At 59.4% G+C, this 55,399-nt stretch carries 55 protein-coding genes and 1 tRNA gene (1 of these 56 cut by a window edge); 29 read left to right on the top strand and 27 right to left on the bottom strand.

Annotated features, from left to right (window positions below; all coding sequences use genetic code 11):
- Positions 1-716: the 5' portion of a LacI family transcriptional regulator gene (locus AC5YUO_RS00280; RefSeq protein WP_496153855.1), read on the bottom strand. It extends 337 nt beyond the left edge of the window; 716 of the gene's 1,053 nt are visible here — the first part of the coding sequence; its start codon is at positions 714-716; the stop codon falls past the left edge of the window.
- A 501-nt stretch (positions 717-1,217) separates the two neighbouring features.
- On the opposite strand from AC5YUO_RS00280, the gene AC5YUO_RS00275 reads away from it, so the two are divergent.
- From AC5YUO_RS00275 to AC5YUO_RS00265, 3 genes are all read left to right on the top strand, one after another.
- Complete coding sequence (locus AC5YUO_RS00275) at positions 1,218-3,746, top strand: beta-mannosidase (RefSeq protein ID WP_496153854.1); 2,529 nt, start codon at positions 1,218-1,220, stop codon at positions 3,744-3,746.
- Positions 3,747-3,830: 84 nt separating this feature from the next.
- Positions 3,831-4,862, top strand: a complete 1,032-nt coding sequence (gene mgrA / locus AC5YUO_RS00270) for an L-glyceraldehyde 3-phosphate reductase (RefSeq protein ID WP_496153853.1) — start codon at positions 3,831-3,833, stop codon at positions 4,860-4,862.
- Between the two features lie 190 nt (positions 4,863-5,052).
- The gene (locus tag AC5YUO_RS00265; RefSeq protein ID WP_003525025.1) at positions 5,053-5,379 is read left to right on the top strand and encodes an RcnB family protein; all 327 of its coding nucleotides are present in this window, start codon (positions 5,053-5,055) and stop codon (positions 5,377-5,379) included.
- A gap of 69 nt (positions 5,380-5,448) precedes the next feature.
- Here AC5YUO_RS00265 and gnd read toward each other — a convergent pair whose 3' ends face one another.
- From gnd to ccoG, 5 genes are all read right to left on the bottom strand, one after another.
- Complete coding sequence (gene gnd, locus AC5YUO_RS00260; RefSeq protein ID WP_174029444.1) at positions 5,449-6,879, bottom strand: NADP-dependent phosphogluconate dehydrogenase; 1,431 nt, start codon at positions 6,877-6,879, stop codon at positions 5,449-5,451.
- A gap of 163 nt (positions 6,880-7,042) precedes the next feature.
- Positions 7,043-7,201 (bottom strand): cbb3-type cytochrome oxidase assembly protein CcoS, encoded by a 159-nt coding sequence (ccoS, locus tag AC5YUO_RS00255; protein WP_035223387.1) that lies wholly within the window; start codon positions 7,199-7,201, stop codon positions 7,043-7,045.
- Positions 7,198-9,489: a cation-translocating P-type ATPase gene (locus AC5YUO_RS00250; RefSeq protein WP_496153852.1), complete on the bottom strand. Its 2,292-nt coding sequence runs from the start codon at positions 9,487-9,489 to the stop codon at positions 7,198-7,200. Before AC5YUO_RS00250 ends, ccoS begins: the two co-directional genes overlap by 4 nt.
- On the bottom strand, positions 9,486-9,986 hold the full coding sequence (locus tag AC5YUO_RS00245) for a FixH family protein (protein WP_065115620.1): 501 nt from the start codon (positions 9,984-9,986) through the stop codon (positions 9,486-9,488). The genes AC5YUO_RS00250 and AC5YUO_RS00245 overlap by 4 nt, the downstream gene beginning before the upstream one ends.
- Positions 9,983-11,566 carry a cytochrome c oxidase accessory protein CcoG gene (ccoG, locus tag AC5YUO_RS00240; protein WP_137003543.1) on the bottom strand — a complete coding sequence of 528 codons (1,584 nt, stop codon included), beginning with the start codon at positions 11,564-11,566 and terminating at the stop codon, positions 9,983-9,985. Before ccoG ends, AC5YUO_RS00245 begins: the two co-directional genes overlap by 4 nt.
- 119 nt (positions 11,567-11,685) lie before the next feature.
- Here ccoG and AC5YUO_RS00235 point away from each other — a divergent pair, with 119 nt between their 5' ends.
- Genes AC5YUO_RS00235 through AC5YUO_RS00225 form a run of 3 tightly spaced genes read left to right on the top strand, consistent with a single transcriptional unit; the run spans position 11,686 to position 12,921 of the window.
- The gene (locus AC5YUO_RS00235; protein ID WP_271361251.1) at positions 11,686-12,090 is read left to right on the top strand and encodes an SRPBCC family protein; all 405 of its coding nucleotides are present in this window, start codon (positions 11,686-11,688) and stop codon (positions 12,088-12,090) included.
- An 11-nt stretch (positions 12,091-12,101) separates the two neighbouring features.
- Positions 12,102-12,458: a VOC family protein gene (locus AC5YUO_RS00230; protein WP_496154876.1), complete on the top strand. Its 357-nt coding sequence runs from the start codon at positions 12,102-12,104 to the stop codon at positions 12,456-12,458.
- Positions 12,459-12,474: 16 nt separating this feature from the next.
- The gene (locus AC5YUO_RS00225) at positions 12,475-12,921 is read left to right on the top strand and encodes a VOC family protein (RefSeq protein ID WP_496153851.1); all 447 of its coding nucleotides are present in this window, start codon (positions 12,475-12,477) and stop codon (positions 12,919-12,921) included.
- 54 nt (positions 12,922-12,975) lie between these two features.
- Here AC5YUO_RS00225 and ccoP read toward each other — a convergent pair whose 3' ends face one another.
- From ccoP to ccoN, 4 genes are read right to left on the bottom strand one after another with little or no spacing between them, the layout of a single operon-like run.
- Positions 12,976-13,839, bottom strand: coding sequence for a cytochrome-c oxidase, cbb3-type subunit III (gene ccoP, locus AC5YUO_RS00220; RefSeq protein WP_496153850.1), 864 nt, complete (start codon positions 13,837-13,839; stop codon positions 12,976-12,978).
- A gap of 3 nt (positions 13,840-13,842) precedes the next feature.
- A complete protein-coding gene (locus tag AC5YUO_RS00215; protein WP_003525003.1) occupies positions 13,843-13,995 on the bottom strand; it encodes a CcoQ/FixQ family Cbb3-type cytochrome c oxidase assembly chaperone in 153 nt (50 codons plus the stop codon).
- A gap of 12 nt (positions 13,996-14,007) precedes the next feature.
- Positions 14,008-14,739: a cytochrome-c oxidase, cbb3-type subunit II gene (gene ccoO / locus AC5YUO_RS00210; protein WP_496153849.1), complete on the bottom strand. Its 732-nt coding sequence runs from the start codon at positions 14,737-14,739 to the stop codon at positions 14,008-14,010.
- Positions 14,740-14,749: 10 nt separating this feature from the next.
- Complete coding sequence (gene ccoN / locus AC5YUO_RS00205; protein ID WP_065115625.1) at positions 14,750-16,372, bottom strand: cytochrome-c oxidase, cbb3-type subunit I; 1,623 nt, start codon at positions 16,370-16,372, stop codon at positions 14,750-14,752.
- A 346-nt stretch (positions 16,373-16,718) separates the two neighbouring features.
- Here ccoN and AC5YUO_RS00200 point away from each other — a divergent pair, with 346 nt between their 5' ends.
- From AC5YUO_RS00200 to AC5YUO_RS00190, 3 genes are read left to right on the top strand one after another with little or no spacing between them, the layout of a single operon-like run.
- Positions 16,719-18,332, top strand: a complete 1,614-nt coding sequence (locus AC5YUO_RS00200) for a SulP family inorganic anion transporter (protein ID WP_496153848.1) — start codon at positions 16,719-16,721, stop codon at positions 18,330-18,332.
- Entirely contained in the window at positions 18,329-18,946 is a 618-nt protein-coding gene (locus tag AC5YUO_RS00195) for a ParB-like protein (RefSeq protein WP_496153847.1), read from the top strand. Before AC5YUO_RS00200 ends, AC5YUO_RS00195 begins: the two co-directional genes overlap by 4 nt.
- Positions 18,943-21,018 carry a mechanosensitive ion channel family protein gene (locus AC5YUO_RS00190; protein WP_496153846.1) on the top strand — a complete coding sequence of 692 codons (2,076 nt, stop codon included), beginning with the start codon at positions 18,943-18,945 and terminating at the stop codon, positions 21,016-21,018. The genes AC5YUO_RS00195 and AC5YUO_RS00190 overlap by 4 nt, the downstream gene beginning before the upstream one ends.
- A 63-nt stretch (positions 21,019-21,081) precedes the next feature.
- On the opposite strand, the gene cobU is transcribed toward AC5YUO_RS00190, so the two are convergent.
- Positions 21,082-21,603: a bifunctional adenosylcobinamide kinase/adenosylcobinamide-phosphate guanylyltransferase gene (gene cobU / locus AC5YUO_RS00185; RefSeq protein ID WP_496153845.1), complete on the bottom strand. Its 522-nt coding sequence runs from the start codon at positions 21,601-21,603 to the stop codon at positions 21,082-21,084.
- A 502-nt stretch (positions 21,604-22,105) separates the two neighbouring features.
- Between cobU and AC5YUO_RS00180 the strand changes: the two genes are divergently transcribed.
- Together AC5YUO_RS00180 and AC5YUO_RS00175 are read left to right on the top strand one after the other, a co-directional pair.
- Positions 22,106-22,798, top strand: coding sequence for a DUF599 domain-containing protein (locus AC5YUO_RS00180; protein ID WP_400818640.1), 693 nt, complete (start codon positions 22,106-22,108; stop codon positions 22,796-22,798).
- A gap of 91 nt (positions 22,799-22,889) precedes the next feature.
- Positions 22,890-23,855 (top strand): heparan-alpha-glucosaminide N-acetyltransferase, encoded by a 966-nt coding sequence (locus tag AC5YUO_RS00175; RefSeq protein ID WP_496153844.1) that lies wholly within the window; start codon positions 22,890-22,892, stop codon positions 23,853-23,855.
- Positions 23,856-24,139: 284 nt separating this feature from the next.
- Here the strand turns inward: AC5YUO_RS00175 and AC5YUO_RS00170 are convergent, their stop codons facing one another.
- Both AC5YUO_RS00170 and mgtE read right to left on the bottom strand, forming a co-directional pair.
- Entirely contained in the window at positions 24,140-24,526 is a 387-nt protein-coding gene (locus AC5YUO_RS00170; protein ID WP_003524989.1) for a MerR family transcriptional regulator, read from the bottom strand.
- Positions 24,527-24,595: 69 nt separating this feature from the next.
- Positions 24,596-26,023 (bottom strand): magnesium transporter, encoded by a 1,428-nt coding sequence (gene mgtE / locus AC5YUO_RS00165; RefSeq protein ID WP_496153843.1) that lies wholly within the window; start codon positions 26,021-26,023, stop codon positions 24,596-24,598.
- Between the two features lie 394 nt (positions 26,024-26,417).
- Here mgtE and AC5YUO_RS00160 point away from each other — a divergent pair, with 394 nt between their 5' ends.
- The 3 genes from AC5YUO_RS00160 to AC5YUO_RS00150 are packed head-to-tail and all read left to right on the top strand — an operon-like array spanning position 26,418 to position 29,532.
- Positions 26,418-28,718, top strand: a complete 2,301-nt coding sequence (locus tag AC5YUO_RS00160) for an FdhF/YdeP family oxidoreductase (protein WP_496153842.1) — start codon at positions 26,418-26,420, stop codon at positions 28,716-28,718.
- Positions 28,718-29,020, top strand: coding sequence for a hypothetical protein (locus tag AC5YUO_RS00155; RefSeq protein ID WP_496153841.1), 303 nt, complete (start codon positions 28,718-28,720; stop codon positions 29,018-29,020). Before AC5YUO_RS00160 ends, AC5YUO_RS00155 begins: the two co-directional genes overlap by 1 nt.
- A 17-nt stretch (positions 29,021-29,037) precedes the next feature.
- Positions 29,038-29,532 (top strand): peptide deformylase, encoded by a 495-nt coding sequence (locus AC5YUO_RS00150; RefSeq protein WP_496153840.1) that lies wholly within the window; start codon positions 29,038-29,040, stop codon positions 29,530-29,532.
- 3 nt (positions 29,533-29,535) lie between these two features.
- On the opposite strand, the gene AC5YUO_RS00145 is transcribed toward AC5YUO_RS00150, so the two are convergent.
- Complete coding sequence (locus AC5YUO_RS00145; RefSeq protein WP_496153839.1) at positions 29,536-29,961, bottom strand: OsmC family protein; 426 nt, start codon at positions 29,959-29,961, stop codon at positions 29,536-29,538.
- Positions 29,962-30,072: 111 nt separating this feature from the next.
- Here AC5YUO_RS00145 and AC5YUO_RS00140 point away from each other — a divergent pair, with 111 nt between their 5' ends.
- The gene (locus AC5YUO_RS00140; protein ID WP_003502827.1) at positions 30,073-30,240 is read left to right on the top strand and encodes a Thivi_2564 family membrane protein; all 168 of its coding nucleotides are present in this window, start codon (positions 30,073-30,075) and stop codon (positions 30,238-30,240) included.
- Between the two features lie 74 nt (positions 30,241-30,314).
- Here AC5YUO_RS00140 and AC5YUO_RS00135 read toward each other — a convergent pair whose 3' ends face one another.
- Positions 30,315-30,740: a PAS domain-containing protein gene (locus AC5YUO_RS00135; protein WP_496153838.1), complete on the bottom strand. Its 426-nt coding sequence runs from the start codon at positions 30,738-30,740 to the stop codon at positions 30,315-30,317.
- Between the two features lie 197 nt (positions 30,741-30,937).
- Between AC5YUO_RS00135 and AC5YUO_RS00130 the strand changes: the two genes are divergently transcribed.
- Entirely contained in the window at positions 30,938-31,099 is a 162-nt protein-coding gene (locus AC5YUO_RS00130) for a hypothetical protein (RefSeq protein ID WP_078053104.1), read from the top strand.
- A gap of 198 nt (positions 31,100-31,297) precedes the next feature.
- Here the strand turns inward: AC5YUO_RS00130 and AC5YUO_RS00125 are convergent.
- Positions 31,298-31,382, bottom strand: a tRNA-Leu gene (locus tag AC5YUO_RS00125).
- A 189-nt stretch (positions 31,383-31,571) separates the two neighbouring features.
- Between AC5YUO_RS00125 and lipB the strand changes: the two genes are divergently transcribed.
- From lipB to AC5YUO_RS00110, 3 genes are all read left to right on the top strand, one after another.
- On the top strand, positions 31,572-32,303 hold the full coding sequence (gene lipB / locus AC5YUO_RS00120; RefSeq protein ID WP_496153837.1) for a lipoyl(octanoyl) transferase LipB: 732 nt from the start codon (positions 31,572-31,574) through the stop codon (positions 32,301-32,303).
- Positions 32,304-32,369: 66 nt separating this feature from the next.
- The gene (locus AC5YUO_RS00115) at positions 32,370-33,437 is read left to right on the top strand and encodes an NAD(P)-dependent alcohol dehydrogenase (protein ID WP_496153836.1); all 1,068 of its coding nucleotides are present in this window, start codon (positions 32,370-32,372) and stop codon (positions 33,435-33,437) included.
- Positions 33,438-33,524: 87 nt separating this feature from the next.
- On the top strand, positions 33,525-34,460 hold the full coding sequence (locus AC5YUO_RS00110) for a DMT family transporter (protein ID WP_496154875.1): 936 nt from the start codon (positions 33,525-33,527) through the stop codon (positions 34,458-34,460).
- 20 nt (positions 34,461-34,480) lie between these two features.
- On the opposite strand, the gene AC5YUO_RS00105 is transcribed toward AC5YUO_RS00110, so the two are convergent.
- From AC5YUO_RS00105 to yajC, 5 genes are all read right to left on the bottom strand, one after another.
- A complete protein-coding gene (locus tag AC5YUO_RS00105; RefSeq protein WP_496153835.1) occupies positions 34,481-34,939 on the bottom strand; it encodes a hypothetical protein in 459 nt (152 codons plus the stop codon).
- 135 nt (positions 34,940-35,074) lie between these two features.
- A complete protein-coding gene (locus AC5YUO_RS00100) occupies positions 35,075-35,920 on the bottom strand; it encodes a phytoene/squalene synthase family protein (RefSeq protein WP_400818442.1) in 846 nt (281 codons plus the stop codon).
- 23 nt (positions 35,921-35,943) lie between these two features.
- A complete protein-coding gene (locus AC5YUO_RS00095; RefSeq protein ID WP_496153834.1) occupies positions 35,944-36,336 on the bottom strand; it encodes an Mth938-like domain-containing protein in 393 nt (130 codons plus the stop codon).
- Positions 36,336-38,909 (bottom strand): protein translocase subunit SecDF, encoded by a 2,574-nt coding sequence (gene secDF, locus AC5YUO_RS00090; RefSeq protein ID WP_496153833.1) that lies wholly within the window; start codon positions 38,907-38,909, stop codon positions 36,336-36,338. The genes AC5YUO_RS00095 and secDF overlap by 1 nt, the downstream gene beginning before the upstream one ends.
- Before the next feature lie 80 nt (positions 38,910-38,989).
- Positions 38,990-39,337: a preprotein translocase subunit YajC gene (yajC, locus tag AC5YUO_RS00085; RefSeq protein ID WP_003524964.1), complete on the bottom strand. Its 348-nt coding sequence runs from the start codon at positions 39,335-39,337 to the stop codon at positions 38,990-38,992.
- A 206-nt stretch (positions 39,338-39,543) separates the two neighbouring features.
- Between yajC and AC5YUO_RS00080 the strand changes: the two genes are divergently transcribed.
- Positions 39,544-40,416 (top strand): ATP-binding protein, encoded by an 873-nt coding sequence (locus AC5YUO_RS00080; RefSeq protein ID WP_496153832.1) that lies wholly within the window; start codon positions 39,544-39,546, stop codon positions 40,414-40,416.
- Positions 40,417-40,496: 80 nt separating this feature from the next.
- Here AC5YUO_RS00080 and AC5YUO_RS00075 read toward each other — a convergent pair whose 3' ends face one another.
- The gene (locus tag AC5YUO_RS00075; protein ID WP_496153831.1) at positions 40,497-41,123 is read right to left on the bottom strand and encodes a serine O-acetyltransferase; all 627 of its coding nucleotides are present in this window, start codon (positions 41,121-41,123) and stop codon (positions 40,497-40,499) included.
- A gap of 481 nt (positions 41,124-41,604) precedes the next feature.
- Here AC5YUO_RS00075 and fdhA point away from each other — a divergent pair, with 481 nt between their 5' ends.
- Positions 41,605-42,795 (top strand): formaldehyde dehydrogenase, glutathione-independent, encoded by a 1,191-nt coding sequence (gene fdhA, locus AC5YUO_RS00070; protein WP_496153830.1) that lies wholly within the window; start codon positions 41,605-41,607, stop codon positions 42,793-42,795.
- A gap of 88 nt (positions 42,796-42,883) precedes the next feature.
- On the opposite strand, the gene AC5YUO_RS00065 is transcribed toward fdhA, so the two are convergent.
- Positions 42,884-43,546, bottom strand: a complete 663-nt coding sequence (locus AC5YUO_RS00065; RefSeq protein WP_496153829.1) for a TetR/AcrR family transcriptional regulator — start codon at positions 43,544-43,546, stop codon at positions 42,884-42,886.
- A 114-nt stretch (positions 43,547-43,660) separates the two neighbouring features.
- On the opposite strand from AC5YUO_RS00065, the gene AC5YUO_RS00060 reads away from it, so the two are divergent.
- Positions 43,661-45,055, top strand: a complete 1,395-nt coding sequence (locus tag AC5YUO_RS00060; RefSeq protein WP_496153828.1) for a cytochrome P450 — start codon at positions 43,661-43,663, stop codon at positions 45,053-45,055.
- A 55-nt stretch (positions 45,056-45,110) separates the two neighbouring features.
- Here AC5YUO_RS00060 and AC5YUO_RS00055 read toward each other — a convergent pair whose 3' ends face one another.
- Complete coding sequence (locus AC5YUO_RS00055; RefSeq protein WP_003502851.1) at positions 45,111-45,314, bottom strand: DUF3126 family protein; 204 nt, start codon at positions 45,312-45,314, stop codon at positions 45,111-45,113.
- 142 nt (positions 45,315-45,456) lie between these two features.
- A complete protein-coding gene (cysE, locus tag AC5YUO_RS00050) occupies positions 45,457-46,281 on the bottom strand; it encodes a serine O-acetyltransferase (RefSeq protein ID WP_400818422.1) in 825 nt (274 codons plus the stop codon).
- A 69-nt stretch (positions 46,282-46,350) separates the two neighbouring features.
- Here cysE and AC5YUO_RS00045 point away from each other — a divergent pair, with 69 nt between their 5' ends.
- Positions 46,351-46,479, top strand: coding sequence for a hypothetical protein (locus tag AC5YUO_RS00045; protein ID WP_496153827.1), 129 nt, complete (start codon positions 46,351-46,353; stop codon positions 46,477-46,479).
- 2 nt (positions 46,480-46,481) lie between these two features.
- Here AC5YUO_RS00045 and AC5YUO_RS00040 read toward each other — a convergent pair whose 3' ends face one another.
- Positions 46,482-47,258, bottom strand: a complete 777-nt coding sequence (locus AC5YUO_RS00040) for an alpha/beta fold hydrolase (protein WP_496153826.1) — start codon at positions 47,256-47,258, stop codon at positions 46,482-46,484.
- Positions 47,259-47,428: 170 nt separating this feature from the next.
- On the opposite strand from AC5YUO_RS00040, the gene AC5YUO_RS00035 reads away from it, so the two are divergent.
- Both AC5YUO_RS00035 and AC5YUO_RS00030 read left to right on the top strand, forming a co-directional pair.
- Positions 47,429-47,674 carry a zinc-finger domain-containing protein gene (locus AC5YUO_RS00035; RefSeq protein WP_035261222.1) on the top strand — a complete coding sequence of 82 codons (246 nt, stop codon included), beginning with the start codon at positions 47,429-47,431 and terminating at the stop codon, positions 47,672-47,674.
- Between the two features lie 30 nt (positions 47,675-47,704).
- The gene (locus AC5YUO_RS00030; protein ID WP_496153825.1) at positions 47,705-48,886 is read left to right on the top strand and encodes an FAD-dependent monooxygenase; all 1,182 of its coding nucleotides are present in this window, start codon (positions 47,705-47,707) and stop codon (positions 48,884-48,886) included.
- 8 nt (positions 48,887-48,894) lie between these two features.
- Here the strand turns inward: AC5YUO_RS00030 and AC5YUO_RS00025 are convergent, their stop codons facing one another.
- A complete protein-coding gene (locus AC5YUO_RS00025; protein WP_496153824.1) occupies positions 48,895-50,082 on the bottom strand; it encodes a cystathionine beta-lyase in 1,188 nt (395 codons plus the stop codon).
- Between the two features lie 377 nt (positions 50,083-50,459).
- Between AC5YUO_RS00025 and AC5YUO_RS00020 the strand changes: the two genes are divergently transcribed.
- From AC5YUO_RS00020 to AC5YUO_RS00005, 4 genes are all read left to right on the top strand, one after another.
- Complete coding sequence (locus tag AC5YUO_RS00020) at positions 50,460-51,482, top strand: amino acid ABC transporter substrate-binding protein (RefSeq protein WP_400818409.1); 1,023 nt, start codon at positions 50,460-50,462, stop codon at positions 51,480-51,482.
- Between the two features lie 105 nt (positions 51,483-51,587).
- Positions 51,588-52,784, top strand: a complete 1,197-nt coding sequence (locus AC5YUO_RS00015; RefSeq protein ID WP_496153823.1) for an amino acid ABC transporter permease — start codon at positions 51,588-51,590, stop codon at positions 52,782-52,784.
- Between the two features lie 2 nt (positions 52,785-52,786).
- Positions 52,787-53,944 (top strand): amino acid ABC transporter permease, encoded by a 1,158-nt coding sequence (locus AC5YUO_RS00010; RefSeq protein WP_400818404.1) that lies wholly within the window; start codon positions 52,787-52,789, stop codon positions 53,942-53,944.
- Positions 53,945-53,955: 11 nt separating this feature from the next.
- Positions 53,956-54,729 carry an amino acid ABC transporter ATP-binding protein gene (locus AC5YUO_RS00005; RefSeq protein WP_400818401.1) on the top strand — a complete coding sequence of 258 codons (774 nt, stop codon included), beginning with the start codon at positions 53,956-53,958 and terminating at the stop codon, positions 54,727-54,729.
- Positions 54,730-55,399 lie beyond the last annotated feature (670 nt).

Below are 55,399 nucleotides of genomic sequence, written 5' to 3'. Positions count from 1 at the left end.
GTTTCGATGGTGATGGCATCCAGCGGAAATTCGGTGAGACCGAAATCCCTGATCCCCCGGTTGAATCCCTTGCGGGCGTGATCGTGGAATGAAAATCGCGATGGCGGCACGATGACGGCGATCCTTTTGCGTCCGCATTGCGCCAGCCGCTCGACTGCCTCATAGGCATAGGCCTCATTGTCGAAATCATGAAAGGCGTGTTCGATGCCCATATCCGAGCGCCCGTGGGTGACAAAGGGCATGTTGCGCTCGGTCATGAAACGGACGCGCGGATCGTTCGGCTCGATCTTGGAAATAATCACCCCGTCCGCCGAACCGGTATCGAGAATATAGCGGATCGGCACCATGGAATCCTTGGCATGGATGTGTGGCGTTACGACCAGATGATATTGTGTCGTGGAAAGAACCTCGGTAATGCCGAACACCATCTGGCTGGTGAAACCCATCAATTCTTCATCCACACTCAGCACAAGGGCGATGACATTGGTCTTGCCCGTGCGCAGTCGCACGCCGGCGCGGTTCGGCTGGTAGCCGATCTGCCGGGCGATCAGCCGCACGCGCTCCTTGGTCTCGGCGCCGATGTCAGGCGCATCCTTCAACGCACGCGAGACGGTGGTGATGCCAAGACCCGTCATATAGGCGATGGTCTTCAAGGTGGGGCGCTCGCCCGTGATCGCGGGTATGTCGTCCCTGCCGGATTTGCCAGTATCGTTCATGTCATTTCGCCACGCTTTACCGAACGATAATCATAGATAGCTTTTGCCCTGTTGCAAAGGCAAAGGTCTGCGCCCGGAGGTCCACCCTATCCGACCATCCGCCAATTCAGCGAAAACGATATAGGTCCGGAAAATATTTCCCAAGCGCCTGCTGCTTCTTCCTGCTCCGAATTTCCGGATATCCCATCACAAAAATCCTCTCTATCGAGATTAAAAAATATTCATAATAATCTAATATATAAACAGAAAACATCTTTTGCATGATACGTAATTGCTCCTTTGTCCCGATACCGGGATGCGCACCATTTTTCATGCTGCCGGTTGTCACTCAAAGGAATGACGGAACGATTGTTTTACGGTAACGTTGCCGGAGGGAGGAAATCGCAAAGCCGGATAAACGTGTGGCAAACCTGTGGCTGCGGCTTTGCGGGCATCCATTCTCCCCAGATTCTGACACAAGCCTGCAGCATAATGCCGGCCAGCCTTCTTTGAATTCATACCATGCAGGGTCCGATCATGATTTCCTCTTCCTCGCCCGAATCCGTCATTGATCTTGCCGGCCCCTGGCGCCTGACCTCGGTGGAAGGAGACCATGCTACCCAGCTTTCCGTACCGGGTGATATTCACACCGCGCTCAAAAATGCGGGCATTATTCCCGATCCCTATCACGGCGCCAATGAAAAAGCGGTGCAATGGGTGGCGCAGCGGGACTGGCTCATCGAGCGCACATTTATTCTCGATGAAGCCGATGCCAGCTGGTATCTCGATATCGATTATCTCGATACCGTCGCCATCGTTTTCGTCAACGACATTCCCGTGTTGAGTGCCGACAATTGCTTCCGCCGTTACCGCCCCGATATCTCGCGGGCGGTTCGGCCGGGTGAAAACACCATCCGCATTCATTTCCATTCCAACATCGCGGCCGGCGCGGAACGGCAGGCGCGGCAGCCATTTTACATTCCCTATCACCCGGGCAATTCGCCCATCGCCAATGGCAACATGCTGCGCAAGCCGCAATGCCATTTCGGCTGGGACTGGAACATCGCGATTGCTCCGCTTGGCCTTTACGGCAAAATCCTGCTGAAGCGGCTCGATACCGCCCGCATCGAACATGTCGTCACATCGCAGCACCATGTCGAAGGCGGCGTCGAGCTCCATGTGGCCATCACGCTGTTTGCCGAAGGGCCCGCAAGCCTGCCGGTCTATCTGTCTCTCAACGATGAAAGGCTGAGACTCGATTGCGGTGTCGGCGCAGGCGAGACGGTGGTGCGCCACGTCTTCTTCGTGGAAAATCCGGACCTCTGGTGGCCGGCTGGCAGTGGCGAGCAAACGCTCTACAACCTCACGGTGGAACTGCCCGATGAGACCGTCACCCGCCAGATCGGCTTCAGAACCATCGAGCTTCTGACCGACACGGATGAGGCCGGCAGCCGCTTCGCCTTCCGCATCAATGGCCGGGAGATATTCTGCCGCGGCGCCAACTGGATTCCTGCCGACGCGCTTTATTCGCTCACCAGCCGGGAAAAAACCGAGGATCTTCTCTGCTCCGCGGTTGAGGCCAATATGAACATGATCCGTGTCTGGGGCGGGGGATTTTATGAGGAAGACTGGTTCTACGATCTCTGCGACCGTCTCGGCCTGCTGGTCTGGCAGGATTTCATGTTCGCCTGCAATCTCTATCCCTGCAGCGAGGACTTTCTCGACAATGTCGAGCATGAGGTCGATTATCAGGTGAAACGCCTCTCCTCCCACCCCTCCATCGCGCTGTGGTGCGGCGATAACGAGCTGGTGGGCGCGCTGACCTGGTTCGATGAATCCCGCAACAATCGCGACCGCTATCTCGTGGCTTACGACCGGCTGAACCGCACCATCGAAAGAGCCCTGAAAAAAGCCGCCCCCGAAGCACTCTGGTGGCCATCGAGCCCCGCCTCGGGTTATCTCGATTATGGCGACGCCTGGCACGCGGATGGTTCCGGCGACATGCATTACTGGTCGGTCTGGCACGAGAACAAGTCGTTCGACAATTACCGGTCGGTGAAACCGCGTTTCTGCTCTGAATTCGGCTTCCAGTCCTATACATCCATGCCCGTCATCCGCACCTATGCGGAAGACAGGGACATGAACATCGCCTCCCCGGTCATCGAGCTGCACCAGAAGAATGTCGGCGGCAATGAGCGGATCGCCGGCACCATGTTCCGTTATTTCCGCTTCCCCAGGGATTTCGAGAATTTCGTTTATCTGAGCCAGGTCCAGCAGGCGCTGGCGATCCGCACGGCGGTGGATTATTGGCGCTCGCTGAAACCCCATTGCATGGGCACGCTGTACTGGCAGCTGAACGACACCTGGCCGGTCGCCTCATGGTCCAGCCTCGATTATGGCGGCGGTTGGAAGGCGCTGCATTATGCTGCTCGCCGCTTTTTCCAGCCGGTCACGGTCTCGGCCATCCCTTCGGAGGATGGACGCCAGGTGAGCTTCTCCATGGTCAACGACACGGCGGAAGATGTCGAGATCGACATGAATATCATCGCGCTGACCATGGACGGCAATCGGGTACCGCTGAAATCCGCCAATGGCGCATGCGCAACGGACAAGGCCGCTACCTTGACCGATATCGACATGGACAGCCTGCCTGATGGCGCCATCCTCGCCTGGAACTTCATCGCCTCGAACGGCATGACCGGCGAAGGCCACCATGTGCGCGACACCTATAAAGCACTGGAGCTTCAGCCCGCCGGCCTGAGCTTCACGACAAACACGTTGAAAAACGGCCAGTTCGAAATCGACATCACGGCAACCGGTCTTGCGCTCTTTGTCATGCTGGAGGCGGACCAGCCGGGACGATATTCGGACAACCTCTTCGATCTTTCCGCCGGCGAAACGCGCCGCATCATCTTCACCCCGAAGGCGGATGGCGGGCAGCCGCATTTCCGCGTCTTCGATCTTCATACCTGCCAGTCCCCGCCCAATCCCGGCCCAATCCCGGCATTGAAACCATGCGGAGAAAGGCATAACCATCCCTCTGGGGAATGACAGGTGCGCCCGCACCTGTTTCCATCGGTTCAAAGGGTTGCCGGGTTCTCCGGCAGCCAGTCATCAGCAAGTGGAGGAAGACCCATGGTTTGGCAACCGGCCGAAAACCGATACGCGTCCATGAAATACAATCATTGCGGCAAGACCGGCCTGAAACTGCCGGCGATTTCGCTGGGGCTCTGGCACAATTTCGGCAACGATACGCCGCACCAGACGAAACAGGCCATTTGCCGCCGTGCCTTCGATCTCGGCATCACCCATTTCGATCTCGCCAACAATTACGGCCCGCCGCCCGGCAGCGCCGAAACCGCCTTCGGTGAAATCCTCAAGACGGATTTCAGGGGCTACCGTGACGAAATGATCATCTCGTCCAAGGCTGGTTACAACATGTGGCCCGGCCCCTATGGCGAATGGGGCAGCCGCAAATATCTGATCTCTTCCTGCGACCAGAGCCTGAAGCGCATGGGGCTCGATTACGTCGATATCTTCTATTCCCATCGTTTCGATCCCAATACACCGCTTGAGGAAACCTGCGGCGCGCTGGACCAGATCGTTCGCTCGGGCAAGGCGCTTTATGTCGGCATCTCGTCCTACAACTCGAAGCGCACCCGTGAGGCCGCCGCCATCCTCAAGGACCTCGGCACGCCCTGCATCATCCATCAGCCGAGCTATTCGATGATCAATCGCTGGATCGAGGAAGACGGTCTCGTCGATACGCTGGAAGAACTGGGCATCGGCTCCATCGTCTTCTCACCGCTGGCGCAGGGCATGCTGACAACGAAATATCTCGGCGGCGTACCGGATGGCAGCCGTGCATCGCAGAGCAAGTCGCTGAACCCGGCCTTCCTCAACGAGCGCAACGTTGAAAACATTCGCGCGCTCAACAGCATTGCCGAGCGACGTGGCCAGACGCTGGCGCAGATGGCGATTGCCTGGGTTCTGCGTGGCGGCCGCATCACCTCGGCGCTGATCGGCGCAAGCCGCGTCGAACAGGTCGAGGATTGCGTCAAGGCGCTCGACAATGCCGAGTTCTCCACCGAGGAGCTGGCGGAAATCGATCGTTACGCCAGGGATGCGGATATCAACCTCTGGGCAAAATCCGCCGAACGGGTCTGATACAGAAAGGGTCGCCCGGTTACACCGGGCGGCCTGCACGCTCCGAAACTTGCGTCAAGAAACTCAAAACAAAAGATTAACTCCCGCCCCTAAGCATTAACAACCATTACATAAATGTAATTTTAAATTCAGTTTCCGTTCATTCGTTTATTCGTAAGTTCTCCTCATCGAAACCCGAGAGGAAACTTCCATGAAAAAGTTCGTCACCATTCTTCTGGCAGCCACCGTTCTTGCAGCTCCGATGGCACAGGCCCAGAGCCGCCACGACGATCGCCATCGCGGCGTCACCGTCGAGCGTCAGGTCACCACCAAGAAGGTCATCGTCAAGAAGCACCGCTGGGATCGCGGCCAGCGCCTCTCGGCCCGTGAGCGCCGCAACATGGTGGACCGCCGTGACTACCGCCGTTACCACCTCGCTGAACCGCGCCGCGACCAGCGCTGGGTCCGCGTCGACAACCAGTTCCTGCTGATCAACGCCGTCAGCGGCCTCATCGTCGGCCTCGCCGCCGCCCGCTGAGTTGAACCAGCAACCGAAATGAAAAAGGCCCGCTTGCGCGGGCCTTTTGTCGTTTATCGTTTCAGCCGATCAGAAAATGTCGGCGCCGCTGCCCCATGGGCCGTGCGGCTTGTCCACACCGTCGGTGCGTTCGAAACCATGCGCGCCGAAGAAGTCGCGCTGCGCCTGAATGAGGTTGGCGCTGCCGCGACCGCGGCGATAGGCGTCGAAATAGCCGAGCGCCGAAGCCAGCGCCGAAACCGGCAGGCCGGAGAGCACGGCGTAGGAAACCACGCGGCGCAGCGGCGCATCGGTATCCTTGACGATGGCGGCGAAGGCAGGTGTCACGATGAGGTTGGCCACATGCGGATCCTTGGTGAAGGCCGAGGTGATCTCATCGAGGAATTCCGAGCGGATGATGCAGCCGGCGCGCCAGATGCGGGCGATCGTCGGCATCGGCAGGTTCCAGTTGAACTCCTTCGAAGCGGCCGACATGATGGCGAAGCCCTGCGCATAAGCGCCGACCTTGGCGGCCAGAAGCGCGCTTTCCAGATCGGCGATGAAGGCCTTTCTGTCAGCCGGTGCCGCCGCGAGGGTCGGCAGGCCGAAGATCTTCTCGGCAGCTTCGCGCTCATCCTTCTGCGAGGAGAGAATACGGGCAGCCACGGCCGCCTCGATGGCGGTTGCGGCGACGCCCATGTTCTGCGCCTCGATGACCGACCACTTGCCGGTACCCTTCTGGCCAGCCTTGTCGAGGATCAGATCGACCATCGGCTTGCCGGTGATCGGATCGGCGGCGCGCAGAACCTTCTCGGTGATTTCGATCAGGTAGGAATTCAGGCGGCCCTTGTTCCATTCGGCGAACACATCGGCGATTTCGACGGCGCTCATGCCAAGGCCATCACGCAGGATGCCGTAGATTTCGGCGATCATCTGCATGTCGGCATATTCGATGCCGTTATGGATGGTCTTGACGAAGTGGCCGGCGCCGTCATTGCCGAGCCATGCCACGCACGGATCGTCATTATACTTGGCGGAAATGGAGGTCAGCACCTTCTCGACACGCTTCCAGCTGTCCTCGGTGCCACCGACCATGATTGACGGTCCGTGGCGCGCGCCTTCTTCACCGCCGGAAACGCCCATGCCGATAAAGGTCAGGCCGCTATCCTTGAGGTTATCGAAACGGCGGATCGTATCGCGGAAATTGGCATTGCCGGCGTCGATCATGATGTCGCCATTGGCGAGATGGGGCTTCAGGATTTCCATCTGCTGGTCAACCGGATCGCCGGCCTTGATCATGATGATGATCGGGCGCGGAGGACGAATTGCAGCGACGAATTCCTCGATGGTTTCGCAGGGAATGATCTGGCTCTGCAATTCGCCCGCATCGGCGTAGAATTTTCGTGTAACTTCCGGGGTTCGGTTGAATACGGCAATCTTGTTGCCCTTTTCCGCGATGTTCAACGCCAGGTTCGAGCCCATGACGCCGAGACCGATCAAACCGATTTCTGCCTGTTCCACGGATGTGCCTCCATCTTGCTTTTAGGTGGTCGTGTTGTGGCACTGTAATGGACAAACGGCAAGGCTAGCCGGGACTGAAACGATTAAATTTTGATGACGCAAGTCAGCTTTGCATATTTGCGACAGGTCAAGGCCAGTTCAAAACTGACCTTTCGCTTCCCCTTCAAGAGGGCCTTGGCCGGTCGTCACCATCATCGATTACCCGCCAGGCGGCCCCGTCCATATCGTCATACTGCCCCGATCGCACAGACCAGAGGAAGGCGAAAAGCCCGAGCGCGCCCAGAAACAGCGCGACGGGAATGAGATAGATCAGCATGTTCATGCCAGCAGCACCCCCTCGCCCGCAAATCCTGTATTTACGTCGTTCCGGGGACGGATGGTTTCCGCCGCACCGGCGAGGCGCAACGCATTGGCAACGACGATCAGTGAAGATGTCGACATCGCAATGGCCGCGATCATCGGCGTCGCATAACCGGCAATCGCAATCGGCACGGCGATGATATTATAGCCGATGGCAAGCGCGAAGTTCTGCCGGATAAGCCTTCCGGCCCGCTGCGATGTCTCGATCGCAAAAGGCACGGCATCGAGATCCTCCTGCATGAACACGAAATCGGCGGCCTGACGGCCAATATCGGCGGCGGTGGCGGGCGCCATGGAAACATGGGCGGCGGCAAGCGCCGGCGCATCGTTGATACCGTCTCCCACCATCAGCACCCTGCGACCCTCACTGGCAAGTTCGGCGCAGCGCGCCGCCTTGTCCTTCGGCGACAGGTCCGCACGCCAGTTGCCGATCCCCAGTCGCTGCGCGATGGCGCTGACGGCGGCGGCCCGGTCACCCGAAACGATTTCCTGCACAAGGCCCCGCGCAGACAGGCTACGCAAAGCCGCAACAGCACCCGCGCGCGGATTATCCTCGAAACCGAAGCTTGCCAGTTGATAGCCATCGAGCGACAGCACAACTTCCGACCGCGCGTCGCCATTGTCGGTCCGTGCCTCATTCGGGCAGGCGAAACGGCGATTACCGAGCCGGTAGATGCCGGCTTCCGTCTCGGCCTCGACGCCCGAGCCCGGAATTTCCCGCACCACCTCATAGGCCGGCAAGGCACCGATATAAGCGGCATGCAGGGCTTTCGAGAGAGGATGACGCGAATGGGCGGCAAGTCCCGCCGCAATTGCCATGGTGGCCGGCTTCACATCACCTGTCTCGACCAGTCTCGGTTTACCAACGGTGAGGGTGCCGGTCTTGTCGAACAGCACGGTGTCGATTTCGGCCAGCCGCTCCATGGCCGAGCCTTCCTTGACCATGATGCCGTGCCGAAAGAGCCTTCCAGCGGCCACCACCTGCACGACGGGAACGGCAAGGCCGAGCGCACAGGGGCAGGTGATGATGAGAACCGCAATGGCAATCAGCATCGCCTGTTTCCAGTCCCCGCCGAAAATGCCCCAGCCGAGGAATGTAACCAGCGCAAGAAGATGCACCACGGGCGAATAATAGCTTGCGGCGCGGTCGGCGATACGGCGGTAACGCGCCCGCCCGCCTTCGGCCGCCTCCATCAACCCGATCACTTCCGACAGGAAGGAATCCCTTGCCGAGGCGGTCACCCGGGCGGTGAGCGAACCGGTGAGGTTGAGCGTACCGGCCTGCAGGCTGTCGCCTGCCGCAACGCGGCGCGGCGCGCTTTCACCATTGACGATGGACATGTCGAGATCGCTGCTGCCAGAGACGACCACGGCATCCACCGCCACACGATCACCTGCCGCAATCGCAATCGACATTCCGGGTTGAACATCGGCAAGCTGGCGATATTCCCGCGTCCCATCCTCACCGATGACGGTCGCCCCGCGCGGCGAAAGCCGGGCCAATCCTGCAATGGCCGAGCGCGCCTTGTCGCGCATGACATGGTCCAGCGTGCGGCCGATCAGCAGGAAAAACAGCAGCGATACGGTCGCATCGAACCAGGCATGCTCACCGTGATGAATAGTCTCCCACAGCGAAACGGCATAAGAGAGCGTGATGGCAAGCGCGATCGGCACATCCATGTTGGTGCGGCCGTGTTTCAGCGCATTCCAGGCAGATTGATAGAAGAAACGCCCGCCATAGATCAGCGCCGGCGCGGCAATCATCGCCGAAATCCAGTGGAACATGTCGCGCGTCGCCGCATCCGCCCCCGACCAGACGGAGACGGACAGAAGCATGATATTGGCTGAAGCAAAACCGCACAGCGCCACCGCCCTGATCAGCTGCGAGCGCAACGCGTCGGAAGCATCCTGCCCGCTGGCGAAAAGATGAGTGCGGTATCCCGTCGACAGAATTGCACGGGCAATCTCGGCGGGATCGGTCCTGACGCCATTGACCTCTTCCTTCCAGACGACCGCCACACGTTTGGACGACAGGTTCACCCGGGCCCGTTCCACCTGTGGCAAACGGTTAAGCGCAGTCTCGATGGTTGTGATGCAGGCGCCGCAATAAACATCCGGCACGCTGAGATCGGTCTGACGCAACCCCTGCCCCAGATCGCGGCTCGCCAGCAGCAATTCCTCCGACGATGGTGGATTGACCGGCTCGCCGAGTTGAAGCGAGCCTTCCGTTCCCGGTGCACAGCAGCTCATTGGCGTCCCCTGATAACGGCGATCCGCGTGCCCTCATGCACGATGATCCGGCCGTCCTTGACGGCGGTAACCTCGACGATCCATTGCCCCGGCAGCATGTCATGTGCGCCGGTAAAGACGCCGGTGGTGGCCGGGGTCAGTTCCATGTCGAAATTCTGGCTTTCACCCACAGGCCGGCGAAAATGCGCCGTCACCGTGTCCGTATCGATCGGGCCTTTATCCGGATGGAAAACCTCGTAACGCACGGTCTTCTCATCCACCACGAGCCTGCCCTTGATGCCGGTTGCAGCCCGTGCCTTGGCGGCTTCCGCCTTGGCATTGAACTGCTGGCTGGCAACATAGGTGTTGGGCACAACGAGCCCGCTCCAGCTGTGGACCGCATTCCAGGCCATGATCATGTTGACGGTGATGATGGTGCCGAAGAACAGCACCATGACGCCGAGCATGTGCCAGCCGGTGAAAACGAAGCCGGATGTCTGGCGATTGTTGACTGTCATTTTTTCACTCCCGGAGCATTAAAGACAGCATCGTAGCGGGCCGTTTCGTGGCCGGCCGTATCGCTGACGATGAATTCGAAGTTTTCCGCCGTCCGCGCAATATCCTTGCCCGGCAGGGTGACGAAGACCTTCAGCGTCGTCGCCTCATCCGGCTCCACCGTCACCTCGAAGGCGCGCGCAGCTGTATCCGGCATGCCATTTATCTTCATCACCGCATTCGGAAGGCCTTCTATCGTCAGGCTCATTATGCGCGGTTGCGGCACCATGTTGAGAATGCGCACGGTATAGCCGTTACGGATCGAACCGTTCGATTCCAGCACATATTGCGGATTGCGGTCATGCAGGACATTGAGCGCCAGCCGCTCGCGCGTCACCAGCGCAAACAGCATGCCGATGCCAACGGCAGCCCAGATGGCGGTATAAAGCAGCGTGCGCGGCCGGAAGATGATGCGCCAGTTGAAGTGGCGGACGCGCTTGCTGAAGCTGCCGTCCTCCTCACGCACATTGGCGGGGCGGATGGCGTATTCGCCATTGCCGGTCGCCAGCGCCATGTTGGACTGATATTCGGACAGCGTCGCATAGGCGATAAGCCCGCGCGGCTTGCCGATCTTGTCCATCACCCCGTCACAGGCATCGATGCAGAGGGCGCAGGTGATGCATTCCAGTTGCTGCCCGTCCCTGATGTCGATGCCCATGGGACAGACCGCGACGCAGGCATTGCAATCGACACAATCGCCGATGCTCTCCCCAGCTGCCGCAGCCTTCTTGGCGTGCCGCGAGCGCGGTTCACCGCGCCAGTCATTATAGGTGACGACAAGCGAATTCTCATCCAGCATCGCCGCCTGGATGCGCGGCCAGGGACACATGTAGGTGCACACCTGTTCCCGCATCAGCCCGCCGAAGACATAGGTGGTGGCGGTCAGCGTGGCGACGGTCGAGTAGGCGATCATCGGCGCCTGCCCGGTCATGAACTGCATCGCCAGCGTAGGCGCATCGGCGAAATAGAAAATCCAGGCGCCGCCGGTCAGAACGCCGATCACCAGCCAGATCGCATGTTTCAGCACCCGCTTGCGCAATTTGCCAAATGTGAAGGGCGCCGCATCCAGTTTCATGCGGGCGTTCCTGTCGCCCTCGATCGCCCGTTCGACCACCAGAAACAGGTCGACCCAGACGGTCTGCGGACAGGTGTAACCGCACCATGCGCGCCCGACGGCTGATGTGACGAGAAACAGCCCCAGCCCCGCCATGACCAGCAGGCCGGCAACAAAAAAGAACTCCTGCGGCCAGATTTCGATGAAGAAGAAATAAAAGCGCCGGTTGGCGATATCGATCAATACCGCCTGATCGGGCGCATAGGGACCGCGGTCCCAGCGCAGGAAAGGCGTCAGATAATAGATGCCGAGCGTGACCAGCATCACCAGCCATTTGAACCGCCGGAACCTGCCTTCGGCGCGCTTCGGAAAAATCTTCTTGCGCGCTTCGTAAAGCGGTTTGCGCGTTTTTGCGGAATTGACGGCTTCCGCCTCCAGCCTTTCGACGGGCTGCTGCGGACGATCCTGTCCGGCGCGATAGATGTTCATGATAGGAGTCCATTTTTATCTCCTTGCTTTCTCCCATCTCAGCGGGGAAACATCCTTGACTTACATCAAGTGACGACAAAGTGGCGCAGGGAGGGACCGCGCCGCAGAGGGAGGACGAGATGCCTGTCATGCAGTCGAGAATCATTCACCTGTCAGTCGAAAAGCCGTGGGCACAGGTCTATGGTTTCGCCTCCGACCCGCAGAACATGCCGCGCTGGGCGGCAGGTCTGGGCGGCGGGCTGAAGCCGGATGGCAACGACTGGATCGCCGATGGCGGGCCGCTTGGGGAGGTGCGTGTGAATTTCGCGCCCGCCAACGAATTCGGCGTCATAGATCATGTCGTCACATTGCCGGACGGCCTGAAGGTCTATAACGCGCTTCGGGTAACGCCGAATGGCAGCGGCGCGGAAGTGAGCTTCACGCTGCTTCGGCTTGACGGCATGACGGACGAGGATTTCGAGCAGGATGCGAGCGCGATCACGGCCGATCTCGAAACGCTGAAATCGCTGCTTGAAGCGGATTGATGGAGTAAATGATGACAGAAAGTGCCAATGACCGGCGCATCGACTATGTCGAATTCAACGTCGCCGACATCGAACGCAGCAAGGAATTTTACGGCGGCGCATTCGGCTGGACCTTCAAGGATTACGGTCCGCAATATTGCGAGTTTTCCGAAGGCCGCCTGACGGGCGGCTTCACCACCACCGCGCCGGTTTCGGCCAGGGGCGGACCGCTCGTCATTCTCTACGCCGCCGATATCGAGGATGTGCAGCGGCGTGTCGAAGCCGCCGGCGGCCAGATCAGCGTCGCGATCTTCGCCTTTCCCGGCGGCCGGCGTTTCCATTTCACCGATCCGGATGGATACGAACTGGCCGTCTGGTCGAAAGACTGATCGGCAGGAGCCAGCCATGATTTTGACAACGCCACCTTTTTCGTTGGTCGGTATCGATCATATCGTCTTAATCGTCGACGACATGACGCGGGCGCTCGATTTTTACAGGAACGTGCTGGGGTGCAGGGATGGTTACTCTTACCCTGCTCTCGGGATGGAACAAGTCTGGTGCGGCAATGCCTTGATCGTGCTGTGGGATGTCACGCACCCCGGTGGCACAAAGGCCGCTCCGCCGGTCTCCGGAGGTCGTAATGTCGATCACATCTGCATAGCGACCGGTCCCCTGAACCATGATGCGCTTCGCGCCCATCTGGCGAAATTTAACGTCACGATAGAACAGGAAGCCTTTCACGGCGGCGCGAGAGGAATGGGACATTCGTTCTATTTCCGTGATCCCTTCGGCAACAAGATCGAGTTGAAGGGACCGGCCGAATATCCGGATGGACGGTCGGAAAACGCCTGATCTGAGTAATAAAAAGGGCGCCTCACCGGCGCCCTTTTTTACATTCTACTTGCCTCATTCGCCCCCACCAAGCGAATGCACGAAGATCGCCAGCTGCTTGACGGTCGTGTCACCGAGACGCTCACCCCAGGCGGGCATGACGCCGTGCTTGGGCGAACGGATCTGTGAGACGATGCCTTCCTCCCCATGCGACTTCAGCCAGATCGCGTCGGCCAGATTGGGTGCGCCGAATTCACGATTACCCTTGGCGTCTTCGCCGTGGCACGAGGCGCAATTATCGGCAAAGAGCTGCTTGCCGGGTTCCACCAGCGCCGGGTTGGAAGGCGTGCCGGTAAGGCTGACGACATAGGCCGCGACCTCGCGGATTTCGTTCGACTGGAGGATGTCGCCGAAAGCCGGCATTTCCGAAACGCGCGTATCAGGATCATCGGCAAAACGAATGCCGTGCTTCACCGTCGTGTAAATATCGTCGGCGCTGCCGCCCCACATCCAGTCATCGTCATTGAGGTTGGGATAACCCTGCCCGCCTTCCGCGCCCGAACCGTGACACTGAATGCAATTGACCTTGAAAGCGGCAGCACCGCCTGAAAGCGCAAACTGCATCAGGGTCGGGTCCGCCTGAATTTCGGCAAGCGAGGAATTGGCGATTCTGTCGACATAGACGCTCTGCGCCTGTTTCGCATCGGCAATTTCGGCGGCGATTTCGCCGCGGCTGCTCCAGCCGAGCAAGCCTTTTGTTGCGCCTGATATCAGCGGGTAAGCCGGATAGGCGATGGTATAACCGATGGCCCAGAGGATCGTGAAATAAAAGGTCCAGACCCACCAGCGCGGCATGGGATTGTTCAGCTCGCGGATGCCGTCCCATTCATGGCCGGTGGTTTCGACGCCGCTGATGTCATCAATGTGTTTTTCGGACATATCCTAGTCCTCCTTGAGCGGAATGCTGGCGGCATCGTCCGCGGCTTGTCTGGAGCCGGGGCGAAGGGTAAAAACGACGACGCCGGCGAAGAACAGGGTCATGGCAAGCAGGCCCCAGCTGTCGGCGAAGTGGCGCATGGCCGTATAGGTTTCCATCGTTTCACCTCCTCACCGGTATCCGGCGGCATCGTCGTAGGTCGAGAAATCGACCAGCGTGCCGAGCATCTGCAGATAGGCGACCAGAGCATCCATTTCGGTAAGCTTGGCCGGATCGCCGTCGAAATCGCCGACCTTCGCCTTCGGGTAACGCGCCAGAAGTTCCGACGAATCCGCATTCGGATCGGCCTGGGCGGCCAGATCGGCCGCGGACTTCTCGATCATCTCATCGTTATAGGGCACACCAACGGCGCGGTTGGCCTTCAGCTCCATCGAGATGTCGGTGATCTTCAGCGGCGTCGTCTTGAGGAACGCGTAAGACGGCATGATCGATTCCGGCACCACGGAGCGCGGATCGGCCAGATGCTGCACGTGCCATTCGTTCGAATAACGATCACCGACGCGCGCGAGGTCCGGCCCCGTGCGCTTGGAACCCCACTGGAACGGATGGTCATACATGGATTCCGCCGCCAGGCTGTAATGCCCGTAACGCTCCACCTCGTCGCGGAACGGCCGGATCATCTGGCTGTGGCAGACGTAACATCCCTCGCGGATGTAGATGTTGCGCCCGGCCAGTTCCAGCGGCGTGTAGGGCCGCATGCCCTCCACCTTCTCGATGGTGTTTTCGAGATAAAAGAGCGGTGCGATTTCCACGATACCGCCGATGGAGACGACCAGCAGCGAGCCGACCAGAAGCAGCGTGGCGTTGCGTTCGATGACGCCGTGTTTGTCAAGTATGGACATCGGCCTCTCCTTATTCAGCAGGCTGCAGCGAAGGAGCCGCGTCCTTGCGGGCGCCCTCCTCGCGTTGATGACCGAGGATGGTCATCGTGACGTTGTAGGCCATGATCAGCGCGCCGCTGAGGAACATCAGGCCGCCCAGTGCACGCATCACGTAATAGGGGAACAAAGCTGCGACCGATTCCGCGAAGGAATAGACGAGGAAGCCTTGGGCATCATATTCGCGCCACATCAGAGCCTGCTGGATACCGGCCACCCACATGACGGCGGCGTAAACGACGATGCCGAGCGTGGCGAGCCAGAAGTGCCAGTTGACCAGTTGCAGGCTGTAGAGACGGTCCCTGCCCCAGAGTTTCGGCGTCAGGTAATAGATCGCGCCGAAGGTGATCATGCCGTTCCAGCCAAGCGCGCCGGAATGAACGTGGCCGATGGTCCAGTCGGTATAGTGGCTGAGCGAGTTGACGGCCTTGATCGACATCATCGGACCTTCAAAAGTCGCCATGCCGTAGAAGGCCACCGCCATCACCATCATGCGCACGACGGGATCGGTGCGGATCTTGTCCCATGCGCCCGAAAGTGTCATCAGGCCGTTGATCATGCCGCCCCACGAGGGCATCCACAGCATGACCGAGAACACCATGCCGAGCGTCTGCGCCCAGTCGGGCAGCGCGGTATAGTGCAGGTGATGCGGACCAGCCCAGATATACATGAAGATCAGCGCCCAGAAGTGGATGATCGACAGGCGGTAGGAATAGACCGGGCGATTCACCTGCTTCGGAATGAAGTAATACATCATGCCGAGGAAGCCGGCCGTCAGGAAGAAGCCGACGGCGTTATGGCCGTACCACCATTGCGTCAGCGCATCCTGCACGCCGGAGAACGCCGAATAGCTCTTGACGCCCAGGAACGACACGGGCACCGCCAGATTATTGACGATGTGCAACATGGCGATGGTGACGATGAAGCCGAGATAGAACCAGTTCGCCACATAGATATGCGGCTCCTTGCGCATGAAGATCGTGCCGAGGAAGGTCACGAGATAGGCGACCCAGACGATGGTCAGCCAGATATCGACATACCATTCCGGCTCCGCATATTCGCGGCCCTGGGTGATGCCGAGCAGGTAACCGGTGGCGGCCATGATGATGAAGAGGTTATAACCCCAGAACACGAACCAGCCGAGATTGCCGCCGAACAGGCGCGCGCGACAGGTTCTCTGCACCACGTAAAAGGACGTGGCGATCAGCGCATTTCCGCCGAAAGCGAAGATCACCGCCGAGGTGTGCAGCGGCCGCATGCGGCCGAAATTGAAATAAGGTGCGATGTTGAGATCGGGAAAGGCAAGCTGAAGCGCCACCACGACCCCGACCAGAAAACCGACGACACCCCAGAACACGGTGGCGATGACGCCGTATTTCACCACCTCGTCGAAATATTCCGACTTGCGGCGGGCGAGCGCGGCCGGATCGACAGGCGCGAAGGAGACACGGCGCAACAGAAGCACCGTGCTGACCAGCAGTGTAAAGAACAGCACCCACATATGGGCGGCGAAAAGACTGTCATGGGCAAAGGCTGCCCCAAGCAACGCGAGAAAGGCCCCAAGGGCCACGATCGCGGTTTCTAACGTGTAATTCATTGTTGGTTTCCCCCAACGTGCAAGCCGACCGACGAAAGGCAGGTTGTGCGCCTGGGAGAGCGGAAACGCGCCTTTGCGTCGGTTGGAGCATTGCCACCGGCAGGGCAACGCCACCTTGATCCAGATCAAGAAAGCAAAGCTGTCGCAGCCCCGGCAAAACAGGGTGCGGCTTCGTGAAAGGAATTGCGGAAGAACAAAAATGACCTGCTTCTGGCACGACGGCTTTCAGCCGCCCCGGAACTCATCGATCCGCGCTGCCAAGCCACTGGATTTCCATCGAGACTTCGCGCTAATCCTGATATTGTCGTGTTTGGCGCGAGAACTCTGGTGAGGATCACGGTGCGGCATGGGTAACAATGGGCGGGATATTCTCGCGGGGCTTTCCGTCGCCGGGCTGATGTTACCGGAGGCGATCGCTTATTCCGGCATAGCCGGTGTTCCGCCCCAGCACGCATTATACGCCGCCATGGCAGGCTGTCTTGTTTATGCCCTTCTTGGCCAGAGCCGTTTCGCCATCATCTCGCCCACCTCGTCATCCGCCGCGATCCTTGCGGCCATGCTGGCCGCGCTCGCGCCGCAGCCCGGGCAGAAAATGCTGCTGGTCGCCGTCGCGGTGTTTCTTGTGGGGCTCCTGTTCCTTGCCGCCGGCACGTTGCGGTTGGGCGCCCTCTCGAGCGTCATTTCAAGGCCCGTGCTGCGCGGCTTCGCATTCGGACTGGCGATTCTCATTTCGCTCAAACAGTTCCCCGCGATCTTCGGCATGCCGGAAGCGGGAGCCGGCACATTCGAGGCGATCTGGCAGATATTGACCCACCCAGGCCAATGGAACGGTTTCAGCCTGTCGATCGGCATCGCCGCCCTTGCCGTTCTGCTTTTCGCAAGACGGTATCCACAGCTTCCGGGAAGCCTCATCATCATTGCCCTCGCAATCCCCATCTCGGTGCTGTTCGATCTTAAGCAACGCGGTGTCGATGTTGTCGGCACAATCGATCTGTCCGGTATCTGGGGGAATTTCACTGCAATCTCCCTAGACGAACTGGCGCATGTGGCGCGTTTCGCCCCGCCTCTGGTGCTGATCCTGTTTGCCGAATCCTGGGGAACGATACGCGGCCTGTCATTGCGCCACGGGGAAAATGTGGATGCCAATCGTGAACTGAAAACGCTCGGTATCGCGAATGTCGCGAGTGCTGCATTGCAGGGAATGCCTGTCGGGGCCGGATTTTCCGCCGGTGCCGCGAGCGAAGCAGCCAATCCGCGCACGAGAATGGCCTCGGCAATCGCGGCAATCGGGCTCGCCGGCTTCACTTTTGCGGCGGCCGACTGGTTTGCCTATATCCCGCATGCCGCCCTTTCCGCCATTATCATCGTGGCCTTGCTTCATGCGCTGGATCCATCTCCGTTTTTCCGGCTGTGGCGGCTGAGACAGGACCTCGTGCTTGCCCTGGCGGCAACCGCCGGCGTGCTTTTCCTCGGCGTGTTGAACGGAATGCTGGCGGCGATCGTGCTGTCTTTCGCCGTGTTCCTGCAAAGACTTTCCTCCCCGCGCATCGTGATGCTCGGCCGCCTCGGCGCGAGCCACGACTTCGTGGATGTGAAGCGACATCCGGATGCCGCGGAGCCGGCCGGCATGCTCGTCCTGCGCCCGGCGCAACCGCTTTTCTTCGGAAATGCCGAGCCGACATTCGCGGAGATCACCCGCCGCATACTCGCGAGCCCTGACACAAACGCTGTCATCATCAGCCTCGAAGAGACATTTGAACTCGATACGACGGCCCTTGAGGCGCTGCTGGAATTCGACGCCAGCCTGCGCGGGCGTAACATCGGAATTCGCTACGCCCGAATGCACGATGCGGTGCGTGACGTTGTCGCCGCCGGTGGCGGAGACGATCTTTTGCGTCGGGCAAACTACAGCGTTGACGATGCCGTTGCCGCGATGGACGGCCTCAAGGAGGAAAAATGACACACATTTATGAGCCCCGTCTGTCTCGTATCGCCATCGACAAGCTACGACCGACGCAGATCGCCGTCGGCTTCCGCGAGGTCGAGCTGAAAAGAAAGGAGTGGCGCGAAACCAGGAAAAAAGACGGAGACGGGTTCCTGGGGAGCCACATCGTTCCGGTCGTGGCCGGTCCCAAGGACAGGATTTATCTCATCGACCACCATCACCTCGTTCTCGCTCTCTCGAAGGAGGGCGTGGAACATGTGCTGACAAGCGTGGTCGCCAAGTTTTCCCACCTCGGCAAGGATGAGTTCTGGTCAGTGATGGACCATCGCAACATGATCTATCCTTTCGATGTCCAGGGTCTGCGGCGGCAAACCGGCGACATCCCGAAAAGCATACACGATCTCGAGGATGATCCCTTCAGATCGCTTGCCGGAGCCCTGCGCATGGCTGGCGGTTATGCGAAGGTCGTTATTCCCTTCTCCGAATTCGGCTGGGCCGATTTTCTGAGACGTCGAATCGATCGTGATCTCCTCAGCAACGCCTTTGACGAAGCGCTGGCCGAAGCGATGAAACTGGCGAAATCACGGGAGGCCCGGCATCTTCCGGGCTGGTGTGGGGTTGAGGAATGAATGGTTTATCCCGCCCTTTGAGGCTCTACGCCCGCCTGCCGGCTCTCTGGCTGGCCTTGTGCCTGTTTTCTTGCTCCGCCGTTTTCGCCCAGACTTCGACGCCTGCAAATCCAGCAAATCAGACCACGGAACAGAAAGTCGATGAGCTCCTCAACCTCATGGGGCAGGACGATGTGCGCAGCCTGCTGACGCAACGGCTGTCCGATACGTCTGACGTGGCCGCACCTGATGACGGCAACATGAGCGTGCTCGACCAATGGGCAAGCAAGCGGCGTGAACATCTGGCACGGCTCGCCGCTGATGCCCCGGCAATATCAGGTGAATTGTCGAAGGCGGGCGCAACGCTCGCCAATGAAATCGAGACCTATGGCGCGCTGCGTTTCCTCGCCCATGTCGCGCTGCTTTTCGGAGTGGGCATCGCGGCCGGGATCGCGACCTACCGGATAACCGCCGCCCGCACCGCGCGTGCCCTGCCCGGCAATGTCGCCGAATTTGCCCTGGCGACCGCCTCGAGACGCCTGCTGCCAGTGGTGGGATATGGCCTTTCGGCAACGATCATGTTCTTCACCATCCCATGGCCGCCGCTTTTGAGCGCGGTTCTGCTGCCCTGGCTTGCGGTCAGCATCGGCCTTCCGCTCGTTAAAGCGGTCATCGACCTGCTGAAACGTGTCATCAATGACGGCCCGAATTCACGCCGCCAATTCTGGCTCACGCGCTCTTTCGATCTTCTGGCCGTGGTGATGGTGTGCTGGGCCTTGCTGCGCATGCTTGTCAGCCTCGGGGTGACGGCTGCCGCGGTCAAGCTGATCTCCTATGCGATGATCGCGGCACTCTTTGCCCTTGGCGTCTATTTTATCTGGCGTCAGCCGCAGGCGGACGCGAATACCGAGCGCCGGCGGTCGCTGGATGTGGCCTTCACCTTTTACCTGTTCATCCTGTTCGCCGTCTGGATCGCGGGTGCCGGCGTATTTTTCTGGCTGGGATTTTTTGCGCTGGTTCTTCCCGGTGCCGTCGGCACGCTGGGAATAGCGGCGCGAAAAACCGCGACAGCAATGGGCGGTTATTCCGAGACGGATTTCCACCCGGTTCTGGCGCAACGCAGTGTCCGGCTGCTGGTGCTGGGCGCCGCCGTCATATGGCTCCTGTTCCTCATCAGGAACCATCCGGGGGCGCTTCCGGGCGGATCGACCGTGAGCGCGATGTTTACAGGCCTCTTGCATGGTATTCTGGTCCTGCTCTTTGCGGATATCTTCTGGGTGGCGATCAAGACCGTGATTGCGCGGCGGCTGGAGATGAATGCACCGGCGACGAACGAGCATGGCGTGCCCGCCTCGGACGACAGATTGCAGACAATCCTGCCGATCCTGCGCAACATGCTGGGAATCCTGATCGGCGCTGTCAGCGTCATGACGGTTCTGTCCGAACTTGGGGTCAACATAGGCCCCCTGCTCGCCTCCGCTGGGATTTTCGGGATCGCCATCGGTTTCGGTTCGCAGACGCTGGTGAAGGACATCATCAGCGGCGTGTTCTACATGATAGACGACGCTTTCCGGGTGGGTGAATATATTCAGAGCGGTTCATACAAGGGAACCGTGGAATCCTTCAGCATTCGCTCGGTGAAACTGCGCCACCATCGCGGACCGATCTATACCGTGCCCTTCGGATCGCTCGGCGCGGTCGAAAACATGAGCCGCGACTGGTCGATCGACAAGTTTCTCGTGACCGTTGCCTTCGACACCGACCTTGCAAAAGTGAAATCGATTACTCGCGAGATCGGCAAGGCACTGAAGGATGACCCGGAATTCGGGCCGATGCTCATCGAGACGGTCAAGCTCAAGGGTGTCGAACAGTTCGGAGAATACGGCATGACGCTCGGCTTCGGCATGATGGTGAAACCAAACGGCCAACAATCGATCATCCGCCGAAAAGCCTATTCGATGCTGAAGGATGCCTTTGAGAAAAACGGGATAGAATTCGCGACGATGAGCGGCACTTCGCCCGGAAAACCAAAGTCAGGTTCACAACCGCCCGAGGAACCACCATCGGAAATGACCGACAATTTCAGGCCTTAGCGGACAATAGACCGAACGGCCCCCGTGGAGGTTGCAGGCTCGGTCAGCAAGCCGGTTCCCGTTTCATCCCTTCATCTTCAGCGGCAGCCCGGCGGCGACAAAATAGACCTCGCCGGCAATGGCCGCGATGCGCTGATGCAGGCGGCCGGCGTGATCGCGGAATTCGCGCGCCATGCGGTTTTCCGGCACGATGCCCAGGCCGACCTCGTTGGAGACGAGGATCAGCTTTGCATGCGTCGACGCGATTGCCGATTCCAGTTCCGCGAAGGCCGCCTCCATATCGGCATTCTCCATCACCAGATTGGTGAGCCACAATGTCAGGCAGTCGATGAGGATGACATTGTCAGGGCTGTCGAGCCGCTGCAGCACGGCAGCAATATCGACCGGCGCTTCATGGGTCGTCCACTCCCCGCCGCGTCGTTCCTGATGATGGCTGATACGGTCCCGCATCTCGTCATCCCACGCCCGGCCCGTTGCGAGATAATGCAGGCGTCCGCCCGCCTTTCCCGCAAGCTCCTCCGCAAAACGCGACTTGCCGGAGCGCGCGCCGCCAAGAATGAAAACGGAGCGGTTTTTATCTGTCATCGGAAACCTGAAAGAGGAGAATGAAGCGGACCGGCATCTTTGCGATGTCGCAAGCCAGGGACAGGCGGACATGAAGGGAACGATTCGTAGAAAAAGGCGTCCCCCGGTTGCTCATGCCGGACTGCCGTTGATACCGGGCCGGAGAGACAAAACCTGCCTGCAGGATGCGGGACATATCAGCCTTGGCAACTCCGGATACCGGAAACACCGGTCCTGATGAAAGGCTAGGTGCGAACGGCCATTCTGTCAATCGGCCGTTGCCGTCGGCGAAAAATCAGGCGGAACCGGTACGCAAAACCTGAACCCGGAACCGGCAGACCTTTCGTCCGCGACAGGATTGATAAAGCGACTTGGTTACCGGAAAGTTAGCGAAAAACAGAATGATGAAAGCGCAACGCCAAAGGAGAATATCGGCTGACGGCAGCCGCCGCCATTGCCTTGCCATGGCCTTCAAATCAATATGCTTTCCAAGATTCGCAAACAGCAAGGTGGCCCGCCCGTGATGACCGTCATGGACTATATCTCGATCGTCGTTTTCATCTTGCTATGGGCTGTCTATACGCACGTCACGACGGGATCGCGGCTGTTTTCGCGCGCCAGCCTCAATCAGGCCATGGCCGAGCGTCGTCGCGACTGGATCATGAATTCGCTGAAGCGCGATTTGAAGATGATCGATACGCAGATCATGGCCGGCCTGCAGAACGGCACGGCCTTTTTCGCCTCCACTTCCATCTTCGCCATCGGCGGCTGTTTCGCCCTTCTGGGCGCCACCGAACAGGTCGAATCGGTGTTTCGCGACATGCCCTTCGTGCATTATGCCGGGCGCACCGCCTTCGAACTGAAGGTCATCGGGTTGACCTGCCTGTTCGGTTATTCCTTCTTCAAATTCGGCTGGTCCTATCGCCTGTTCAACTATTGCACCATCCTGTTCGGCGCCATCCCCATGGTCCACGATGTCGGTGCGGATCGCGAAGCGGCGGAGCGCGCGGCCGAAAACGTCATAAAGATGAACATCATCGCTGCTAAGAACTTCAATGACGGCCTGCGGACGATCTTCCTGTCCATCGGTTATCTCGGCTGGTTCATCAGCCCCTATGTCTTCATCGCCAGCACGGTCATCATCATCGTGGCGCTGTTGCGCCGCCAGTTCTTTTCAGAGGCCCGCCGCGCCATCATGGAAGAAAACCGGCCTTGAAATAGCCGCACTTAAAGGGCCAAGCCCACACGTCATTTCAAGCATATCCAAGTGAATGTCGGCCCCTCGAAAAGCTGAAAAAGCGGAAAACATGGACACAGACGCAGCCGCAAACGAAAACCGCCGCAAAGGCCGCATCGGCGGGCTGGATACGCTCAGAGGGATCGCCCTCCTCGCCATGGCGTCCTACCATTTCACATGGAATCTGGAATATTTCGGCTATCTCGAACCCGGCACGGCAACCACGGGTCTCTGGAAGCTCTATGCGCGCGGCATCGCCAGCTCGTTCCTGTTTCTCGCCGGCTTCAGCCTGTTTCTGGCCCATGGCAAGGGTCTGAACTGGCCGTCTTTCGGCAAGCGTTTTGCGATGGTGGCGGGGTCTGCCCTGCTCATCACCGTCGCCACCTATTTCGCCTTTCCTGATAGTTTCATCTTCTTCGGCATATTGCACAATATCGCCGCTGCAAGCCTTGTCGGGCTGCTGTTCCTGCGGGCGCCCGCACCCGTGACGCTGCTTTTTGCGGTGATCGCTTTCATCCTGCCGCAATATATCCAATCCGAACTGTTCAACCCAAAATGGCTGGCCTGGATCGGGTTTTCCACCCTGCCGCCCCGCTCGAACGATTATGTGCCGCTTCTGCCCTGGCTTGCGCCCTTCCTCGCCGGACTTGCGGTCTCGCAATTCGTTATGCCGCGCGGCTGGCTCGACCGCTTTCGCAATCCAAGCTCACCGCGCAATATCATCGCCAGCGCCGGGCGTCACAGCCTTGCCTTTTACCTCATCCACCAGCCGGTGCTGATCGGCCTCGTTTACACCCTGTCGCTCCTCGCCCCGCCTCCGCCGGTCGATCAGGTCGAGCTTTACAAATCGAGCTGCGAAAAAAGCTGCGTCGAGCAGGCGAACGGGCTGGAACTGTGCCAGCGTTTCTGCGGCTGCACGCTGGAGAAGCTGCAGGCGGAAAACCTGTTCGACACGATGATGGAAGGCAAGCTCAGCGCCGATCAGCAGACGAAAGTCAGCGAAGTGGCGCAGCAGTGCACGGTTGAGGCGCAGTAGGGAGACGTCAGGGCTTGCCGCTTGTTTCTTCTCCCCGAGGGGGAGAAGGTGGCCCGAAGGGTCGGATGAGGGGGCACCCTCACCGTATTTCGGATAGCTAGCCCCCTCATCCGCTGCCGCGATCTTCTCCCCGGCGGGGAGAAGGAACAAGCGGCACTTACTCGCTCCAACGCGGCCCATCCCCGCCCTAGCGGTCGTCCCTCAAAGGAATACGGTAAAGATAGAAGGCTTAACCTGTTTTCGACGTTAAATCACTGAAGAACCAAGCAGCACGAGCCGCTAGCTCAAGTCCCCACGCCGATTTCGGCAAGCCGGGTCAGACAGGCTTCTTCGACATTGTCGAGTTCCGCCAGCGTCTCTTCGATGTCCTTGCGTTTTTGCCGAAGCTCGGCGCGCTTTTCATCGACCTTCTTCATCAGAAGCACCAATTGCCCCGATTCGCCCGGCGGTTCCTTGTAGACGTGAATGATTTCGCGAATTTCGGAAATCGTGAAACCGATACGACGGCCGCGCAGGATTTCCTGAATGAGACGGCGGTCCGCAGCCCTGAAAAGCCGTGTGCGCCCGCGACGCTCAGGGTGAATCAGCCCCTCGTCCTCGTAAAATCTCAAGGTACGGGTGGAAACACCGAATTCGCGTGTCAGTTCGGTTATGCTATAATACTTGTCCAAGGGCCTATCCGATTCATAGTCGGATGATATTATTTGACCTTCACGTAAAAGTCAATTTTTGCCCAATTCCTATCCGGAAATACCGTACCACCAGGTCGCGATCCCCAGAAAGGCGAAAAAGCCGACAATATCGGTAACCGCCGTGACAAAGACCGCCGAAGAGACGGCCGGGTCCGCTCCGAACTTGTCGAGCACCAGCGGAATGAGAATGCCCGCCAGCGCCGCCGCCAGCATGTTCAGACACATGGCCGTGGCGATGATACCGCCAATATGGATATCCTGAAACCAGAGACCGGCGACGATGCCGATGGCGCAGCCGAACAGCATGCCGTTCAGGATACCCACGCCCGCCTCACGCCGGATGATGCGGGCGGCATTGTGAATATCGAGACTTTTGGTGGCGAGCGCGCGCACCGACACGGTCATGGTCTGCGATCCGGCATTGCCGCCCATGCCGGCCACCGCCGGCATCAGGATCGCCAGCGCGACGATCTGCTGGATCGTCGCATCGAACAGGCTGATGACGGAGGCGGAGAGAAAGGCGGTGATGAGATTGACCGCAAGCCAGGGCACGCGTGAGCGCGATGTGCTGGCGATTGAGTCCGACAGTTCTTCGTCACCGACACCGCCAAGGCGCAGCAGATCTTCTTCGGCTTCTTCCTGAATGACGTCGACGACGTCATCGATGGTCAGTACGCCCACCAGCCGGCCGTTGTCGTCGACCACGGCGGCGGAGAGAAGGTCGTATTGCTCGAAAAGCTGCGCGGCCTCTTCCTGGTCCATCTCGGCCGGAATGGAATGGTTGGTCTCGTGCATGATCGTTTCGATCTTCACCTGACGCTTGGCGCGCAGCACCTTGTCGAGATCGAGCGCACCGACCAGCTTGAACGTGGGATCGATGACGAATATCTGCGTGAAGGAGTCAGGCAACTCCTCCTCCTCGCGCAGATAATCGATGGTCTGCCCCACGGTCCAGAACGGCGGCACGGCGACGAATTCCGTCTGCATACGGCGGCCGGCCGAACTTTCCGGATAATCCAGAGCCCGCATCAGCCGCACACGTTCGGTGAACGGCAATTGCGAGAGAATATCCTCGCGGTCCTCGTCGTCGAGGTCCTCGAGAATATAGACGGCGTCGTCGGAATCCAGCTCGCCGATACCGGCGGCAATCTGCTCGTTCGACATCTGGTCGACGATATCGAGGCGGATGCCCTCATCCACCTCGGTCAGCGCCGTCATGTCGAAGTCGGAACCGAGAAGGCGCACCAGCGCATGGCGCTGTTCCGGCAGGATGGATTCCAGGAGGTCGCCGAGTTCGGATTCGTGCAGCCGCGCCACATTCTTGCGCAGGAAAAGCAGATCGCGATCAGCGATCGCCGCACCCACCATCGTCAGAAAATCGGAACGGACGGACCCGTCTTCTGCGTAAATATCGGAGGGCGCTTCCGCAGGCTTCATGTCCTCGGGCGCGACAGGATCGTCGTCACGGTCTGTCATCTGGCGTCCCCTTGTATTCAAATGCCGCAGTGCACGGATGCGCAGGCAGAATGGCGTTAAAAGGTATATTGTCAACAACCGGATAGCGGCAAATAAACAAGCTCTCCGACTGCGGCGAAAAATCCATTCAACATTCCTCTTCCTGTTCGCAAGGCTTCACCTCGGCCAGCGGCTATAGGCATGTTTAGCCACTCTTTGCGGCTTGTTTTGCGACAACGCCCACCCCCTTTACGCCGTTCCCGTTTCAAATGTCGAACGGGCGAACAAAGGTTTCGCCGCAATGCACAATTAAGACATTGACAGGCAGCGTGGAACGGCGCTTCTGGATAAGCATTTGATAAATGGCAAACGCCGACAGGCGGGCACGAGAAGACAGATTCCGGGAATCAGGACCATGAGCAAGACGGATTTCATAGGCAAGGCATCGACCGCCGCAGGCGGCTGGGGCGCACTCAAAAGCGTCGGCAAACGCCTTCTCGAATCCGGCGCGCCGATTTCCGGCGCCCGCACGCTTTTGAAGACCAACCAGCCGGATGGATTCGACTGCCCGGGCTGCGCCTGGGGTGATCCCGAACACGGTTCCTCTTTCGAGTTTTGCGAAAACGGCGTCAAGGCGGTGTCATGGGAGGCGACGGAAGCCCGGGTGCCGCCGGATTTCTTCGCCAGCCGCACCGTCTCGGAACTGCGCGGCTGGTCCGACTACGATCTGGAGAAACAGGGCCGCCTCACCCATCCCATGCGTTATGACCGGGCGAGCGACAAATATCTGCCCGTGTCCTGGGACGATGCCTTCGCCGAAATCGGCCATATCCTCAAGAGCCTCGACAGTCCTGATCGGGCGGAGTTCTATACTTCCGGCCGCGCCTCCAACGAGGCGGCCTTCCTCTATCAGTTGATGGTGAGGCTCTACGGCACCAATAATTTCCCCGACTGTTCCAACATGTGCCACGAAGCGAGCGGGGTCGGCCTGAAGGCTTCGATCGGCGTCGGCAAGGGCACCGTGCTGCTTGAGGATTTCGAGCAGACGGACGCCATTTTTGTCATCGGGCAAAATCCCGGCACCAACCATCCCCGCATGCTGGGCGACCTGCGCCGCGCCGCCCTTCGCGGCGCCCGCATCGCCGTCTTCAACCCCATCCGCGAAAAGGGTCTGGAGCGCTTTGCCGACCCGCAGGACAAGGTGGAGATGATTACCGGCAGCAGCACCCGCATCGCCACCAATTATTACCAGCCGCGCCAGGGCGGCGACATGGCGGCCGTGCGCGGCATGAGCAAGGCGGTCTTCGCCGCCGACGATGCCGCAAGGGCGGCGGGCGAACCCGCCATCATCGATTACGACTTTATCGCCGAACATGCGGCGGAGTTCGAGGCCTACCGCGCCGCCGTCGACGCGACGAGCTGGGAAAGCATTCTCGACCAGTCCGGCCTCACCCGCGCGGAGATCGAGGAAGCCGCCCGGATCTACATGAATGCCGGTTCGGTCATCGCCACCTGGGCCATGGGTGTCACCCAGCACAGGCATTCGGTCATCATCGTTCGCGAAATCACCAATTTCATGCTGCTGCGCGGCAATATCGGTCGTCCCGGCGCCGGCCTCTGCCCCGTGCGCGGCCATTCCAACGTGCAGGGCGACCGCACCGTCGGTATCGACGAAAAAGCCCCTCCGGCGCTTCTCGACGCGCTGGAAAAGGAACTCGGCGTCCCGATGCCGCGCAAGCCCGGCCACAATACCGTGGAAGCCGTCGCCGCCATGCTGGACGGCGAGGCGGAGACCTTCATCGCGCTCGGCGGCAATTTCATGCGCGCGACGCCCGACAGCCCGCTGATTGTGAAAGCTTTCGAAAAGCAGAAGCTGACCGTCAACATCGCCACCAAGCTCAACCATTCGCATCTGGTGCCGGGCGAAACCTCATTCGTGCTGCCCTGCCTCGGCCGAACGGAAATCGACCGCAATTCGGCCGGCCGGTCGCAGATCGTTACGGTGGAAGATTCCATGAGCATGGTGCACGGTTCCGGCGGCATCAATCCGCCGGCGTCCGATGAGCTTCGCTCGGAAATCGCCATCGTCGCCGGCATCGCCGAAGCGACGCTTGGCAATGCGCATGTCGACTGGAAGGCGCTTGCCGATGATTACGACCTCATCCGCGACATGATCGAGCGGGTCATTCCCGGTTTCGAAAATTTCAACGAACGCGTCCGCGTGCCGCGCGGTTTTCATCTGCGCAATGCAGCGGCCGAACGGGAATGGAACACGCCGGCGAAAAAGGCCACCTTCTATAGCGGCCCGCTGCCCGAGCAGACCGAACACCAGCAGGCGCTCACGCGCGATGACCTGTTCGTATTGCAGACCTTCCGCAGCCACGATCAATACAACACCACGATCTACGGCATGGACGACCGCTATCGCGGCGTCTATGGCGAGCGTCACGTCATCTTCATGAACCCGAAAGACATGGAAGCACTCGGCGCCCATTCCCGCCAGCGCGTCGATGTCATCGGCGAATATGGCGACGGCATGGAGCGCATTGCGCGGAATTTCCGGCTGGTGCCCTACAATATCCCGCAGGGCAGCATCGGCGGTTATTATCCGGAACTGAACGTGCTGGTGCCGCTGTCGAGCTATGGCGAAGGCAGCTTCACGCCGACATCGAAATCGGTGCTCGTCTCCGTTCGCCTGCGCCCGGATGCCTCCTGATGGAAGAGGAGCAATCCACCGCCGCGTTCATGGCGGCGGTGGAACGGGTTCAGGAAAGCTCCTCACGGGCGTTGACCGCCACGGGCGCGGCTATCCTTCTTTCGGTTCATCTGAACATTGCCGCTGACAGCCGCAGCATCGCCAACCGGCTGGGGCTTGCACACGCCCTCATTCTGCGCGAAATCACTGCCCTGTCGCCGCGTTTCGTGCGGGTGACAAAACGCGATGCCCGCACCCAGCGCAGCTTTCTGGAGGCAACCGAAGAAGGACAGGCCCTTGCGGCGGCGTCCCTGCGGATTTGAAACGAACGGAGCATTCCTTGGCAATCAGGCCGATCCTGCCCTACCCTCATCCGGGCCTGTCCGAAATCTGCGCACCGGTCACGGCTTTCGACGAGCAATTGCAGGAGCTGGTGAGCGACTTGGTCGACACGATGCGCGCCGCGCCCGGCGTCGGCATCACCGCCGCCCATATCGGCATAAGACAACGTGTCTTCGTGCTTGAGCTGACACCGGGAACCATCCTCACCTACGTCAATCCTGAGATCGTCAGCCAATCCGCACAGACCATGCGGCATATGGAGGGCAGCGTCTCGATGCCGGGCTTTACCGAACAGGTGGAGCGGCCTTCCGGGATCGAGGTGAGATTTCAGGACATAGCCGGCGGCGAACACCGGCAGACCGCCGAGGGATTTCACGCCATCTGCATCCAGCACGAGATCGACCAGCTGGACGGCATTTTCTGGCTGAAGCGTCTCTCGAAACTCAAGCGCGACCGGCTGGTGAAAAAATGGGAAAAATCCCGAAAGCCCTGATGGTCAGCCTGATATCGACAGCGCAAATTCCGCATCGCCCTTCAGCGTATTGCTGACGGTGCAGATATCTTCCGCCATATGGGCGATGGCGCTGCGCGTGGCCTCATCGAAATCCCCCTTTATCTCGATCCGGACATCGAAACGAACGATCCGCGACGGCTCCTCCTCAGCCTTTTCTCCTGAGACGTGCACCGTAACCTTTTCGAACCGGTCGAGCACGCCCATGCGGCTCGCCGCAATCCGGGCGCTAAGCGCGAGGCAGGCCGCCAGCGACGAATAAAGAAGATCGAGCGGATTGAAACCCGGCTCCGAGGCCGCCGTCACCACCGTCAGGGCGCCTCCGGTGGCGGTTACGACATCGGGATGCCCGAGACGGCCAAGCGTGACGACAGCCCCCGTCGGCCGCTTTTTAACCCTGAACTGATTCATGCCCGACCTCACACCACGATTTCACCCGATGGAACCAAAATTAGCCTCGCGCTTTTACTCACGCAACGGTGAACGACCGTTGAGTATTGATTGAAAAGGGAGCTGGGACATATGGTTACATCTACGCTCGTCAGCATTCTGATTACCTTCCTGGTGATTGTGCTCGTCTTGTGGCTTATCGCGCGACTGCCGGTCGGCGGCGGTGCGAAACAGATCGCGCAGGTGATCGTCATCATCATCGGCATTATTTCGCTGCTGAAATATCTTGCCGTCTTCTGATGTCCCCGCACAGTGCAGACGAAAAAGGCGGCGAAAGCCGCCTCTTTTATGCGCCGTTTTCACCCGCCCGCTCGCTATTGCCGAGGTTCGAACTGATAGGTTTTTTTCAGGGTGATATCCCGAACGCTGCCAATGCCCAGAAACGGCGTATTGTCGGCATCAAAAATCGCCCTGCCCTTCGCCACGATCCACCGGTCCGACCCATCCGGCAGATTGACCTTGTAACGCTGGTCGAAAAACACACCGGTGGTGATGCTCTCAAAAATGGCCTGCGCCACCTGATCGCGCATCTCGACATCGATTCTTTCGAGAATCGCCTCGATCGTCACCCCGCGTGACGCAACCGGCTCCGAAAACCCATGACATTCCGCAGTGACCGCATCCATGATCAGCCTGTTGTCGGAAATGCTCCACATGTAATAGCCAAGCGCATTGTCTGAATCCGTTTTGTCCCCCAGCACGAAAACCCCCAGACATATTTTCCTGACAAAAGCTAACATCAGACCTCTAATATTCCACCCCTCGTTTTTGTAGGGGGAACGAAACGGCTACTGCAGCGTGCATCGATATCCACCGAAATTTCTTGATGACCAAATCGAGATGGGGTTCCGAAACGGACGATAAATTCCAAGGAGGCATCGCAAAATCGCCTGCCTGCGCCTACATGGCTTGTGATGACATATCGAAGGAGTTCAACATGGTACGAGCCGCCCTCACTTTCGGATTGCTGACCGCAACCGTCTTTCTGGCCGGGTGCCAGACGTGGCATAGTCCCTATCGTGGAAACGAGTGGCGAATGGATCAGGTCATGGATGGTGACCCCTACCGTGTCGGTGACGGGCAGCGCAACCGACGCTAATCCACCTCGTCCATGCAATCCGAACGGCGGCAGGTCGATAATTTGCCGCCCTCGATTTGTGGCGTTCTGGCTGCGGAATAAAGCAGATCGACGTGGCCCAGGCTACATCCCATACGGTCCAACGAAGCCGGGACAGAAAACACAGAGCAAGCTAAACGATTGGCTAAAAAAGAAAAAACCCGCCGAAGCGGGTTTCTTTGGTGCGGTCGAGAAGACTCGAACTTCCACGGGTTGCCCCACAGCGACCTCAACGCTGCGCGTCTACCAATTCCGCCACGACCGCATCGTGGTAGGCGTCGACTTGCGCCGACGGGGGTGCATGTAGCAAAAGGATTTTCGGTGCACAAGAGCGTCGTGACAGTTTTTTGAAATTAAAAATCGCACTGCACCATCCTATATGCAGGAAGCCCGGAAATGCTGGGGTTGCGGCCGTCTCGCCATTTTGCGAGAAGGCTGTGGAAAGGACTTTTTCATGCTCACACGCACCGATATCGAGACAAATATGTTCCCCGCCGCCGGTTCGCCGCCCGTTCGCTGGCGAATCTCGGAAGGTCTCGTCCCCTATGAGCAGGCGATTGAGGACATGGAGCGCGAAGTCGCCGCCATTGCCAGCGGTGAGGCCGACGAACTCGTATGGCTTCTGGAACATCCGCCGCTCTATACCGCCGGCACCAGCGCCGATGCCGCCGACCTTATCGAGCCGGATCGTTTTCCCGTCTTCGCCACGGGTCGCGGCGGCGAATACACCTATCATGGCCCGGGCCAGCGGGTCGTCTACGTCATGCTCGACCTGAAACGCCGCCGGCAGGATGTCCGCGCCTATGTGGCAGCGCTGGAGGATGTCATCATCCGCACGCTCGACAAGATGAATGTGCGTGGCGAGCGGCGCGAGGACCGCGTCGGCGTCTGGGTCAGGCGGCCGGAAAAGCCGCTGCTTCCCGATGGCGGCATGGCCGAGGACAAGATCGCCGCACTCGGCATCCGTTTGCGTAAATGGGTGAGCTTCCACGGCCTGTCGATCAATGTCGATCCAGACCTTTCGCATTTTACCGGCATCGTTCCCTGCGGCATCAGCGCCTATGGCGTCACCAGCCTTGTCGATCTTGGATTGCCGGTTATGATCGGCGATGTCGACGTTCTGCTGCGCGAGGCCTTTGAGGAGGTGTTTGGCGAAGCAGTGCCCGAAACCGGCGCGAGCGGCTGATCCCACCGCAACCTTTGCCGCAGGCCGGTGTTTCCAGCATCGATCACCACAAGAGGAGGAACGATCATGTTCACAACGTCCGCCTATGCCTGCGATGACGGCTCTTCGCCGATGAAGCTCGCGACCATCAAGCGTCGCGATCCCGGCCCGCGCGATGTCGAAATCGAGATCGAATTCTGTGGCGTCTGCCACTCCGATATCCACACGGCCCGCAGCGAATGGCCGGGCTCCCTCTATCCCTGCGTTCCCGGCCACGAAATCATCGGCCGCGTCGGACGGGTGGGTTCGCAGGTCACCCGGTTCAAGGCGGGCGACCGCGTCGGCGTCGGCTGTATCGTCGATAGCTGCCGGGAATGTGCAAGCTGCGCCGAGGGGCTGGAGCAATATTGCGAAAACGGCATGACCGGCACCTATAATTCGCCCGACAAGGCGATGGGCGGCGGTGCGCACACGCTTGGCGGTTACTCCGCCCATGTGGTGGTGGACGACCGTTACGTCCTCACCATTCCCGAAGGCCTCGATCCGGCTGCCGCCGCCCCCCTGCTCTGCGCTGGTATCACCACCTATTCGCCGCTGCGCCACTGGAATGCCGGGCCCGGCAAGCGCGTCGGCGTCGTCGGTCTCGGCGGCCTTGGCCATATGGCCGTCAAGCTCGCCAATGCCATGGGCGCAACCGTGGTGATGATCACCACCTCGCCCGGCAAGGCGGAAGACGCGAAGAAACTCGGCGCCCACGAGGTGATCGTTTCCCGCGACGCCGAGCAGATGAAGAAGGCCACCGCCAGCCTCGATCTCATCATCGATGCCGTGGCTGCGGATCACGACATCAACGCCTATCTGGCGCTGCTGAAACGTGACGGCGCGCTGGTACAGGTGGGTGCGCCGGAAAAGCCGCTCTCGGTGCTGGCCTTCAGCCTCATCCCCGGCCGCAAGACCTTTGCCGGCTCGATGATCGGCGGCATTCCCGAGACCCAGGAAATGCTGGATTTCTGCGCCGAAAAAGGCATCGCCGCCGAAATCGAAATGATCGACATCGATCAGATCAACGACGCTTATGAACGCATGATAAAAAGCGATGTGCGTTATCGCTTCGTCATTGATATGAAGAGCCTGCCGCGCCAGAACGCCGCCTGATCCCGAAAGGGGGCGACCTTTTGGGGCGTCTCCTCTCTTATTGGACCTTTGGTCGAAAGCGCAGCCTCACCCATGACTCCCCGATCCATGACCAGCCAGACCGGTTTCAACGATATCGCCAGGGGCATGACCATCATGGCGGGTTGCATGCTGGTGCTGCCGGTCATGGATGCGATCGCCAAATACATGGCGGTCAGCGGCGGCATGTCGCCGGCGCAGGTAACCTTCTACCGCTTCTTTTTCCAGGTGCTGTGCACACTGCCGCTGCTGCTCGTGGTGTCGCCCAGGGCGCTGTTCAGCGCCAAACGACCGTGGATGAACTGCCTGCGCGGCGTGTTGCACGCCTCGGCCAGCCTGATGTTCTTCGCTGCCGTCAAATACATGCCTCTTGCGGACGTCTTCGCGATCTATTTCGTCGAGCCTTTCATGCTGACGATGATGTCGGCCCTCTTCCTCGGCGACAGGGTCGGCTGGAAGCGCTGGACGGCGATTGCGGTCGGCTTCGGCGGCGCGCTGATCGTCATTCAGCCCAGTTTCGAAATCTTCGGCTGGACATCGCTTCTGCCGGTCGCCTGCGCCTTTCTTTATACGCTCTACCTGTTCCTGAACCGCGCCATCGGCGATGCCGACAGCCCGCTGGTCATGCAGACCATGTCCGGCATTGCGGGGACCGTATTCATGGGGGCCGCACTTTTCGCCGGCGATGCGCTGGGCGACAAGGATTTTGCCGTCTCGCTGCCGCAATCCGGCTTTGCCCTCACCCTGCTGATCCTGCTGGGATCGATATCCGGCTACATGCACCTGCTGATCGTCAGGGCCTTCCGGCTGGCGCCGCTCTCTCTGCTGGCGCCTTTCCAGTATTTCGAGATCATTTCGGCGACGATCCTCGGTTATGCGCTGTTTTCCGATTTCCCGACGCCGTCGAAATGGCTCGGCATTCTCATCATCGTCGCATCCGGCCTGTTCATCATCTGGCGCGAACGCCAGCAGGCCGGTGCGAACCCGCCGCTTGACGGACAGTGACGGCTAAGACCAGGCGTCGCTCAACTATCCGAGGGCAGCTTCCCTTCGTCGTGATGATCCTGCGCCTCCACCAGACTGCCGAGCAGCCAGAGAGAAACCTCGGCCGCCTCGCCGGCCGATTTGAACCGGTATGAGCCACTATATTTCGGCATGTCGAAAAAGGTGACGACGAAACCGTCACCGCTTTCCAGACTCTCGACCCGGATGCGCTCGGGGTCGATCATCACGCACACATAATGCGACCCCATATTGCGCATGAAGCCGGCCTTGTTGTCATGCAGCCGCACGAAGGCGGCGCCGCCATCCGCCGTCATATGCAGACTTCTGATCGCCTCGTTGGGAAAGGCGCGGGCGAAATCCATGATCGCCTGCCCCACATCATGACTGTTATCCTCATCCGTCGCCCGCGACATGCGCCAGGCATAAACAGCGAAGACCGAAAGCAGCACGAAAACGATAATCCAGATCGCAATACTCATCCGGGACGCTCCCTCAGCATCGAAACATCACGATTCGCGAATCGAAACGATGCGAACCCGGCTCAGGTTCATATAGACCGAGGCTTGTGTGAAGTGTGGCTCTGCGGGATTGACGTCGTTTCGCCGCGCGCGCAATCAGAAACGCTTGAGGAAGGAAGCCTTTGCCAGCAGCCATTGCCGGCGAAGCTGCGACAGCTGCAGGTCGCCGTCGAATACGCCGCTCCCCGCCTTTCTGGCGGCAGCGATGACCGGGCCGGACAGGGCGACGGGAAGATAGGCAGCAAAGAGATTTTTCGAAATCTTCGCGCGTCTTGCCTTCTCGATATGATCCAGCGCATGGGCCGCAAAAATCTCGATGGCGATGCCGATGCGCTGCCTGTCCTGCCCTTCAAGAAAGGTCTCGCGATCGAGCCCGGCCGCAGCCAGCATGTCGGCGGGAATATAGACCTGCCCGCGACGCCGGTGCAGCGGCATGAGCAGCAACATGCCGGCCATCGCCTGCGCCACGCCCGCGTGACCTGCCGCCTCCGCGCTGGACGCGGCGTCCTCGGCGGAAAGCACGAGACTTGCGAGCTGGATCAATGCGGATGCGGTCTCTCCGGCATAGCCTTCCAGCGCATTGCGATCCTCGAACAGGTCGTCATAGAGGTCGAAGATGCGCGCCTCGATCATATTGGCCAGCACCGGCCGCGGCAGGCGATAGTGCTCGACCGTCGTCAAAAGCGCGGCAGCGACCGGGTGGGACTGGCTGTCGCCGTGCGGATTGCCGTCAAGAAGATCGCGCCACCATTGCATGCGCACCTCGCCGGGCAGCGCCTCGCGCACGGAATCGCGGATGCGGGCGATTTCGGCATTGAAGGCATATAGCGCCGCAAGGGCATTACGCTTTTCGGCAGGCGACAGAAGACAGGCGAGATAGCGGTCGCGATCGGTATCGCGCAGCGTCGCGAGGCAGACGTCGAGATTTTCTGTGGGTGCCATGGTTCCCCGCGCGAAACGTCCTGTCAGCCTTCAACGGCAATCAGCGCCGCGGCCACGGCACGCGATTCCGACAGCATGATATTATAGGTGCGCACGGCGGCACCCGTGCCCATCGGGTCGACCGAAATGCCCGCCTCCTTGAAGGCGGTGCGCAATTCCTTCGGCAGAACCCGCATGCCGTCGCCCGTCCCGATCAGCAGCACTTCGATATCCTGCGCTTCCGCCAGAACCTTTTCGAAATGTCCGACGGTCAGTTCCTTCGCATCGACAGGCTCCCACCCGTAAATGCCCGAAGGCAGGAGCAGAAGCGAACCACGGTGCGACATGTCGGCAAAACGGAACCCGCCATTGCCATAGGCATCGATGGGCGCCCGGCCAGGAAAATGGGCCGGGCGTATTTCGATCCCGCCGGCCATCAGACGGCAGGCTTGCCGCCAATGGCGCCGGTGTTGTTTTCTTTCTTGTCGTCCTTCTCATCTTCCGCATCCTTGCTGTCTGGACGCAGCTTGAAGGCGATCAGCACCGGTGCGGCGATGTAGAGCGACGAGAACACGCCGATACCGACACCGAACAGCATCGCGAAGGTGAAGGAGCGGATAACCTCGCCACCGAAGAGGTAGAGCGCAAGCAGCGCCAGAAGCACGGTCAGACCGGTAAGGATCGTACGCGACAGGGTCTGGTTGAGCGACACGTCGATAATCATCGACAGCGGCATCTTTTTATAACGCCTGAGGTTTTCGCGGATACGGTCATAGATGACCACCGTATCGTTCAGCGAATAACCGATGATCGTCAGGATCGCCGCGATACTGGTGAGGTTGAATTCTATCCCCAGGAAGACGAAGAGGCCGATGGTAAAGACCACGTCATGCACCATGGAGATGACCGCACCGAGCGCGAACTGCCACTCGAAGCGAACCCAGATGTAGACCATGATCGCGGTCATGGCGAGCAGGATGCCGATCGTGGAGGTAAAGGTCAGGTCACCCGATACGGCCGGACCGACGACTTCCACACGGCGGAAATCGTATTTGTCCTCCAGCTCGCCGCGCACCATGGTGATGGCGGACTGCTCGGCATTTTCGCCGCCGTCCTGCGCCTGGATGCGGATGAGAACATCCTGCGGCGTACCGAAATTCTGCGCCTGGATTTCACCGAGGTTGAGCTGGTTCAGACGATCGCGAATATCGGCGAGATCGGCTTCACCCTGCTTGGCGCGCACTTCGATGACCGAGCCGCCCTGGAAGTCGATGCCAAGGTTCAGACCCTTGGCCATGAAACCGCCGATACAGGCGAGCATGATCGCGCCGGTGATCATGAACACCACGCGGCGATAACGCATGAAGGGTATATCGCGACCGTCGAACATGGCGGTGCGGACACCCTTCGGCAGGTGTTTCGGACGGCTGCGGCGAACCCAGTAGCCGAACATCCACGCTGTCAGCGTATAGGCGGTGAAGACGGTGGTGATGATACCGACAGCCAGCGTGACGGCGAAGCCCTTGACGGGGCCGGTGCCCATGTAGAACAGCACGCTCGCCACGATCAGCGTCGTCAGGTTGGCGTCGATGATGGTCGCGAAGGCGCGGGTGAAGCCGTTATCCAGAGACTGGATCAGCGGTTTGCCGCTCTTCACCTCCTCGCGTATGCGCTCATAGATCAGAACGTTGGAATCCACCGCCATACCGATGGTCAGGACGATACCGGCAATACCCGGTAGCGTCAGCGTCGATCCGATCACACTGAGAACGGCCAGCAACATGACGACGTTGACCACAAGGGCGATATTCGCCAGCAGGCCGAAGAAGCCATAAAAGACAAACATGAAGATGAGGACGCCGACGGCGCCGATGGCGCTCGCCGTCAGACCGGCGGTGATGGAGTCGTTACCGAGGCTCGGGCCGACGGTGCGTTCTTCAACCACGGTCAGCGTGGCCGGCAATGCGCCCGCACGCAGCAGAACCGCGAGATCGTTGGCGCCCTGCACCGAGAAATTACCGGAAATCTGCCCCGAACCGCCAATGATCGGCTCGCGGATGACAGGCGCGGAGATGACCTGGTTGTCGAGGACGATGGCGAAAGGCTTGCCGACATTCTGCTGCGTCGCCTGCGCGAAGCGCTGCGCGCCGCGGCTGTCGAAGCGGAAGGTGACGACGGGTTCGTTGGTCTGCTGGTTGAAGCTTGCCTGTGCGTCGACGAGATTGTCGCCGGAAACGAGCGCGCGGCGTTCCACCAGATAGGGAACCGGCGGATCGTCCTGCGAATAGAGAACTTCCGACGTCGCGGGCGGACGGCCGTTCATGGCTTCCTGCACCGGCATGGTGGTGTCGACCATGCGGAAGGAGAGCTTTGCCGTCTGGTTCAAAAGCGATTTCAGGCGCTGCGGATCCTGAAGGCCGGGCACCTGCACGATGATGCGGTCCGAACCCTGACGCTGGATAAGCGGCTCGGTGGTGCCGACTTCGTCAACACGGCGGCGAACGACTTCGATGGACTGCGAAACGGCGGATGACAGGCGGTAATCGATGCCTTCATCCGTCAGGTTGAGCCTGAGCAGATTGTCGCCGCCGTCATTCATCGTCACTTCGGTGATGGAGCCGCCGACCAGCGTGCCGGCGGACACCGGCTGCGTCAGATCGCGAAGTGCGGTCTTGGCTGCTTCCACCTGAGCGGGATCGCTGATGCGGACCTGAATCTGCTGGCCGTTGCCGGTGAGCCCCGAATAGCGGATGTTGGCGTCGCGAAGCTGCGTGCGCACATCCCCCACGATCGTTTCAAGCCGTTCCTTGACGATGTCGGAACGCTCGATCTTGAGCATGATGTGCGAACCGCCCTGAAGGTCGAGACCGAGCGTTACCTTGTTGTCCTTGTACCAGGCAGGCATGCCCTCCAGCTGTTTGTCCGTAAACAGGTTGGGAGAGGCGATAAAGACGCTTGCCAGCACAAGCAGCCAGATGAAGACTGTTTTCCAACGGGAAAAATGAAGCATTTCGATCTCGGTCAGGGTTGGGGTCGCGCTACGCGCAACCCGTCAAAATTCGCAATCGGGCATTCGGTAATCCAACAGGATCAGGAAGCGGCTTCCGTCTTGACCACTTCGCCCTTCACACGCACTTCGGCAATGTAGGCACGGGCGGCACGGATTTTCACGCCTTCGGCGATTTCGACTTCGAGTTCATTGTCATCGATGACCTTGGTCACCTTGCCGACGATGCCGCCGCCAAGAACGACCTGATCGCCACGGCGAATGTTGGTCAGCGTTTCCTGGCGCTTCTTCATCTGCGCGCGCTGCGGGCGGATGAGGAAAAAGTACCAGACCACCATGAGCGGCGCAAACAGGAAAAGCATTTCAAGGCCGGAACCGAAGGCCGATGCGCCGCCCGCTGCGTCCTGGGCAAAAGCTTGACTAATGAACATATAAAACTCCTCAGAATTACGGCACGACCTTGGATGCCGCCCCAGCTTTCAAGCCGCCGGAATATAGTGGGGAACGCCGGGATTGCAACAGATGCAGGGCCCTCGCCGTACCGATTCCGGACCTCTTAACCTTTATGGGCCTGAAACACCATGCTAGGCCGGGTGCAAAACAGAGTTTTGAACACCAGACAAGCGGAAGAAACACCATGATTCGAGAAGAAACGGCCTCCCTGCTTCTTTCAGAACTGCGCCGGCTCACCATTGCCGTGGAACGTCTGGCCGGACCGGCGCCCGCCGTAAACGACTGGAATACGGCGGATTGTTTCGTCTGGGTGCCAGCCAACTCGTTTATCCAGCCGGTTGCCCGCCCCAACCGCATCGCACTGAAGCTGATCCGTGGCGTCGACCATGTCCGCGACATTCTCCACGAGAACACGCTGCGTTTTGCGGAAGGTTTTGCCGCCAATAACGTGCTTCTGTGGGGTGCGCGCGGCATGGGCAAATCCTCGCTGGTCAAGGCCGTTCACGAAGATGTGCGCGCCGCAAGCGGCGTTTCCCTGAAACTGGTGGAAGTGCACCGCGAGGACATCCACACCCTGCCCGCCTTGCTCGACATATTGAAGGCGTCAGGCCACCGCGTCATCGTCTTCTGCGACGACCTCTCCTTCGACCATGACGACACCGCCTATAAATCGCTGAAAGCAGCGCTTGACGGCGGCATCGAGGGCCGGCCGGACAACGTCCTCTTTTACGCGACCTCCAACCGCCGCCATCTTCTGCCGCGCCACATGATGGAAAACGAGCAGTCCACCGCCATCAACCCTTCGGAAGCGGTCGAGGAAAAAGTCTCGCTTTCGGATCGTTTCGGACTGTGGCTCGGCTTCCACAAATGTGGTCAGGAAGATTATCTGACGATGATCGACAGCTATGCCGCCCATTTCGATCTGGGGCTGGACCGCGAGACCCTGCACCACGAAGCGCTGGAATGGGCGACCACGCGCGGCGGCCGCTCGGGCCGCGTCGCATGGCAATATATTCAGGACGCCGCCGGCCGTCTCAGAAAACCGCTCGACCGATAGGTCGCAACGCTTCTCCGGTCCAGCCATGCCAGCGATCCGACCGTTGGCATTCAAGCCAAGCAGCGGCATTCGAGCGCGCTTCAAAGCGCTTCATCCACCCTCGTTCCTGCACGTCTTACAATACGAGCAGGAACGCCCACAACGGTGCAATCGGGGGGGACATTTTTCAGGACGACCGCATTGGCGCCAACTTTCACATTGTCACCCACGACAATATTGCCAAGCACTTTGGCGCCTGCGTTGATGGTCACGTTGTTCCCGATTTTTGGCGCCCCTGTCGCGTCGGTATAACCGATGCTGACCTGCTGGTTTATCCAGCAACCGGCCCCGATCGACTCCGCCGAAATAATGGTCGCGAACCCGTGCTGGATGAAGAGACCGGGGCCGATATTGGCGGTGTGGATATGCAGCGTGCTTTCAGGGCGGGATAAAAACTTGAAGAAACGCGCTCTCGGCAAACGATAGTAGAAAAGGTTACGAAATTCCGCTGTCTTCGAGAGCAATTCTATCGCGTTCATGAAAAGGTCAGCTCGCCGCCGGACCTTTTTTCCAAGAAGTTTTTCGCTCCACGCCTCGATGTCTTTGAAGATCGGGTTTTCAGGCCTTGCGGCCAGAAGCAAAACCACATGCGGGGCAACGATCAATGCAGATATTGCAAAACAGATTTTTTTAAATAAAGCCATAATTAAATTCCTGAACTGGATCATGCAATCTATCGTCTGGACTTTAACGTGCAACAGAGCAAATGCAGGGTTTCCACCAAAACTGCTTTTTGCTGTTCGCCGCCCCTCCCTGAAAGCGCTATTCCCCTGCTTCCAGGCCACCAGTGGGATTGTGACTCGTCACGCGGCCCTGAATGCACGACAAACGTGACGTCTGTGTCGTTGCGATCACATGGCGTGTCGTATTCCCGAACGACAAGCCGCTCTCTACATGGTTTGCTGCGGATATCCGGTTCGACTTCGAGATTTGAGGAGAAATGATCGAAAAGCCGGTGAATGCCGAGGGCTGCGGCGGGTGTTGATCGGGAGGCAGACCGCGTCTTTAAAGGCGTGCAACCACTCCTTTTCCATTGCTCCGCCGGAAGGTTCTGCGCAAGCCGAATAGCGGTCATGTGCTTAGTTTGACGATATCCAACCCGCCAAGGAGCGGGCCGGCATTGATGTTCAACCCATGGAGGAGATGGATATGAGCAGGAACAGAGGCGTCGTTTACATGCGGCCGGGTCAGGTCGAAGTCCGCGACATCGACGACCCCAAGCTTGAGGCCCCGGATGGCCGCCGCATCGAGCACGGCGTCATTCTCAAGGTGATTTCCACGAATATCTGCGGCTCCGACCAGCATATGGTGCGTGGCCGCACGACGGCGATGCCGGGTCTTGTTCTCGGCCATGAGATCACCGGCGAAGTCATCGAAAAAGGCGTCGACGTCGAGATGCTGGACATCGGCGATATCGTCTCCGTGCCGTTCAACGTGGCCTGCGGCCGCTGCCGCTGCTGCAAGTCGCAGGATACCGGCGTCTGCCTGACGGTGAACCCGTCACGCGCGGGCGGCGCTTACGGTTATGTCGACATGGGCGGCTGGATCGGCGGACAGGCCCGTTATGTCACCATCCCCTATGCCGACTTCAACCTTCTGAAATTCCCCGACCGCGACAAGGCGATGTCGAAGATCCGCGACCTCACCATGCTATCCGACATTCTGCCGACTGGCTTCCATGGCGCCGTCAAGGCGGGCGTCGGCGTCGGCTCCACGGTCTATGTTGCGGGCGCCGGCCCGGTCGGTCTTGCCGCTGCCGCCTCCGCCCGCATTCTGGGCGCTGCCGTCGTCATGATCGGCGATTTCAACAAGGATCGCCTCGCCCATGCGGCCAAAGTCGGTTTCGAACCCGTCGATCTGTCCAAGGGCGACCGGCTGGGCGACATGATCGCGCAGATCGTCGGCACCAACGAGGTGGACAGCGCCATCGACGCCGTCGGCTTTGAAGCGCGGGGCCATGCGGGCGGCGAACAGCCGGCCATCGTTCTCAACCAGATGATGGAAATCACCCGCGCCGCGGGCTCCATCGGCATTCCCGGCCTTTATGTCACCGAAGATCCGGGCGCTGTCGATGCTGCGGCAAAACAGGGAAGCCTGTCGCTGCGTTTCGGTCTTGGCTGGGCCAAGGCGCAATCCTTCCACACCGGCCAGACACCGGTACTGAAATATAACCGCCAACTGATGCAGGCGATCCTGCACGACCGCCTGCCGATTGCCGATATCGTCAACGCCAGGATCATCGCGCTTGACGATGCCGTAGAGGGCTATGAAAGCTTCGATCAGGGTGCGGCAACCAAGTTCGTCCTCGATCCGCATGGCCATCTGCTGAAGGCCGCCTGACAACCGGCAATTGCCACAAAACATAAAACGCCCGCGGCAATATCGTCGCGGGCGTTTTATGTGGCAGTCATGTCTCCGGCAGGAGATATCAGGCTTCACTCTCGGCGAGCGCATCCAGTGCAGCGATCGCTTCCGCAGAAAGATAAGGCCTGAACAGGCTGGAGACCTGCTGCAAGCCCCACTGCAATTGTTGCGGTCCGAATTCGCTGACGCCTTCCTGCAGATTGAGATAGGCGGCCCAATAGGTCGCGACGATCCAGAGATTGGTCAAAACCGCATCGCGCTCGCCTTCTGGAATGGAGATGAGCCCCGCCCTCTGCATTCGCCCGACGATATCGCCGACGGCAAGCCGCATTGCCGCGCTTATCGTCCTGACCGGCTCCACCAGCCCCGGCGCGAGCGCCACCAGGCCCACCAGATCACGAAACAGAAAACGGTAATTCCAGACCAGCGAGAACCATTGTCGCAGAAAGCCGGCATAGGTCTCCGCAGCCCCCTCGTCCGCCCCATCGATAGTCGCGACCAGAGCCAGTGCATCGGCCTCGAAACGCGCAAAAAGGGCAAGAACCAGCACTTCCTTGGTACGGAAATGGTAATAGAGATTGCCCTCGTTGATCGTCACCGCTTCGGCGATTTCCGCCGTCGTCACACGGTCTGGCCCCCGCCCGTTGAAGAGATCGAGAGCAGCGTCCAGTATCCTGTCGCGCGTGGAAGACCGTGATCGCGCCAATCGTTTCGTATCGTCGCTCATTATTGAAACCGCATCCGCTATTGAAATTTAAGGTGTGCACCTTAAATTACCTAAAATAAGGTACACACCTTAACAGCAGCTTGTCATTGTTCAACGGGCATAAAGGACCAGCAGATGACCGAAACCGGCCTTCGCACCCCGTCCATCGATACGAGCGGACCGCAATCCCTATCCAAGCTCGCCACGGCCCGCCTCGCATTCTCGCTGATCCGTAATCCGTTGAAGGCGTTGCCGCCGGAGATATTCAGCGAGCCGGCGGTCTTCAACCGCCTTGGCGGCATCATGCGCGTCCATCTTGCCGATCCCGTGCTGATCCACGAGGCTCTGGTGAAGAATGCCCCCTTGCTTGGAAAAGGTGAGGATGTGCGCCGGGCGCTTGGTCCCGCACTCGGCCAGGGCCTTCTCACCGCCGATGGCGATCATTGGAAATGGCAAAGACAATCCGTCGCCGCCGCCTTCCGCCATGAAAAGCTGCTGGAATTGCTGCCGGTCATGATCGAGACGGCACAGCGCACGCAAAGGCGCTGGCTGTCTTCGCCCGTCGCCGACATCGACATCGGCCATGAAATGATGCGCACCACCTTTGACATCATCGTCGAAACCATGATGTCCAGCGGCTATGGCATCGATATCGGCCGCGTGGAGCAAAGCATTACCGACTATCTCAAGCCGACTGGATGGACCTTCGCGCTCGCCATGCTGGGCGCCCCGGAATGGCTGCCGCATCCGGGCCGGCGCAAGGCCCGGGCCTCGGTGGATTATCTGCGCGCCAGCCTTGCGACGGTGATAGCCGGGCGAAGGAAAAACCCGGTCGACAGAGCCGATCTGGTCTCCATGCTTCTGGAAGCGAAAGACCCGGAAACCGGCCGGATGATGAACGACACCGATATCATCGACAATCTGCTGACCTTCATCACCGCCGGCCATGAAACGACCGCGCTCGGCCTTGCCTGGACATTTCACCTTCTCTCGCAAAACCGGGACGTGGAACGAAAGATCATGGAGGAAATCGAGACCGTCACCGCCGGCAAGCCGGTTGCGGCGGAACATATCGCCAGCCTTGGCTATATCAGGCAGGTGTTTTCGGAGGCGATGCGGCTTTACCCGCCTGCCCCCGTCATCACCCGCACCGCGCTGCAGGACTTCAGGCTTGGCGAACACGATATTCCAGCCGGAACCGTTCTTTATGTGCCGATCTACGCCGTGCACCGCCACACGGCCCTGTGGGATGAGCCCGACCGCTTCGACCCGTCCCGCTTCGAAGCTGAAAAGGTGAAGGCACGCCATCGTTATGCCTATATGCCCTTCGGCGCCGGACCGCGCGTTTGCATCGGCAATGCTTTTGCCATGATGGAGGCCGTGGCGATCCTTGCCGTCATCCTGCAGACGATCCACCTCGAAAACAGAAACGCCGCATCCGCGGAACCGCTGATGCGGGTGACATTGCGACCGAGGGAGCGGCTGATGATGCAGATCACCCCGCGACAAAACAAATCGCCCGCAGCGTAACCACCACGGGCGACTGCTTTAATGCAAAACCCCATCCGTCACCGGATGGTGACGATCAGAGATCGACGTCGAGGATTGCCATGGAGAAGTTGTAGGAACGGTCGCCGTCCTCGTCATCGATGTAGACGACGCCGAGAAACTCTTCGCCCAGATACACTTCGGCGGAATCATCCTTGCGCGGGCGCGCCTTGACGATCATCTTCTCGTTGAAGGTGCGCTTGAAATAGGCGTCGAGTTTTTTGATTTCGTCGGCTTTCACCACTATTCTCCTGTGCGGTTCGCGTTGGCCCGCTTTTGGCATGGGACAAAGGCCAAAGTAAAGTGAAAGCGGCAAGTCATCCGTGTCTTCCACACGGATGACCGTGAAAATGCCGAACCCGTCGAAACACAAAACGGCCCGGTCAGATATCGGCTCCGATGAGCTGGTCCATCAGGCGCGAGGGTTCGGAACACCCTGCTTCTCCCACCACACGCGCCGGCACACCGGCAACCGTTGTCTTCGGCGGAACCGGCTTCAGCACCACGGAACCGGCGGCAATGCGCGAGCAGCTGCCTATCTCGATATTGCCAAGAATTTTCGCACCCGCGCCGATCATCACGCCATTGGCGATCTTCGGGTGACGGTCCGACCCCTCCTTGCCGGTGCCGCCAAGCGTCACCCCGTGGAGAATGGAAACGTTGTCGCCGATGACAGCCGTCTCGCCGACCACAAGCCCGGTCGCATGGTCAAGGAAGATGCCCTTGCCGATGCGCGCGGCCGGATTGATATCGGTCTGGAAGATGCTTGAGGAACGGCTTTGCAGATAAAATGCAAAGTCCTTGCGGCCCTTCTGCAGCAGCCAGTGAGCGAGCCTGTGGGTCTGGATCGCCTGAAACCCCTTGAAATAGAGCAGCGGCTCCATGAAGCGCGTGCAGGCGGGGTCGCGGTCGTAAACGGCCTGAATGTCGACGCGCAGCACGCTTCCCCATTCCGGCCAGTCATCCAGCATGTCCTGGAAGGTCTGGCGCAGAAGCACGGCCTGCATGTCGGGATGATCGAGGAGTTCACAGATACGGTAGATCACACAGTCTTCGAGGGACCGGTGATTGAGGATCGTCGAATAAAGGAAGGCCGAAAGCAGCGGATCCTGTGCCGCCGCACTACGGGCTTCATTGAGCAGGCTACCCCAGATGGGATCGACGATCGCCAGCTGTTCAGGCTGACGGGCCTCGGTACGTGCGACCATGAATGGTCTCCTCGTTTGCAGTGGTCGTTCTTTATACAGAAAAAGACGTGCATTAGAAATGGGATTCGAATGACGACTTTAAAGACGACAATGCTTCAGTTTTTTTTCATGCAGCATGAAAAACCGTTTCTTGCCGTCCTGAGCCTTGCCGCATTTCCGGAGGCAAAACCGGGCTCCGCTTTTGCTGGAAATGGTTGAGATCAAAGCGAGCGGTAAAATTCCAGCACCGCCGCCTTGAACACCCGGTCGCCAACGGCCAGCATGTGGTCGCGGCCGGGAATGTCGATGGCCCGCGCATGCGGCATGATCGCGGCAAGCGCTTCACCCGAACCGGCGATATCATCCTTCGTTCCGACCGCAATCAGCGTCGGCGCATCGATCTTTTCCGCCTGTTTTCGCGTAACGAGAACCCGGGACGTCTCGATACAGGCGGCAAGCGCCAGCCGGTCGCTTTTCGTCTGGTCGGCAAAGGCGCGGAACATGCGGCCGCGCTCATGGGTGACGACATCGAGCGAAGGGGCGAGAAGCGCCTCGGCAATCGGGTCCCAGTCACCCACGCCTTCCACCATGCCGATACCGAGCCCGCCGAACACCAGCGAACGCACACGCTCCGGATGGGCCATGGCCAGAAAGGCGGAAATGCGCGCACCCATGGAATATCCCATCACATGGGCTTCAGCCATGCCGAGATGATTGAGCAGCGCCACCGCATCCCCGGCCATGACGGGAGGATAATAGGCTTCCGGATCATGCGGCTTGTCGCTTGCGCCGTGGCCGCGATTGTCGATGGCGATCACCCGGTAGCCCGCCTCGCCCAGCGTCTTCACCCAGCCGGGATGCACCCAGTTCACATTGGCGCTGGAGGCAAAGCCATGGATCAGCAAGACCGGATCGCCCGCCGGATCGCCCTCGTCGAAATAGGCAAGGCGAAGGCCATCATGGGTAAAATCGGAAAATTGCGGCGTGTTGAGATTCATCAAGGACATCCTTTTTGCCGGACCATATGGCAGGAAAGCGCAAGATTGAACATGTTTTGCTGACGATTTTTATGGAGATGCAATGCGTTTGAGGCTACATATCCGCAACGACGAGCCGGCACGCGAAGACGGATCGCGGCTCGATAACGATATTGCATTTGGAGACGAACATGGCCGGGCATTCCATTCCCCACTTCCAGAACGATGGCGGACACCGCATGATCGAGATCGGCGTCAAGGAATTCATGTGCACCGGCGCTTCCGTGCCTTACGATCATCCGCATATCTTCATCGATATGGGCGACGACAACGAGAAGGTCTGTTCCTACTGCTCCACCCTTTACCGCTACAATCCGTCGCTGAAGGCCGAGCAGACCAATCCTCCGGGCTGCGTCTTCCACGTGAAGGCCGCCTGACCTTCCACTTTTCCTGATCGGGGCGCACCAATGCCCATCAAATCCGTAGCCATTGTCGGTGCCGGCATCGCCGGTCTCACCGCTGCCCTTTCCTTTGCTCGGCACGGGATCGACTGTGACATCATCGAACAGGCCGGCGAGCTGGCGGAAGTCGGCGCCGGCCTGCAGCTTTCCCCCAATGCCGCCCGCATTCTGGCCACGCTCGGGGCCTTGCCTGATATCGAGGCGCGCTGGACTGAACCGGTCAGCGTCGACCTCGCCTCCGGAAAATCGCTGGCGACGCTGCTTTCCCTGCCGATGGGCGCCGTTGCCCGCACACGCTGGGGCGCACCCTATGGCGTGCTGCACCGCTCGACGCTGCAAAACGCGCTTCTCCAGGCGGTGACACGCAACCCGCTCTGCCGGCTGCATCTCGGCAAACGCATCGAAAACGCCACGGTGGATGTGATTGCCGCAACCACCTTCCGCGATCACGATCTGATCGTCGGCGCGGATGGCGTCTGGTCGGCGGCTCGTTTCGCCGTGCCTTCGGCGCCCACAGCCACCTTCTCCGGCAATGTCGCCTGGCGCTTCACGGTCGCCGCGGACGCTGTGCCATCCGCCGTCAACAAACGCGCCGTCACCGCCTATCTCGGCTCGGGCGGCCATATCGTCGCCTATCCGCTCAAGGAAGTCGGCGGCTTCAACATCGTCGCCATTGCGCTCGGTGCTGACCCCGGCGCAACCTGGCGGGCGGAATCGAGCGGGCGACAGAAAGCCATGCTGCTGGAACAGTTTCGCGGCTTCAATCCTGACATCGTCCGGTTGCTCGATTCGTCTGAAAATCCAACCTTCTGGCCGCTCTATCAGGCCGGCCCCGGCCGCTGGCACAATGGCCGCGACACGGTGCTGATCGGCGATGCGGCGCATGCAATGATGCCCTTCGCCGCCCAGGGCGCGGCCATGGCGATAGAGGATGCGTTTGAACTTGCGGGAACGATGGCAGGCAGCGACAGCGGAAAGCCCCTGCCCGTGCCGCAGGCCCTCGCCACCTTCGAGGCGTTGCGCCTGCCGCGCATAGAAAAGGCCCGGAAGCGGGCCTCTCTCAATCGTTTTGCCTATCATGCCAGAGGCCCGGTCCGCATTGCCCGGGACCTGGTGTTTTCCACCCGTCCCACGGAAGCCTTCCTGAAGGACTTCGACTGGCTCTACGGCTACCACGCGAAGGGCTAAGGGCTGGGTCAGACCCCGGCCGCCGCCGTAAATCCGGCCTCGAGGTCCTTCTTGAGATCGGCGACATCCTCGAGCCCGATCTGCAGGCGGATGACCGGCCCTTCAGACGGGCCCTTGGCGATGGTCCTGTCGACAAGCGAGACCGAAACGGCAAGCGATTCATATCCACCCCAGGAATAGCCGAGCCCGAAGAAGGTCAGCGCATTCAGGAAGGCAGCAGCCGCCTGCTTGTATTTGCCTTCTTCCGCCTTCAGCACGAAGGAGAAGACGCCGCTCGCGCCCTTGAAATCGCGCTTCCAGAGTTCATGCCCGGCAAAGCTCGGCAAGGCCGGATGCAGCACGCGAACCACATCGTTCCGGCTCTCCAGCCACGTGGCGATGTCGAGCGCGCTTTTCTGATGGTGCGCCAGCCTTATTCCCATGGTGCGCATGCCGCGCAGGATCTGATAGGCATCGTCGGAGGTGACGCAGATGCCAAGATTGGCATTGGCCTGATAAAGCGCCTTCCAGTGCTTTTCATTGGCCGAAACGAAGCCCATCAACACGTCGGAATGACCGGATGGATATTTGGTGGCGGCGTGAATGGAAATGTCGACGCCGAAATCGAGCGGCCTGAAATAAAGCGGCGTCGCCCAGGTATTGTCCATCGTCACCACACAATCGTGCCGGTGAGCGATCTCGGTAATCAGCCGCACATCCTGAATCTCGAAAGTGTTGGAACCCGGCGCTTCCAGATGCACCAGCCTGGTGTTCGGCCGGATAAGCGCCTCGATACCATCGCCGATGGACGGATCGTAATATTCGATCTCGACGCCCAGCTTCTTCAGCATCGCATTGCAGAAGCGGCGGGTCGGGAAATAGACGGAATCAACCACCAGGGCGTGATCGCCCGCGCTAAGATAAGCAAGAAATGGAACGGTGATCGCCGCAAGCCCGGAGGGCACGAGAATGGTTCCGAAAGAACCTTCCAGCTCATTGACGAGATTGCACAGCGCATCCGTCGTCGGCGTGCCATGGGTGCCGTAGGTGTATTTCTGGTTTTCGGTCGAAAGCGTCTCCGCATCGGGAAAAAGTACGGTCGAGCCGCGCACGATGGGCGGGTTGACGAAACCGAAACAGTCCGCGGGATCGTTGCCGCCATGGGCCAGGCGCGTATTCACACCTGCGGCGGAAAGCAGGTCATTTGTCTTGGTCATTTCAGATCAGCTTTCGAAGGAACATTGACGCGTGCGACAATGCTGAGAGCGAAACGTCAGGTCAAGTCCCGCCGCACTTTGCAAATCGCGTCGATTGATCCATGATCAAACAGAATACAACAAGTATACAAATATTGTGCAAATGCAGAATTCAGCAAAAATATGCTTATATTTTCACCCTTTGCACACTTCCCGACCAAAATTTGGAAAATTCCGTTTTATAGGCACAATTATTGCCCGCACGTCTTGACCCCGCTGCCAATTGCGATTGTGATAGAAAAAGCGGATCGAAAAAGATTTCGCTGAAGGGGGAGCTGGGGCAAAACAAACATGCCGGTCCTCTTCCAAGTGACGATAACAAACAAAGGTTGGGAAAAATGAAAAAGGCAATTCTGTCAGCCGCCATCGGCGCAGCAGTTTTGGGAGGAGCCTCGGTCGCTTCGGCTGCAACGCTTCAGGACGTCAAGTCGAAAGGTTTCGTTACCTGCGGCGTCAGCGCTGGCATTCCGGGATTTTCCAATCCCGATGACAAGGGCGAATGGTCCGGCATCGACGTGGACTATTGCCGTGGTATTGCCACCGCGGTTTTCGGTGATCCGTCGAAAGCCAAGTTCGTCGCCCTTTCGAGCAAGGACCGCTTTCCGGCCCTGCAGTCCGGCGAAGTCGATGTTCTGACCCGTAACACCACCTGGACGATCAGCCGCGACACGTCGCTCGGCTTCAACTTCCGCACCGTCAACTATTATGACGGCCAGGGCTTCATCGCCAAGAAGAGCCTCAACGTGAAGTCCGCTCTCGAACTCTCCGGCGCCGCCGTCTGCGTTCAGACCGGCACGACCACCGAGCTCAACCTGGCCGACTACTTCAAGACCAACAATCTGCAGTACAATCCGGTCGTCTTCGAAAAGGAATCCGACGCAACCTCCGCTTACGATTCGGGCCGTTGCGACGTTTACACCACCGACCAGTCCGGCCTCTACGCAATCCGTCTGAAGCTGAAGAACCCGGACGAAAACGTCGTTCTGCCGGAAGTCATCTCCAAGGAGCCGCTCGGCCCGGCCGTTCGCCAGGGTGACGACCAGTGGTTCGACATCGTGACCTGGGTTCACTATGCGATGGTCAACGCCGAAGAACTTGGCATCACCTCCAAGAACGTCGACGAACAGAAGACCAGCGCCAACCCGGACGTAAAGCGTCTGCTCGGCACCGAAGAAGGCACCAAGATCGGTACCGATCTCGGCGTGACCAACGACTGGGCCTACAACATCATCAAGCTGGTGGGTAACTACGGCGAAGTCTTCGACCGCAACGTCGGCGCTGGCTCGCCGCTGAAGATCGAGCGCGGCCAGAACGCGCTGTGGACCAAGGGCGGCCTGCAATACGCACCGCCGGTCCGTTGATCGGCCCCATCACGGCTGGATCATAGGGAGGCTGGGCAACGCCCGGCCTCCGCTTCAAATTATATAAATAAGCTCGCAAAGAGCACATAAAAGGGAAAGGTGCCTATGGCAGGCAACGCGGTCAGTTCGCAACGATCGCGCGCGCAAAGCGCGTCGTCACTTATCTACGATCCACGTATACGCGGAATTTTCTATCAGGTTCTGACAGTCGTCATCCTGGCCGCTTTCGTCTGGATCATCGTGACGAATACGATCACCAATCTTCAACGGGCAAACATTTCATCCGGTTTCGGCTTCCTCAACGGAAGAGCCGGTTTCGATATCGGCCAGTCGCTGATCGCTTATACCAGCGACGCGACCTATGGCCGGGCATTGCTCGTTGGCATTCTCAATACGATCCAGGTTGCATTCTTCGGCATCATCGCCGCCTCGATCATCGGATTCATCGTCGGCATCGCCCGGCTGTCCAACAACTGGCTGATTTCGAAACTCGCGCAGGCCTATGTGGAAATCTTCCGCAACATCCCGCCGCTGCTCGTCATCTTCTTCTGGTACAAGGGCGTCATCTCGGTTCTGCCGCAGGCACGCGATTCGCTGGAGTTGCCGCTTGGAAGTTATCTCAACAATCGCGGCTTCTTCTTTCCCAAGCCGCTTTGGGGAGAAGGCACCTGGCTGATACCGCTGTCCTTCCTCGTCGCCATCGTTCTCAGCGTCTTCGTTTACCGCTGGGCGAAAGCCAGACAGGAAAAAACCGGCCAGCAGTTCCGCACCGGAATAACGGTCGCGCTTCTCGTCATCGGCCTGCCGCTCGCGACATTTCTGGCGCTCGGGGCACCGCTGACATTTGACTACCCGATTGCCGGGCGCTTTAATCTCTCGGGCGGCGCGGTCGTCGCACCTGAATTCATGTCGCTGTTTCTGGCGCTTTCCTTCTACACCGCCTCCTTCATCGCCGAGATCGTTCGCGGCGGCATCAAGGCCGTGGCGAAGGGCCAGACGGAGGCCGCGGATGCGCTCGGGCTTCGCTCCAGCACCACGACGCGCCTGATCGTCGTTCCGCAGGCGATGCGCATCATCATCCCGCCGCTGACAAGCCAGTATCTCAACCTGACCAAGAACTCCTCGCTTGCGGTCGCTGTCGGCTTCGCCGACATCGTCTCCGTCGGCGGCACGATCCTGAACCAGACGGGACAGGCGGTCGAAGTCGTTGCAATCTGGCTGGTCATCTATCTCTCGCTGTCCATTCTCACGGCCGTGGTCATGAACTGGTTCAACGCGAAAATGGCCCTGGTGGAGCGATAACGATGACGATCAGCAATCACGCTTTTGTGCGACAGACCATCGAGGACGCCAAACCCGCGCCCTCGAGCGCCGTCGGCTTCGGTCACTGGCTGCGCACCAAACTCTTCGCCACGCCGAAGGACACTGTCCTTACGGTTCTCGCCCTTGCCCTGCTCGCCTATCTGGTGCCGCCGATCGTCAAGTGGCTGTTCATCGACGCGGTATGGACCGGCAGCGATCGCATCGCCTGCCTGACCGCTTCACAGGGCGGCGCATTGCCGGACGGCCAGTCCGGCGCGTGCTGGGCTTTCGTTTCGGCAAAGCTCGGACAATTCGTCTTCGGCCGCTATCCGATCGACGAACGCTGGCGTCCCATCCTCGTGATGGTGACGTTCGCCATCCTGCTGATACCGATGCTGATTCCAAAAGCGCCGTTCAAGCGACTGAATGCGCTGGCGCTTTTCATCATCCTGCCCTTCATTGCGTTTTTCCTGCTCATCGGCGGCGTCTTCGGCCTGCCGAAGGTGGAAACGCAGCTCTGGGGCGGCCTGATGGTGACCCTCATCCTGTCGTTCTTCGGGATCACGGTGTCGCTGCCCTTCGGCATTCTTCTGGCGCTCGGCCGGCGGTCGAACCTGCCGGTCATCAAGATGCTCTGCGTGCTCTTCATTGAGGTTATCAGAGGCATTCCGCTGATCACCGTCCTGTTCTTCGCCAGCATCATGCTGCCGCTGTTCCTGCCCGAAGGCTGGACCTTCGACAAGTTCCTGCGCGCACTCGTCGGCGTGTCGCTGTTCTCCTCGGCCTATATGGCGGAGGTGATCCGCGGCGGTCTGCAGGCCATTCCGAAGGGACAATATGAAGGGGCGGATTCGCTCGGCCTGAACTACTGGCAGAAGACGAGACTGATCGTGCTGCCGCAGGCGCTGAAGCTCGTCATTCCGGGCATCGTCAACACCTTCATCGGGCTGTTCAAGGACACGTCGCTGGTCTCGATCATCGGCATGTTCGATCTGCTCGGCATTGTCACACTCAACCAATCGGATGCGAACTGGGCGACACCCGTCACCGCCATGACTGGCTATATTTTCGCTGGTTTCGTATTCTGGATATTCTGCTTCGGCATGTCGCGTTATTCGCTGTTCATGGAACGGCACCTCGACACCGGGCATAAACGATAAGGGACGCTCAAATGGCAGAAACCCAAGCAAAAAAACTGGCCGTCTCGACAACGGACGTGGCAATCGAACTCATCGGCATGAACAAGTGGTATGGCGACTTCCACGTGCTGCGCGACATCAATCTCAAGGTGATGAAGGGCGAGCGCATCGTCATCGCCGGTCCTTCGGGGTCGGGCAAGTCGACCATGATCCGCTGCATCAACCGGCTGGAAGAACATCAGTCGGGTACGATCAATGTCGATGGCATCGAGCTCACCAACGATCTCAAGAAGATCGACGAGGTGCGCCGCGAGGTTGGCATGGTGTTCCAGCACTTCAACCTCTTCCCGCATCTGACCATCCTCGAAAACTGCACGCTGGCGCCGATCTGGGTTCGCAAGATGCCCAAGAAGGAAGCCGAAGAAGTGGCGATGCACTATCTGAAGCGCGTAAAAATCCCCGAGCAGGCCCATAAATATCCCGGCCAGCTCTCCGGCGGCCAGCAGCAGCGTGTGGCGATTGCCCGTTCGCTCTGCATGAAGCCGAAGATCATGCTGTTCGACGAGCCGACCTCCGCGCTCGATCCGGAAATGGTGAAAGAAGTGCTCGACACCATGGTCAGCCTCGCTGAAGACGGCATGACCATGCTGTGCGTGACCCACGAAATGGGCTTTGCCCGCCAGGTCGCCAACCGCGTCATCTTCATGGACCAGGGCCAGATCGTCGAACAGAATTCGCCCGCCGAATTCTTCGACAATCCGCAGCACGAGCGCACCCGGCTGTTCCTCAGCCAGATTCTGCACTGATCGTAAGGGAGCATGCGTCCGGAAAAGACGTCTTGCGGAATGCAAACGAAAACGGGGCCTCACGGTCCCGTTTTTTTTTGAAATAACCGGAAGCAAAAGCCGGTCCTGTTTATTATTTCATTCTCCGCCCGGTCAGCAATACTTGAACTTTCAATTGGTCAGCTTGATATAGTCATAACGACAAGATGATCGCGACCCCGGACATATTTTGCGATGGATAGTTTGCTTGTATTTCTGGGAGACATATTAAGCGGGTTGATATCCGCCAGTCCCTCGAAATCAAAACTTATGCGGTGGCTGGCGTATGCCATCAATGCGATCATAATTATGTTCGTGTGCCTGTTGATATATGGAAAATACCTGACCTGATTTTCGTTGGCCGGCGCCATTGAGAAACCGCACGTTTCGCAAAGCAGCTAGTATCGGCCCCTATCGCGCAAGCGAAACAGCACCGCCCCAACCATTTAACCATTTGTTACGAAACAGAAATCCTTGTTTTTCAGGGCTTGTGGCCGCCCATGTCATTTTTTTGTCAAATCATGCATTTTTCCGCTTGCGGACCAACCGGAGCCTGACTATAAGGGCGCCACACCACAAGCGCACGCGCCCTTCGTCTATCGGTTAGGACGTCAGATTTTCATTCTGAAAAGAGGGGTTCGACTCCCCTAGG

The organism is Agrobacterium sp. LEGMi-208b (genome assembly GCF_059511785.1).
Note: the sequence above shows the minus strand (reverse complement) of the source record. Positions and strands in the feature narration are given on the sequence as shown.

What these genes read in the sequence shown, in the direction of transcription:
- AC5YUO_RS00275 (WP_496153854.1), top strand. Translation starts at nt 1,218, where the DNA reads ATGCAGGGTCCGATCATGATTTCCTCTTCCTCGCCCGAATCCGTCATT.
- mgrA (WP_496153853.1), top strand. Translation starts at nt 3,831, where the DNA reads ATGGTTTGGCAACCGGCCGAAAACCGATACGCGTCCATGAAATACAAT.
- AC5YUO_RS00265 (WP_003525025.1), top strand. Translation starts at nt 5,053, where the DNA reads ATGAAAAAGTTCGTCACCATTCTTCTGGCAGCCACCGTTCTTGCAGCT.
- ccoS (WP_035223387.1), bottom strand. Translation starts at nt 7,201, where the DNA reads ATGAACATGCTGATCTATCTCATTCCCGTCGCGCTGTTTCTGGGCGCG.
- AC5YUO_RS00250 (WP_496153852.1), bottom strand. Translation starts at nt 9,489, where the DNA reads ATGAGCTGCTGTGCACCGGGAACGGAAGGCTCGCTTCAACTCGGCGAG.
- AC5YUO_RS00245 (WP_065115620.1), bottom strand. Translation starts at nt 9,986, where the DNA reads ATGACAGTCAACAATCGCCAGACATCCGGCTTCGTTTTCACCGGCTGG.
- ccoG (WP_137003543.1), bottom strand. Translation starts at nt 11,566, where the DNA reads ATGAACATCTATCGCGCCGGACAGGATCGTCCGCAGCAGCCCGTCGAA.
- AC5YUO_RS00235 (WP_271361251.1), top strand. Translation starts at nt 11,686, where the DNA reads ATGCCTGTCATGCAGTCGAGAATCATTCACCTGTCAGTCGAAAAGCCG.
- AC5YUO_RS00230 (WP_496154876.1), top strand. Translation starts at nt 12,102, where the DNA reads ATGACAGAAAGTGCCAATGACCGGCGCATCGACTATGTCGAATTCAAC.
- AC5YUO_RS00225 (WP_496153851.1), top strand. Translation starts at nt 12,475, where the DNA reads ATGATTTTGACAACGCCACCTTTTTCGTTGGTCGGTATCGATCATATC.
- ccoP (WP_496153850.1), bottom strand. Translation starts at nt 13,839, where the DNA reads ATGTCCGAAAAACACATTGATGACATCAGCGGCGTCGAAACCACCGGC.
- AC5YUO_RS00215 (WP_003525003.1), bottom strand. Translation starts at nt 13,995, where the DNA reads ATGGAAACCTATACGGCCATGCGCCACTTCGCCGACAGCTGGGGCCTG.
- ccoO (WP_496153849.1), bottom strand. Translation starts at nt 14,739, where the DNA reads ATGTCCATACTTGACAAACACGGCGTCATCGAACGCAACGCCACGCTG.
- ccoN (WP_065115625.1), bottom strand. Translation starts at nt 16,372, where the DNA reads ATGAATTACACGTTAGAAACCGCGATCGTGGCCCTTGGGGCCTTTCTC.
- AC5YUO_RS00200 (WP_496153848.1), top strand. Translation starts at nt 16,719, where the DNA reads ATGGGTAACAATGGGCGGGATATTCTCGCGGGGCTTTCCGTCGCCGGG.
- AC5YUO_RS00195 (WP_496153847.1), top strand. Translation starts at nt 18,329, where the DNA reads ATGACACACATTTATGAGCCCCGTCTGTCTCGTATCGCCATCGACAAG.
- AC5YUO_RS00190 (WP_496153846.1), top strand. Translation starts at nt 18,943, where the DNA reads ATGAATGGTTTATCCCGCCCTTTGAGGCTCTACGCCCGCCTGCCGGCT.
- cobU (WP_496153845.1), bottom strand. Translation starts at nt 21,603, where the DNA reads ATGACAGATAAAAACCGCTCCGTTTTCATTCTTGGCGGCGCGCGCTCC.
- AC5YUO_RS00180 (WP_400818640.1), top strand. Translation starts at nt 22,106, where the DNA reads ATGACCGTCATGGACTATATCTCGATCGTCGTTTTCATCTTGCTATGG.
- AC5YUO_RS00175 (WP_496153844.1), top strand. Translation starts at nt 22,890, where the DNA reads ATGGACACAGACGCAGCCGCAAACGAAAACCGCCGCAAAGGCCGCATC.
- mgtE (WP_496153843.1), bottom strand. Translation starts at nt 26,023, where the DNA reads ATGACAGACCGTGACGACGATCCTGTCGCGCCCGAGGACATGAAGCCT.
- AC5YUO_RS00160 (WP_496153842.1), top strand. Translation starts at nt 26,418, where the DNA reads ATGAGCAAGACGGATTTCATAGGCAAGGCATCGACCGCCGCAGGCGGC.
- AC5YUO_RS00155 (WP_496153841.1), top strand. Translation starts at nt 28,718, where the DNA reads ATGGAAGAGGAGCAATCCACCGCCGCGTTCATGGCGGCGGTGGAACGG.
- AC5YUO_RS00145 (WP_496153839.1), bottom strand. Translation starts at nt 29,961, where the DNA reads ATGAATCAGTTCAGGGTTAAAAAGCGGCCGACGGGGGCTGTCGTCACG.
- AC5YUO_RS00140 (WP_003502827.1), top strand. Translation starts at nt 30,073, where the DNA reads ATGGTTACATCTACGCTCGTCAGCATTCTGATTACCTTCCTGGTGATT.
- AC5YUO_RS00135 (WP_496153838.1), bottom strand. Translation starts at nt 30,740, where the DNA reads ATGTTAGCTTTTGTCAGGAAAATATGTCTGGGGGTTTTCGTGCTGGGG.
- AC5YUO_RS00130 (WP_078053104.1), top strand. Translation starts at nt 30,938, where the DNA reads ATGGTACGAGCCGCCCTCACTTTCGGATTGCTGACCGCAACCGTCTTT.
- lipB (WP_496153837.1), top strand. Translation starts at nt 31,572, where the DNA reads ATGCTCACACGCACCGATATCGAGACAAATATGTTCCCCGCCGCCGGT.
- AC5YUO_RS00115 (WP_496153836.1), top strand. Translation starts at nt 32,370, where the DNA reads ATGTTCACAACGTCCGCCTATGCCTGCGATGACGGCTCTTCGCCGATG.
- AC5YUO_RS00110 (WP_496154875.1), top strand. Translation starts at nt 33,525, where the DNA reads ATGACCAGCCAGACCGGTTTCAACGATATCGCCAGGGGCATGACCATC.
- AC5YUO_RS00105 (WP_496153835.1), bottom strand. Translation starts at nt 34,939, where the DNA reads ATGAGTATTGCGATCTGGATTATCGTTTTCGTGCTGCTTTCGGTCTTC.
- AC5YUO_RS00100 (WP_400818442.1), bottom strand. Translation starts at nt 35,920, where the DNA reads ATGGCACCCACAGAAAATCTCGACGTCTGCCTCGCGACGCTGCGCGAT.
- AC5YUO_RS00095 (WP_496153834.1), bottom strand. Translation starts at nt 36,336, where the DNA reads ATGGCCGGCGGGATCGAAATACGCCCGGCCCATTTTCCTGGCCGGGCG.
- secDF (WP_496153833.1), bottom strand. Translation starts at nt 38,909, where the DNA reads ATGCTTCATTTTTCCCGTTGGAAAACAGTCTTCATCTGGCTGCTTGTG.
- yajC (WP_003524964.1), bottom strand. Translation starts at nt 39,337, where the DNA reads ATGTTCATTAGTCAAGCTTTTGCCCAGGACGCAGCGGGCGGCGCATCG.
- AC5YUO_RS00080 (WP_496153832.1), top strand. Translation starts at nt 39,544, where the DNA reads ATGATTCGAGAAGAAACGGCCTCCCTGCTTCTTTCAGAACTGCGCCGG.
- AC5YUO_RS00075 (WP_496153831.1), bottom strand. Translation starts at nt 41,123, where the DNA reads ATGATCCAGTTCAGGAATTTAATTATGGCTTTATTTAAAAAAATCTGT.
- fdhA (WP_496153830.1), top strand. Translation starts at nt 41,605, where the DNA reads ATGAGCAGGAACAGAGGCGTCGTTTACATGCGGCCGGGTCAGGTCGAA.
- AC5YUO_RS00065 (WP_496153829.1), bottom strand. Translation starts at nt 43,546, where the DNA reads ATGAGCGACGATACGAAACGATTGGCGCGATCACGGTCTTCCACGCGC.
- AC5YUO_RS00060 (WP_496153828.1), top strand. Translation starts at nt 43,661, where the DNA reads ATGACCGAAACCGGCCTTCGCACCCCGTCCATCGATACGAGCGGACCG.
- cysE (WP_400818422.1), bottom strand. Translation starts at nt 46,281, where the DNA reads ATGGTCGCACGTACCGAGGCCCGTCAGCCTGAACAGCTGGCGATCGTC.
- AC5YUO_RS00045 (WP_496153827.1), top strand. Translation starts at nt 46,351, where the DNA reads ATGACGACTTTAAAGACGACAATGCTTCAGTTTTTTTTCATGCAGCAT.
- AC5YUO_RS00040 (WP_496153826.1), bottom strand. Translation starts at nt 47,258, where the DNA reads ATGAATCTCAACACGCCGCAATTTTCCGATTTTACCCATGATGGCCTT.
- AC5YUO_RS00035 (WP_035261222.1), top strand. Translation starts at nt 47,429, where the DNA reads ATGGCCGGGCATTCCATTCCCCACTTCCAGAACGATGGCGGACACCGC.
- AC5YUO_RS00030 (WP_496153825.1), top strand. Translation starts at nt 47,705, where the DNA reads ATGCCCATCAAATCCGTAGCCATTGTCGGTGCCGGCATCGCCGGTCTC.
- AC5YUO_RS00025 (WP_496153824.1), bottom strand. Translation starts at nt 50,082, where the DNA reads ATGACCAAGACAAATGACCTGCTTTCCGCCGCAGGTGTGAATACGCGC.
- AC5YUO_RS00020 (WP_400818409.1), top strand. Translation starts at nt 50,460, where the DNA reads ATGAAAAAGGCAATTCTGTCAGCCGCCATCGGCGCAGCAGTTTTGGGA.
- AC5YUO_RS00015 (WP_496153823.1), top strand. Translation starts at nt 51,588, where the DNA reads ATGGCAGGCAACGCGGTCAGTTCGCAACGATCGCGCGCGCAAAGCGCG.
- AC5YUO_RS00010 (WP_400818404.1), top strand. Translation starts at nt 52,787, where the DNA reads ATGACGATCAGCAATCACGCTTTTGTGCGACAGACCATCGAGGACGCC.
- AC5YUO_RS00005 (WP_400818401.1), top strand. Translation starts at nt 53,956, where the DNA reads ATGGCAGAAACCCAAGCAAAAAAACTGGCCGTCTCGACAACGGACGTG.